This window comes from Stenotrophomonas aracearum, assembly GCF_031834615.1.
GTDB classification, from domain to species: domain Bacteria; phylum Pseudomonadota; class Gammaproteobacteria; order Xanthomonadales; family Xanthomonadaceae; genus Stenotrophomonas; species Stenotrophomonas aracearum.
The window spans coordinates 4,277,501-4,328,236 of record NZ_CP115543.1; the positions used below are offsets into that span (position 1 = coordinate 4,277,501).

General features: G+C 69.0%; 42 protein-coding genes (1 of these 42 running past the window's edge). 19 read left to right on the forward strand and 23 right to left on the reverse strand.

The window, feature by feature from the left end; all coding sequences use genetic code 11:
• On the forward strand, positions 1-208 hold the 3' end of the coding sequence (locus PDM28_RS19040) for a benzoate/H(+) symporter BenE family transporter (protein ID WP_311183257.1). It extends 980 nt beyond the left edge of the window; the window shows 208 of its 1,188 coding nt (coding positions 981-1,188); its start codon lies beyond the left edge, outside the window; it ends in the stop codon at positions 206-208.
• A gap of 87 nt (positions 209-295) precedes the next feature.
• On the opposite strand, the gene PDM28_RS19045 is transcribed toward PDM28_RS19040, so the two are convergent.
• From PDM28_RS19045 to PDM28_RS19060, 4 genes are all read right to left on the reverse strand, one after another.
• On the reverse strand, positions 296-2,473 hold the full coding sequence (locus tag PDM28_RS19045) for a lytic murein transglycosylase (protein ID WP_311183258.1): 2,178 nt from the start codon (positions 2,471-2,473) through the stop codon (positions 296-298).
• A gap of 54 nt (positions 2,474-2,527) precedes the next feature.
• Entirely contained in the window at positions 2,528-3,502 is a 975-nt protein-coding gene (gene egtD, locus PDM28_RS19050) for an L-histidine N(alpha)-methyltransferase (RefSeq protein WP_311183259.1), read from the reverse strand.
• Positions 3,499-4,791 (reverse strand): ergothioneine biosynthesis protein EgtB, encoded by a 1,293-nt coding sequence (gene egtB, locus PDM28_RS19055; RefSeq protein WP_311183260.1) that lies wholly within the window; start codon positions 4,789-4,791, stop codon positions 3,499-3,501. The genes egtD and egtB overlap by 4 nt, the downstream gene beginning before the upstream one ends.
• Positions 4,792-4,874: 83 nt before the next feature.
• Positions 4,875-5,264: a YchJ family metal-binding protein gene (locus PDM28_RS19060; protein ID WP_311183261.1), complete on the reverse strand. Its 390-nt coding sequence runs from the start codon at positions 5,262-5,264 to the stop codon at positions 4,875-4,877.
• Positions 5,265-5,323: 59 nt separating this feature from the next.
• Here PDM28_RS19060 and PDM28_RS19065 point away from each other — a divergent pair, with 59 nt between their 5' ends.
• On the forward strand, positions 5,324-6,100 hold the full coding sequence (locus PDM28_RS19065) for a sulfite exporter TauE/SafE family protein (RefSeq protein ID WP_311183263.1): 777 nt from the start codon (positions 5,324-5,326) through the stop codon (positions 6,098-6,100).
• Between the two features lie 3 nt (positions 6,101-6,103).
• Here PDM28_RS19065 and PDM28_RS19070 read toward each other — a convergent pair whose 3' ends face one another.
• From PDM28_RS19070 to folE, 4 genes are read right to left on the reverse strand one after another with little or no spacing between them, the layout of a single operon-like run.
• Entirely contained in the window at positions 6,104-9,475 is a 3,372-nt protein-coding gene (locus PDM28_RS19070) for an ATP-binding protein (RefSeq protein ID WP_311183264.1), read from the reverse strand.
• A gap of 19 nt (positions 9,476-9,494) precedes the next feature.
• The gene (locus PDM28_RS19075) at positions 9,495-10,196 is read right to left on the reverse strand and encodes a DUF4194 domain-containing protein (protein ID WP_070208313.1); all 702 of its coding nucleotides are present in this window, start codon (positions 10,194-10,196) and stop codon (positions 9,495-9,497) included.
• Positions 10,183-11,652 carry a DUF3375 domain-containing protein gene (locus PDM28_RS19080; protein ID WP_102947081.1) on the reverse strand — a complete coding sequence of 490 codons (1,470 nt, stop codon included), beginning with the start codon at positions 11,650-11,652 and terminating at the stop codon, positions 10,183-10,185. The genes PDM28_RS19075 and PDM28_RS19080 overlap by 14 nt, the downstream gene beginning before the upstream one ends.
• Before the next feature lie 13 nt (positions 11,653-11,665).
• Complete coding sequence (gene folE / locus PDM28_RS19085) at positions 11,666-12,268, reverse strand: GTP cyclohydrolase I FolE (RefSeq protein ID WP_102947124.1); 603 nt, start codon at positions 12,266-12,268, stop codon at positions 11,666-11,668.
• Between the two features lie 130 nt (positions 12,269-12,398).
• Here folE and PDM28_RS19090 point away from each other — a divergent pair, with 130 nt between their 5' ends.
• The 6 genes from PDM28_RS19090 to PDM28_RS19115 all read left to right on the forward strand — a co-directional run bounded on the left by PDM28_RS19090 (position 12,399) and on the right by PDM28_RS19115 (position 17,974).
• A complete protein-coding gene (locus tag PDM28_RS19090) occupies positions 12,399-12,854 on the forward strand; it encodes a MarR family winged helix-turn-helix transcriptional regulator (protein ID WP_102947082.1) in 456 nt (151 codons plus the stop codon).
• Between the two features lie 83 nt (positions 12,855-12,937).
• Positions 12,938-13,147, forward strand: a complete 210-nt coding sequence (locus PDM28_RS19095; protein WP_017354740.1) for a DUF1656 domain-containing protein — start codon at positions 12,938-12,940, stop codon at positions 13,145-13,147.
• Positions 13,144-14,052, forward strand: coding sequence for an HlyD family secretion protein (locus PDM28_RS19100; RefSeq protein WP_311183266.1), 909 nt, complete (start codon positions 13,144-13,146; stop codon positions 14,050-14,052). Before PDM28_RS19095 ends, PDM28_RS19100 begins: the two co-directional genes overlap by 4 nt.
• On the forward strand, positions 14,049-15,485 hold the full coding sequence (locus PDM28_RS19105; protein ID WP_311183267.1) for an efflux transporter outer membrane subunit: 1,437 nt from the start codon (positions 14,049-14,051) through the stop codon (positions 15,483-15,485). The genes PDM28_RS19100 and PDM28_RS19105 overlap by 4 nt, the downstream gene beginning before the upstream one ends.
• 4 nt (positions 15,486-15,489) lie before the next feature.
• The gene (locus PDM28_RS19110) at positions 15,490-17,514 is read left to right on the forward strand and encodes an FUSC family protein (protein ID WP_311183269.1); all 2,025 of its coding nucleotides are present in this window, start codon (positions 15,490-15,492) and stop codon (positions 17,512-17,514) included.
• A gap of 37 nt (positions 17,515-17,551) precedes the next feature.
• Complete coding sequence (locus PDM28_RS19115) at positions 17,552-17,974, forward strand: hypothetical protein (RefSeq protein ID WP_311183270.1); 423 nt, start codon at positions 17,552-17,554, stop codon at positions 17,972-17,974.
• A 7-nt stretch (positions 17,975-17,981) separates the two neighbouring features.
• Here the strand turns inward: PDM28_RS19115 and recD are convergent, their stop codons facing one another.
• From recD to recC, 3 genes are read right to left on the reverse strand one after another with little or no spacing between them, the layout of a single operon-like run.
• Entirely contained in the window at positions 17,982-19,865 is a 1,884-nt protein-coding gene (recD, locus tag PDM28_RS19120; protein ID WP_311183271.1) for an exodeoxyribonuclease V subunit alpha, read from the reverse strand.
• Positions 19,862-23,509 (reverse strand): UvrD-helicase domain-containing protein, encoded by a 3,648-nt coding sequence (locus PDM28_RS19125; RefSeq protein ID WP_311183273.1) that lies wholly within the window; start codon positions 23,507-23,509, stop codon positions 19,862-19,864. Before PDM28_RS19125 ends, recD begins: the two co-directional genes overlap by 4 nt.
• Positions 23,506-26,850, reverse strand: a complete 3,345-nt coding sequence (gene recC, locus PDM28_RS19130) for an exodeoxyribonuclease V subunit gamma (protein ID WP_311183274.1) — start codon at positions 26,848-26,850, stop codon at positions 23,506-23,508. The genes PDM28_RS19125 and recC overlap by 4 nt, the downstream gene beginning before the upstream one ends.
• Positions 26,851-27,083: 233 nt before the next feature.
• Here recC and PDM28_RS19135 point away from each other — a divergent pair, with 233 nt between their 5' ends.
• Genes PDM28_RS19135 through PDM28_RS19160 form a run of 6 tightly spaced genes read left to right on the forward strand, consistent with a single transcriptional unit; the run spans position 27,084 to position 31,179 of the window.
• The gene (locus PDM28_RS19135) at positions 27,084-27,872 is read left to right on the forward strand and encodes an ABC transporter ATP-binding protein (RefSeq protein WP_102947125.1); all 789 of its coding nucleotides are present in this window, start codon (positions 27,084-27,086) and stop codon (positions 27,870-27,872) included.
• Positions 27,872-28,621 (forward strand): MlaE family lipid ABC transporter permease subunit, encoded by a 750-nt coding sequence (locus PDM28_RS19140; protein WP_102947090.1) that lies wholly within the window; start codon positions 27,872-27,874, stop codon positions 28,619-28,621. The genes PDM28_RS19135 and PDM28_RS19140 overlap by 1 nt, the downstream gene beginning before the upstream one ends.
• 34 nt (positions 28,622-28,655) lie before the next feature.
• Positions 28,656-29,180 (forward strand): outer membrane lipid asymmetry maintenance protein MlaD, encoded by a 525-nt coding sequence (gene mlaD, locus PDM28_RS19145; protein ID WP_070208321.1) that lies wholly within the window; start codon positions 28,656-28,658, stop codon positions 29,178-29,180.
• Positions 29,177-29,839: an MlaC/ttg2D family ABC transporter substrate-binding protein gene (locus tag PDM28_RS19150; protein ID WP_311183275.1), complete on the forward strand. Its 663-nt coding sequence runs from the start codon at positions 29,177-29,179 to the stop codon at positions 29,837-29,839. The genes mlaD and PDM28_RS19150 overlap by 4 nt, the downstream gene beginning before the upstream one ends.
• Entirely contained in the window at positions 29,829-30,143 is a 315-nt protein-coding gene (locus tag PDM28_RS19155) for an STAS domain-containing protein (protein WP_102947092.1), read from the forward strand. The genes PDM28_RS19150 and PDM28_RS19155 overlap by 11 nt, the downstream gene beginning before the upstream one ends.
• 1 nt (position 30,144) lies before the next feature.
• Positions 30,145-31,179, forward strand: coding sequence for an MlaA family lipoprotein (locus PDM28_RS19160; protein WP_311183276.1), 1,035 nt, complete (start codon positions 30,145-30,147; stop codon positions 31,177-31,179).
• Positions 31,180-31,225: 46 nt separating this feature from the next.
• Here PDM28_RS19160 and PDM28_RS19165 read toward each other — a convergent pair whose 3' ends face one another.
• From PDM28_RS19165 to PDM28_RS19180, 4 genes are all read right to left on the reverse strand, one after another.
• Complete coding sequence (locus tag PDM28_RS19165) at positions 31,226-31,786, reverse strand: glutathione peroxidase (protein ID WP_311183277.1); 561 nt, start codon at positions 31,784-31,786, stop codon at positions 31,226-31,228.
• Positions 31,787-31,844: 58 nt separating this feature from the next.
• Complete coding sequence (locus tag PDM28_RS19170; RefSeq protein WP_311183278.1) at positions 31,845-32,219, reverse strand: hypothetical protein; 375 nt, start codon at positions 32,217-32,219, stop codon at positions 31,845-31,847.
• 54 nt (positions 32,220-32,273) lie between these two features.
• Entirely contained in the window at positions 32,274-33,656 is a 1,383-nt protein-coding gene (locus PDM28_RS19175) for a DNA recombination protein RmuC (RefSeq protein ID WP_311183279.1), read from the reverse strand.
• Between the two features lie 67 nt (positions 33,657-33,723).
• Entirely contained in the window at positions 33,724-34,731 is a 1,008-nt protein-coding gene (locus PDM28_RS19180; RefSeq protein WP_311183280.1) for a zinc-binding alcohol dehydrogenase family protein, read from the reverse strand.
• A 92-nt stretch (positions 34,732-34,823) separates the two neighbouring features.
• Here PDM28_RS19180 and PDM28_RS19185 point away from each other — a divergent pair, with 92 nt between their 5' ends.
• The 3 genes from PDM28_RS19185 (at position 34,824) to PDM28_RS19195 (ending at position 38,084) form a co-directional block, all read left to right on the forward strand.
• Entirely contained in the window at positions 34,824-35,741 is a 918-nt protein-coding gene (locus PDM28_RS19185) for a LysR family transcriptional regulator (protein WP_311184736.1), read from the forward strand.
• A gap of 60 nt (positions 35,742-35,801) precedes the next feature.
• Positions 35,802-36,437 carry a leucine efflux protein LeuE gene (gene leuE / locus PDM28_RS19190; RefSeq protein ID WP_311183281.1) on the forward strand — a complete coding sequence of 212 codons (636 nt, stop codon included), beginning with the start codon at positions 35,802-35,804 and terminating at the stop codon, positions 36,435-36,437.
• Positions 36,438-36,641: 204 nt separating this feature from the next.
• Positions 36,642-38,084: an amino acid permease gene (locus tag PDM28_RS19195; RefSeq protein ID WP_311183282.1), complete on the forward strand. Its 1,443-nt coding sequence runs from the start codon at positions 36,642-36,644 to the stop codon at positions 38,082-38,084.
• 64 nt (positions 38,085-38,148) lie between these two features.
• Here PDM28_RS19195 and PDM28_RS19200 read toward each other — a convergent pair whose 3' ends face one another.
• Both PDM28_RS19200 and PDM28_RS19205 read right to left on the reverse strand, forming a co-directional pair.
• Positions 38,149-39,381, reverse strand: coding sequence for a dipeptidase (locus PDM28_RS19200; RefSeq protein WP_311183283.1), 1,233 nt, complete (start codon positions 39,379-39,381; stop codon positions 38,149-38,151).
• A gap of 70 nt (positions 39,382-39,451) precedes the next feature.
• Positions 39,452-40,621, reverse strand: coding sequence for a class I SAM-dependent rRNA methyltransferase (locus tag PDM28_RS19205; RefSeq protein ID WP_311183284.1), 1,170 nt, complete (start codon positions 40,619-40,621; stop codon positions 39,452-39,454).
• A 269-nt stretch (positions 40,622-40,890) separates the two neighbouring features.
• Here PDM28_RS19205 and PDM28_RS19210 point away from each other — a divergent pair, with 269 nt between their 5' ends.
• Positions 40,891-41,847, forward strand: a complete 957-nt coding sequence (locus PDM28_RS19210) for a TerC family protein (RefSeq protein ID WP_102947127.1) — start codon at positions 40,891-40,893, stop codon at positions 41,845-41,847.
• Between the two features lie 99 nt (positions 41,848-41,946).
• Positions 41,947-42,717, forward strand: coding sequence for a rhomboid family intramembrane serine protease (locus tag PDM28_RS19215; RefSeq protein ID WP_311183285.1), 771 nt, complete (start codon positions 41,947-41,949; stop codon positions 42,715-42,717).
• 102 nt (positions 42,718-42,819) lie between these two features.
• Here the strand turns inward: PDM28_RS19215 and PDM28_RS19220 are convergent, their stop codons facing one another.
• From PDM28_RS19220 to rpmH, 6 genes are all read right to left on the reverse strand, one after another.
• Complete coding sequence (locus PDM28_RS19220) at positions 42,820-43,869, reverse strand: glycerophosphodiester phosphodiesterase (protein ID WP_311183286.1); 1,050 nt, start codon at positions 43,867-43,869, stop codon at positions 42,820-42,822.
• A gap of 185 nt (positions 43,870-44,054) precedes the next feature.
• A complete protein-coding gene (gene mnmE, locus PDM28_RS19225; protein WP_311183287.1) occupies positions 44,055-45,398 on the reverse strand; it encodes a tRNA uridine-5-carboxymethylaminomethyl(34) synthesis GTPase MnmE in 1,344 nt (447 codons plus the stop codon).
• A 3-nt stretch (positions 45,399-45,401) separates the two neighbouring features.
• The gene (locus PDM28_RS19230) at positions 45,402-48,080 is read right to left on the reverse strand and encodes a polysaccharide deacetylase family protein (RefSeq protein ID WP_311183288.1); all 2,679 of its coding nucleotides are present in this window, start codon (positions 48,078-48,080) and stop codon (positions 45,402-45,404) included.
• Between the two features lie 88 nt (positions 48,081-48,168).
• Positions 48,169-49,860 carry a membrane protein insertase YidC gene (yidC, locus tag PDM28_RS19235; protein WP_311183289.1) on the reverse strand — a complete coding sequence of 564 codons (1,692 nt, stop codon included), beginning with the start codon at positions 49,858-49,860 and terminating at the stop codon, positions 48,169-48,171.
• A complete protein-coding gene (gene rnpA / locus PDM28_RS19240) occupies positions 49,860-50,339 on the reverse strand; it encodes a ribonuclease P protein component (protein ID WP_102947109.1) in 480 nt (159 codons plus the stop codon). Before rnpA ends, yidC begins: the two co-directional genes overlap by 1 nt.
• A gap of 5 nt (positions 50,340-50,344) precedes the next feature.
• Positions 50,345-50,485: a 50S ribosomal protein L34 gene (gene rpmH / locus PDM28_RS19245; protein WP_006404565.1), complete on the reverse strand. Its 141-nt coding sequence runs from the start codon at positions 50,483-50,485 to the stop codon at positions 50,345-50,347.
• Positions 50,486-50,736 lie beyond the last annotated feature (251 nt).

The following is a 50,736-nucleotide window of genomic DNA, read 5'->3' on the forward strand; positions in this document are numbered from 1 at the left end:
GGCCTGCGTTGCCGGTATTGCGTTGTTCGGCACCATTGCCAACAGCCTGGCGACCGCCCTTCGCGAGGAAGCCGACCGCGAGGCGGCGCTGGTGACTTTCCTGGTGACGGCCTCTGGGTTGTCGCTGGCCGGGATCGGGTCGGCCTTCTGGGGGCTGGTGGCTGGGGGGATCTGCCTGGTGGTGTTGCGGCCGCGAATGGTGGCGTGAGGGGTGCGCTTCGGACGGAGGTGCGTGGAGCCGGCCGGCGGCCGGCACTACGAGCCACGGGTCGGCGGCCACCATACGGGCCGTGTTTCAGAGCGGTTGGACGTTGAAGGTTTGCTTGAGGATGTGGCGGGCGCCGGGGGCGAGGGTCACTACGTCGGGGCCGGCGTTGGCGGCTTCCAGGCACACGTAGTTCTTCCAGCCGGGGCCGACGTCGGCCATGCCGGCTGCGCCCTTTTCGCCGGGGTTCCAGGCCACCAGTGAGCGGCTGCCCTGGGTGGTGATCTCGATGCGGCGCTTGAGGCCCGGGTCCTTCAGGACGTAGCGGCCACCGGCCTGGGTGTAGATGCGGTCGCTGCGGCCGGGGTCGCGTGGGTCGTTGAGCGACCAGTCGCCCTTCTGGATACGCGGAGTGGCGTAGTCCTCGAACTTGTCCAGGTAGCTCAGGCCGTCCAGGCCGGACACGCTGACCTGCAGGGCGTCGCTGACCTTGAAGTAGTTGTGCAGGGCCTGGGTGAAGGTGACCGGGGTGGAACCGGTGTTCTCGGTAATCAGCTGTTGTTCCAGGGTGCGGCCGATGCGCACCTGCATGGTCAGGTGCAGGTCCAGGTTGTCCAGCGTCGGTGGAGCCAGGGTCAGCACCACGGTGCCATCCGCCTCGCGGCGTGCGTCCTTCAGCGTCCACGGCACGTTGCGCACGAATCCGTGCGACGGCACATCCTTGCCCTGCCCCTGGCGGCCGAAGTACGGCCAGCACACCGGGCTGCCGCCGCGGATCGGGGTTGGCAGCGCCTGCGCGGTGGGCGACAGCCACAGCAGGTCCTGGCCCCCCTTGGGAACGAACGACAGCAACTGGCCGCCGAACACCGAGATCGCGGCGCTGGCCAGCGGGGTTTCCACCTTCCAGGCCGGGAAGCCCTGCAGTTCCATCAGGCTCAGCCCCTCCAGCTTCGGCAGGGGCGCGCTGGGCGGGGCCGGCGACTGCACGTAGGCGGCGTGGTTGGGCGGCAGGGTGAACACGGTGCTGTCGGGCATGGCGGTAGTGGGTTTGGGCAAGGGGGGCGCGGTGCGCAGGGTGGTGAGGATGCGTTGGCCGGCACGGCCGTCGGGAGTGGGCCAGCCGAGCTGCTGTTGTTCGAGCTGGATGGCGCGCCGGGTGGCGGTGCCGACCATGCCGTCGGCGGCGCCGATGTCATGCCCACGGGCCAGCAGCAGGGTCTGCAGCTCGCGCCGTTCGGTACGGCCCAAGCCGGGGTCGTCGGTCGGCCAGGCGGTGACGGTGCCCGACCCGCCGCGCAGGCGGTCGGCCAGGGTGGCGATGGCCAGTGCGTAGCTTTCGGCGGCGTTATAGGCGTAGATCGCATCGTAGTTGCGGAACACCAGCCAGGCCGGGCCCTTGGCGCCGGTGGGCAGCAGCAGCGCGGCATTGGCGTCTGCCGGCAGGCCTTCGGGGGCCAGTGCCCCACCACCCACGGGGGTAATGCCCATGCCGCGCCAGTCGGCCAGCGGCTTGCGCTGGGTACGTCCGGCCAGGCTGGCATTGAAGCCCGGCGGCAGCGTGACCTCGATGCCCCACGGCTGGCCGGTGCGCCAGCCGGCCTGCTTCAGGTAGTTGGCGGTGGAGGCCAGCGCGTCCGGAATGCTGGCGACCAGGTCGCGGCGGCCATCGCCGTCGCCGTCCACCGCGATGCGGGCGTAGGTGGAGGGCATGAACTGGGTATGCCCGAACGCTCCGGCCCACGAGCCGGTCAGGCCGTCCGCGCCCAGGTCACCGGCATCGAGCAGCTTGAGCAGGGCCAGCAGCTCGCCCCGGAAGAACGGTTGGCGGCGGCCGTTGCAGGACAGCGTGGCCAGCGACTGCAGCAGCGGACGCTTGCCGAATACCCGTCCGTAGTCGCTCTCCACGCCCCAGACCGCGACGATGGTGGCCGGATCGACGCCGTACTCGGCCGACACGCGGGCGAGCAGGTCGCGGTGCTGGACCAGCTGCGCGCGCCCGTCATCGACACGCTGGGTATCGACCAGCGCGGCGAGATAGTCCCACAGCGGGGTAGTGAATTCGGGTTGCGCGTCGAGCAGCGGCAATACGCTCAGGTCCGGGGTGAGACCCGCAGTGAACCGTGTGAAGCCGGCGGCACTGACGCCCTGCTTGATGGCCTGCGGCTGCAGCGCTGACAGGCAGCGGTCGAAGTCGTCCTGTGGCGCGGCCGCGAGCGGGCCGCTGGCCAGGCACAACGCGCCGAGCAATCCGACGGAGGTGAACCTCATTGGCGTGAATCCGTGCAGCCAAGTAGAACCGCATCATAGCGGCAAGCCACGCGGTCAGGCCCGTTGCAGCAGGCGCAATCCGAAGGCCGGCGAGGCGGCGTCCCACTGGGTGCGCACGCGCAGGCCTGCTTCGGCGACCAGGGCGGCGAACGAGGCGTCGGTGTACTTGTGGCTGTATTCCACGGTCATCGCCTCGCCTTTGGCGAAATCGAAGCTGCGCCCGGCCACGTGCACGCGCTGGGCGCGGGTGCTGACCAGTTCGGTTTCGATGCGCAGGCGCGGCACGCTGTAGCGGGCGCGGTGCTGGAAGCTGGCCAGGTCGAAGTCGCTGCCGATCTCACGGTTGAGCCGTTGCAGCAGGTTGAGGGTGAAGGCGGCAGTGACACCTGCGGCGTCGTTGTAGGCGGCCTCGATCAGCGCTGGGTCCTTGTGCAGGTCGATGCCGATCAGGGCCAGGCCGTTCGGACCCATGGTCTGGCGCATGGCGTCGAGCAGGGCGACCGCGTCATCGTGGGCGAAATTGCCGAGCGTGGAGCCGGGGAAGAACAGCAACCGCCGCGCGGGTTCGTTCTGCGGCTCGGGCAGTTCCACCGGACGGGTGAAATCGGCGCAGACCGGCAGCATCTCGATGTCCGGCAGCGCTTCGGCCAGCCGCGCGACGCTGTCGAGAAGGGCCGCACGGGAGATTTCGATCGGCGTGTAGGCCACCGGTTCGACCAGCGCATGCAGAAGGTGTTCGGTCTTGCGCCCGCTGCCGCTGCCCAGTTCGACCACGTGCACGCGCGGGCCGACCGCGCGCGCGATCTCGCCGGACACGTCCCGCAGCAGTTGCAGCTCGGTACGCGTGGGGTAGTACTCGGGCTGGCGGGTGATCTGCTCGAACAGCGCCGAGCCACGCGCGTCGTAGAAATACTTGGAGGGCAGCTGGCGGGGCTGCAGCGACAGGCCGTGCAGGATGTCGGCGGTAATCCGCGCGCGATCCGGTTGCAGGTCGGTCAACGCGTCGAGGGCATCACTGACAGTGCTCATGCGGCGTCCTTGGCCAGGCGCAGGCCGGCAAACTGCCAGCGCGCCGACGGTGCGAAGAAATTGCGGTAACTGGGGCGGATATGGTCGGCGGGCGTGGCGCAGCTGCCACCGCGCAGTACCCACTGGCCGCACATGAACTTGCCGTTGTACTCGCCGAGGTTGCCTTCGAAGGTGCGGAAGCCGGGGTAGGCGCCATAGGCGCTGCTGGTCCATTCCCAGACGTCGCCGAACAGCTGCTGGTGGCGACCGGCAGGGCGTTCGTGGGCAGGCGCGGACGGGTGCAGGCGGCCGTCGTCGGCGAAGTTGCCGGCAGTACCCTGCCCTGCGGCGGCCGCTTCCCATTCGAACTCGGTGGGCAGGCGCGCGCCGGCCCAGCGTGCGTAGGCGTCGGCTTCGAAGTAGCTGAGGTGGCAGACCGGCGCGTCCGGGTCGATCGCGCGCCAGCCGGCCAGGGTGAACTCGCGGGCGAGTGCGTCGTCCCAGTACAGGGGGTGCTGCCAGTGCTCCTGCTGGCACAGGCTCCAGCCTTCGCTCATCCAGAAGCCGGGCTCGCGGTAACCACCGGCTTCAACGAAGCGGCGGAACTCGGCGTTGCTGACCGGGCGCTGCGCCAGTGCGTGTGCCGGCACCAGCACGCGGTGCACCGGCGATTCGTTGTCGTAGGCGAATGCGGCGTTGGCCGGCCACGCCGGCGCGCCGATCTCGATGATCTGCTCGGGGCTGTGGATCCATTCCAGCGGCGCAGCGACACCCGGCCGACTGACCAGATCGTCGCGGTAGGCCGGCTGCAACGGGTTGCACCACAGCGCGTGCTTGATGTCGGTGAGCAGCAGTTCCTGGTGCTGCTGCTCGTGGTGCAGCCCCAGCTCCAGTTGCCGCAGTGCCTGCGGATCGAGTGCGTTGGCCTGCAGCAGTTCGATCACGCGCTGGTCGACCCGGCTGCGGAACTGCAGCACGTCCTCCAGCGAGGGCCGCGACAGCAGGCCACGCTGCGGCCGCGCATGCGCCGGGCCGATGCTCTGGTAGTAGCTGTTGAACAGGTAGTGCCAGTCGGCGTTGAACGGGGCGTACTCTGGCTGGGTGCCGAGCACGAAGCGTTCGAAGAACCAGGTGGTATGCGCCAGGTGCCACTTGGTGGGGCTGGCGTCGGGCATGCTCTGCACCATCGCGTCTTCGGCGCTGAGCGGTGCGGCCAGGGCGACGCTGCGGGCGCGCACCGTGGCGTAGCGGGCGGCCAGCGTGTCGGTGGCACGGGCGGCGGAGGGAGACGGGGCAGCAACAGCGTTCATCCGTCCGAGGATCGGTGAGCCCGGGTGAGCGCGGTGTCACGGCACGGGGTCTGCCGTGTGACCGGTTCACATTGAATGGGGGCTCAGGGCAAGGCGTCGAGGTAGCACCAGCGCCCCTCCAGCCGCACGAAGCGGCTGTGTTCCTGCATTTTGACCGCACTGCCGCCGCCGATACGGTACCGGGCGGTGAAGCGGACCTGGGCATGGTCCGGGTCGCCCTGCGTGTGCTCGTGGACGGTCAGCCCGAGCCAGCGCGTGCGCTGCCCGGCCGGTTCATCCAGCGAAAGACTCTCCGGACGCGTGTCGGGATGCCAGCTGGCCAGCAGGTACTGCGGCAACTGCTTCACGTACGCGCTGTAGCGCGACCGCATCAACGCCTCGGCGTCGGGCGCCGCCTCGCCGGCATGGAATCGGCCGCAGCAGGCGGCGTAGGGGTGCGGAAGGCCGCAGGGGCACGGATCGGAAAGGCGCATGCGGGCATTGTCGCCCGAGCGGGCGTATGCTGGCGCGCTTTCCGCCGTGATGTGCTGCCGTGTTCGAGCTGGTACCCCCTGAGTTGCTGTGGTTGGTGGCGATTGCCTTCATTGCCGGCCTGGTCGATGCCGCCGTGGGCGGGGGCGGACTGGTGCAGTTGCCGGGGCTGTTCACGGTGCTGCCGCAGCAGACGCCGGCCATGCTGTTTGGTACCAACAAGTTCAGTTCTATATTCGGCACCGCCGCGGCGGCGTTCCGTTACGCGCGCAACGTGCGCTTCCCCTGGCGGCCGGTGCTGTTCGCGGCGGGCACGGCGTTCGTGTTTTCGTTCGCCGGTGCCACGGCGGTCAGCCTGCTGCCCAAGGACGCGGTGCGCCCGCTGGTGCTGGTGCTGCTGGTGGCGATGCTCGGGTACACGCTGTGGAAGAAGGATTTCGGCGCGCTGCACCGGCCGCGCGAGATCGGCCGCAAGGAGCTCACCATCGCGCTGGCGATCGGCGCGGTGATCGGCTTCTACGACGGGTTCTTCGGGCCCGGCACCGGCAGCTTCCTGATCTTCCTGTTCGTGCGCTTCTTCGGGCTGGACTTCCTGCGCGCGTCGGCGGCGTCGAAGGTGGTCAACCTGGCCACCAACGTGGCCGCGATCTCGTTCTTCGTGCCCACCGGCAACATCCTGTGGCTGTTCGCGATCCCGATGGCCGCGGCCAACATCACCGGTTCGGTGGTCGGCACGCGGCTGGCGCTGCGCGGCGGCACGCCGTTCATCCGCAAACTGTTCGTCGGCCTTGTGGTCGTGCTGATCGCACGGATGGGCTGGGATACGTTCGCGGGGTGAGGCTCAGGCCTCGACTTCTTCGGTCGCGGCGCGGGTCCGCTCCGGCAGCTTGAGCCGCTTGCCCTCTTCGTCGTACTCGATCAGCAGCACGCCGGAGTCGTGGCGGCCGCTGATTTCGACGAAGCAGGCGCCGCCGATGAACGGTTCGAGCGTCATCACCGACTTCAACGGCGTGGCGACGACCATCTGGAAACCGAAGTTTTCGAAGATGTTCATGGCCAACGCGGTGAACTCGTTGTCGGCCTTGTCGAAGGCTTCGTCGAGGACCACGGCCGCGTAGCTGGGCAGCTGGCTGTCGGCCCCACCCAGCTGGTAGCGCAGCGCGGCGGCCAGGCAGGTGGTGGCCAGCTTCTGGCGCTGGCCACCGGACTTGCCGGCACCGCTGCGGTAGATTTCCACCTGCTGGCGGGTGGCGGCGTCCAGTTCGACGCCGATGAACTCGACATGCAGGCGCACGTCCAGCACGTTTTCGCGCCAGCGCTTGTCCTCGCCTTCCTGTGAGCCAAGACGCTTGACCAGCTCGCGCAGCACCGCGAACTGCGACTCTGCCACGTCGCGCTCTTCGGTCTGGTGGTGCGAAAGGACTTCGCGCAGCTGCTGGTGGAACTCCAGCACCTCGGGCAGGCGCCGGTCGCTGAGTTCGATGGTCAGCAGGGTGCCGCGGTTGAACGGCACCTGCTCCAGCGAGGCGTTGACCTCGTCCAGGCGCTGGCCGATCGATTTGCGCGCTTCGGCGCTGTGCCGCTGCAGGGCCAGCAGGTTGTTCTTGCTCTGGTTCTGCAGCAGGTCGAAGAAGCGTTCTTCGTGCTGCGGCAGGCCGTCGCGCTCAAGCCGCTGCAGGCGCGCGAGGAAATCGTCGGCCGACGCCACCGAAGCGGTGAAGTCACCGGACTCTTCCGGCCAGGCCTGGGCGAAGCGGCGGAAGCAGGCGACCAGCTGGGTCTCAACGCCGTGCACTTCGTGCTGCGAGGAGGCCAGGCTTTCGTTGATGCCCTTGCTGATCTCGCGCATGTACGCTTCCAGCGTCTCCAGGCCGAGCGTGCCATAGGCATCCAGGCGCTTCTGCAGCCCGGCTTCCTGGGTCGGGCCCAGCGCCGGCAGCACCAGGGCGCGGCTGTGCTGGCGCCGGGACTCGAGCTTGTCGCGTTCGCGGGTGAGTTCGCGCAGTTCCAGCCGGGTGTCTTCGTAGGTGCGGCGCGCCTGTTCGATGTCGGCGCGGTTGCGGTCGATCTGTGCGGCCAGGCGGGCCAGGTCGGCGTTGCCTTCCTTGAGGACGCGCAGGGACGACTCGATGTCCTGCAGGCGCTGGGTCGCGGTGGCGACGTCGACCTCTTCCCAGCCGACGTTGACCAGCTGGTTGCAGGCCAGGCGGCGGTCGTTGTCGAGGTCGCGCTGGCCACGCAGGCGCGCGACGTCCTGGTCGCAGTCGGCGATGCGCTGGGCCAGTTCCTGCGCTTCCCGACGGAACAGCGCGAGCTTCTCGGCGTTGTTGAAGCCCAGCAGCCAGCGGCGACGGTCGCCGATGGCGTTGCGGTCGTCCTTCTCGAAGCGGTCGCCGGGATGCTTGACCTGCCCTTCGCGCGAGATGCCGCGTTCGACATCGCGCAGCTGCTTGGCATCCACGCACTCGTAGTCGTAGCGCTTGCCGAGTTCGCGACGCAGCCACGGCTCGAACACGCTGTCGCGCAGCTCCAGCTTGTGCAGCAGCGAACGCGCGGACGGCTGGCGCGCCATGGCGTCGTCATTGCGACGCACGCGGTAGTAGGTGAGACGCATGCCCAGGTGGCTGCGGTTCACCCATGCGTTGACCTCGTTGTAATGCTTGTCCTCGACCAGCAGCGAGTGCGCGAAGCCGAACAGCACGCGTTCGATCGCACCCTGCCACGCGGCATCGTCCTGGCGCACCTGGATCAACTCGCCGACGAACGGCAGCGCTGCTTCGGGTACGCCGGTCTCTTCGGAAATACGGCTGCGCAGCTTCTGCAGCGGCGCGGGGATGCTGGACGGGTTGCGCTCCATCGCGTCCATTTCGCCACGGACCTCGGCAAAGCGACGGGTATCGTCCTGCTTGCCGGCCTGGCGCTCGGCGATGGCGTCGTCCAGCGCGGCCGCGGCCTGCTGGCGGTTGTCGAGCTCGGCCTGGGCGCGCCCGATCAGGTGGGCGAAGCCATGGGCGTCGTCGGGCAGCGCTTCCTGCAGTCGTTCGGCGGCCTTGCCGACCTGGGCGCGCTTGGCCTGGCGGCGCTCGTGTTCGGACTGCGCGCGGCCCTGCTCGCGCTCCAGCTCCTCGATGCGCTCACCACCCTGCTGGCGCCGCTGCAGTTCCAGTTCGGCCAGGTGCTCTTCATGGTTGGCCAGGGCCTGGCGGCGCTGGGTCTCTTCGCCAAGCAGGCCACGGTGGCGGACGTCGATTTCCTGCAGGCGGGCTTCCAGCAGCTTCTGCAGGCGCGATTCGCGGAAGCTGTCCAGGCCGAGCTTCAGGGTCTCCTCGTCGGCGCGGCGCAGGTTCATCGCCTTCAGTTCGGCGTGCAGCGCGCGTGCCGGCAGCAGGGTTTCCACCTGCTGGCGGGCGGTGACCACCGACTTGTGCGCGCCGTCCAGTTCGGCGAAGTCGCTGACCAGGCGCTCGGACGCGTCGAAGGTGCGGGGCGTGTCGAGCATGAAGTCGCGCAGGAAGACGTTGAGGTCGCCCAGGTTCTTGGCCGACTGCGTCTTGTGCAGCAGGCGCAGCGCCATTTCATTGTCGATGCCGAGCAGGTGCCGGAAGCGTTCCGCATAGCCGGTAAAGCTGTCGAAATGGTGCACGTCGCCCAGGCGCTGCTTGAGCTTGCGCAGGTCCAGGTCGAAGCCGCCCAGGTCCTTGGCGATGTCGAACGGTCGCTCGGCGATCAGGTAGTGCTTGCGCACGTCGGCAGCGGCGGCACCGTTGCCGGCGATCCAGAACAGGCGCACCAGGCTGACCACGCGGCCGTCGCCGGCGCGGTACTCCAGCACCAGGGCGGTCCAGGTGGCGCCCTTGCGCAGATACTGGGTGGCGATTTCGCCGGTGCCCCGGTCCTGCTGGTCGGCCCAGGCGCCACGTACGTAGGAGACGAGATTGCGGTCGCGACCACTGCGCTCGGCTTCGCGCGCGGCGGCGTTGAAGTCGACGATGGACGGCGGCACCAGCATGGCCGACATGGCATCGAGCAGGGTCGACTTGCCCGAGCCGGAACGGCCCACGAACAGGAAGCCGCGCTCGGCGATCGGCACTTCGGTCAGGCCGTTGAACGTGCCCCAGTTGTGCACCTGCAGGCGGCGCATGCGAAACTGCTGCAGCCGCGGATCGGGCAGGCCTTCGGTGAACAGGGCGGGCGTGTGCTTGGAAATGGCCATGCGTAGGGGGTCGTTCCGTTCAGGCGTTGGCGGCCGGGGTCTCGCGCAGCTGTCGGTACACCGACGACAGCGCGGACACGTCTTCGGCGGAGAACAGCAGCTTCAAGGCCGGCGACACTTCATGCCGGTCTTCCTGGCCGGCCAGCCGGGTCAGGATGTGGTTCTCTTTCATTTTCTGCACCGCCGAGGCGACGCGGCGGTTGAAGCCGGCGCGGTCGGTGGACAGGTTCTTCTCGTAGATGGCCAGCGCTTCGGCCATCTCGGTGTCGGCCACCACCGCGCGGTTGCCGCGCGCATCGGCCTCGGCCAGCTGCTGTCGGAGGTACAGCAGCAGCACCGAGTCGATGAAGGTCAGCGGCGAACTGCGCAGCAGCACCGGCGCTTCGATGTCTTCGGTGTCGGCCTGGCGGGTGAACGCCACGCCGCTGTCGCGGTCCAGCACCAGTTCCAGGAACAGGTCCGACAGCGCCGAGCGGATCGCCGGCTCGTTGCGGATCAGCGCCGGCCACAGCTTGGCGTGGCGCAGCTGGTCGATGCTGGGGCCGATCAGCAGCTGGCACAGCGCGCGCCGTCCGTCGAGCGGCAGCCGGCCGGTGTCGCCCATGTAGAACACATCGCTGTTGCGCTTGGGCAGCGGGGTGACCACCACCGGTTCGGCGTCGTACTCGTCGCCTGCGCCGTCTACCGGCGCGGCGCCGTTGGATTCTTCATGCCAGTTCATGGCGTTTCTCCTGGGTGAACCACACCAGCGGGATGCGGGCGCGTCGCCATTGCCCGTCGTTGCCGCGCCAGTGGGCAAGTTCCTGTTCGCCGTCGACGATGACGCCGTGGCGGGTGCCCAGCGACAGGTAGCCGATGACGCTGCCCAGGCCCTGCGGCGCGTCGCGCTGCGAAAGGGCCTGGGCGATGCTCAGTTTCGGCTGGATGGCCAGCAGCTCGTGCAGGTCGCGGCGCAGGGTGCGGAAGTCGATTTCCGACGACGCGACCAGGTCGCCGACGCTTTCCAGGCTGATGCTGGCCGCGTCGTTGCGCAGCACGCTGCCGTCGACATGCGCGCTGCGCGGGTCGTGCAGCTTCCACTGCGACCAGGAGCGCAGGCGGCTGGTGGTGAGCTGCAGGTCGCGGCCGATCGGGCGCTGGGCGCTGAAGTCGTCGCGCAGGGCCAGCGCTTCGGACTGGGCCTGCTTGAGCAGCTGGTTGAGCCGGCGCTGCTCCAGGTAACCGCGGCTCTGCACGAAGCCGCGCAGGCTGCGCGCGAAGTGCTGCAGCACGTCGTGGACCTGGCCGCCCCGGTCGAGCATGGTGCCGGTGAAGCCGCGCAGGAAGGCGCGTTCGTTGCGGTCCAGCTTGCGGGCGAAGCCGCGCGCCAGAACGGTTTCCAGCGCGGCGTCGAGCTGCGCGCTCTGTTCGGCGTCGTTGAGCAGCCGCCAGAACGCCTGGAAGCTGCGCCCGGCGTCGCTGTCGCCGATCACGTCGACGCCTTCGAACAGGCGCGAGAGCACGTCGCCTCGCTCGCTTTCGTCGTCGATGATGCGTTCGCGGAACTCGCGGTTGAGGCGCTCGAAGTCGTCGCGGACGCGGCGGAAATCTTCGGTGAGGTCATCGGCCAGGCCGATGATCTGCCGCGCCCGTTCCAGCGCGCGCTTGCCATCCAGCGTGGTCACGCGGCCCGCGCCGACCCGGGCGATCTCGGCGTCGATGCGGTCGCGTTCGTCGCGCAGCGCCGACAGCCGTGCGTCCGGGTCGGACTCGGTCTGCGCGGCCAGCTGCGAGAGCTGTTCGATCACCAGCGCCAGCCGGCTTTCGGTGGCGGCCACGCGGCTCTGCTCCAGGCTGTCGGCGAAGCGGATCGCCTGCAGGGCCTGGGTGGAGAGCTCGTACTGTTCCTGGTCGGCGCCATCGGGCAGGCGCCGCTCCAGCCAGCCCTGCGCCAGCCAATGGGCGATGTAGGCCTGGGCGGTACGCGGCAGCTCGCGCGACAGTTCGTCGCCGTTGAGCTGGTCCAGCGCCCGCTGCAGGCGTTCGTGCAGCACCGCCGAGGCCAGGGTGCGCTCGCCGTCCATCAGCAGGCTCTGCAGCAGGCCGATGATCTCCGGGGCGTTGGCCGCCGCCAGCAGCTTCCACTGGGGCTGCTCGCGCAGGGTGCGGTAGCGTGTAATCCGTTCGCGGTGCTTCATGTAGTGGGGACGATCAGCGCTTGCCGCCCACTTCGATGAAACGCAGGAATTCGGCGCGGGTACGCGCGTCCTCGCGGAAGCTGCCGAGCATCTTGGAGGTGACCATGCTGACGCCGCGCTTGTGGATGCCGCGGGTGGTCATGCACTCGTGCGCACCTTCCACCACCACGCCCACGCCGATCGGCTGCAGGACGTCCTGGATGCACTGCGCGATCTGCGCGGTCATCTTTTCCTGGACCTGGAAGCGGCGCGCGTAGGCTTCGACCACGCGGGCCAGCTTGCTGATGCCCACCACCTTGCCGGCCGGCAGGTAGCCGACGTGCACGCGGCCGATGATCGGCGCCATGTGGTGTTCGCAGTGGCTTTCGTACTCGATGTCGCGCAGCACGATCAGTTCGTCGTAGCCGGCCACTTCCTCGAAGGTGCGCTCCATGTAGGCGCGCGGGTCGTCGCGGTAGCCGCTGAACCAGTCGCCATACGCTTCGGCCACGCGCCGCGGGGTGTCCAGCAGGCCTTCACGGGTGGGGTCTTCACCGGCCCAGCGCAGCAGGGTGCGCACGGCCGATTCGGCTTCGGCCTGGGTTACGGGGGTCGCGTCGTTGTCTTTCTGGCTCATGGCATACAGCACCCGAAGGGGGCGAGCATCGTACCCGACGGAGCCCTTGGCCGTCCCCCCGCCCCGTTGGGCTGGGGTTGGGCCAGGGGTATTGATAGGATCGTAATTAGTAGTATCCTATCTATCTGCCATGAAACGCTCACTCGACGAACGCACCCAGCTGCAGATGCAGCTCAGCTCCGGCCTGCTCCACTCAGGGCGGCAATGGCAGCGCCTGGCCGACCAGGCCCTGGGCAGCTACGGCATCTCCGCCGCCTGCACCATGCCGCTGCTGATGATCGGCCGTGCCGGCGGTGGTATCCGCCAGGTCACCCTGGCCCAGCAGCTGGGCATGGAAGGCCCCTCGCTGGTGCGCCTGCTGGACAAGCTGTCGGCCAGCGACCTGGTCCGCCGCGAGAGCGACGCCAGCGACCGCCGCGCCAACCTGCTGTGGCTGACCGACAAGGGCGAGGCCCTGGTCAGCGAACTGGAGCAGCAGCTGATCGGCCTGCGCCAGGACGTCTTCGGCGAACTGAGTACCGAAGAGCTGCGCACCGTGCTGAAGCTGTGGAAGCTGCTGGCCGATGCGTCCGACCGCGTGACGTAAGCCCTGTCCTGCCGTGTTTCCCGGTGTCGCCCGGCGACGCCGTGGCGTTCCCCTTTCCGCTCCCCTGCGAAGTTCCTGCCCCGATGTACGGTGAATTCAGTCTCTACGGTGTGTTCGTCCCGACCCTGCTCGGGCTGATGCTACTGGCCTACCTGCTCAAGAGCGGGCTGCGCCTGGTCCTGCAGCGCACCGGCGCCTACCGCCACATCTGGCACCCCGCCCTGTTCAACCTGGCCGTGTACGTGATCGTGCTCGGCGGGTTGTTTTCCCTGATGCGTTGGATGCAATCGTGAACAAGATCCTCAAGCACACCGTCCCGGTCGTCCTGACCGGGGTTGCCGTCATTGCCGCACTGCTGGTGCTGCGCCACCTGTGGTCGTACTACATGGACGAGCCGTGGACCCGCGACGCGCATGTCAGCGCCGACGTGGTCCAGGTCGCGCCCGACGTGTCCGGCCTGGTCGAGGCGGTGAACGTGGCCGACAACCAGCCGGTCATGCGCGGCGAAGTACTGTTCGTGGTCGACCGAGCGCGCTACCAGATCGCACTGGAGCAGGCCCAGGCAACGCTGGGCGAACGCAACGCCACGCTGCAGCAGCTGCGCCGCGAGATCGCGCGCGACCGCAGTCTGCAGGACCTGGTGGCCGCCGAGGATGCCGAAGTGCGCCGCGCCAAGCTGCAGGCCGCACAGGCCGCTGCCGCCACCGCGCAGGCGGCGGTGGACCTGGCGAAGCTCAACCTGGCCCGCACCGAAGTGCGCAGCCCCAGCGACGGCCACGTCAACGACCGCACCGTGCGCGCCGGCGACTACGTCACTGCCGGCCACCCGGTGATGGCGGTGCTCGACACCGGCTCGTTCCGGGTCGATGGCTACTTCGAGGAAACCCGCCTGCGCGGCGTGCATGCCGGGCAGAAGGTCGACATCCGCCTGATGGGCGAGGCGCAGCCGCTGCAGGGCCACGTGCAGAGCATTGCCGCCGGTATCGAGGACCGTTACCGCAGCGAGGGCTCCAGCCTGCTGCCGAACGTGACCCCGGCCTTCGACTGGGTGCGGCTGGCGCAGCGCATCCCGGTGCGCATCCATATCGACAGCGTGCCCGAGGGCGTGAACCTGATTGCCGGGCGCACCGCCACCGTCACCATCGAGCCGGACACCGCCCCGGCCACGCCGGCGCACCCGGCACGGGCGGCGCTGTGAGCCGCCCGGCCCTGCACCGCATCGGCCTGGCGCTGGCCCTGACCAGCCTGGCTGCGTGCCGCACGGTCGGGCCCGATTACGCGGTGCCGGCCGGCGCCGCCTTCCAGCGCCCGGACGCCAACGCCGCCTTCATCGACACCGGCAATGCCCAGGTGGCCCCCGGCGCCGAGCTGCCGGCGCGCTGGTGGGAGCTGTACCAGGACGCCACCCTCAACGGGCTGGTCGAGCAGGCGCTGCGCGACAACGTGGAACTCAAGGTCGCCGACGCCAACCTGCGTCGTGCCGCCGCCGTGTACGAGCAGGCGCTGGATGCCGGTGGCTTCGAGTACGAAGCCGAGGCCGGGGTCAGCCGCGCGCAGCTGTCGGCCGAATCGTTCCTGCTCGAACACGAACTCCCGCCGATCAACCTGGCCGACGGCAAGTTCGCCGTGTCCTACCAGTTCGACCTGTTCGGCAAGCTCAAGCGCGCCTCCGAGGCGGCGCGTGCCGACGAGCAGGCCACTGCAGCGGCCATGGACCTGGCCCGGGTGTCGCTGGTGGCCCAGGTGGCCGGCAGCTACGTGGAGATCTGCCACGCCAACCACGAGCTGCACGTGGCCGAGCATTCGCTGCAGCTGCAGCAGCGCAGCCGCGAAGTAACCCAGCGGCTGATCGATGCCGGGCGCGGCACGCCGCCGGAGCTGGCCCGTGCCAACGCGCAGGTGGCGATGCTGGAAGCGGCGCTGCCGCCATTGCGCGCGCAGCGCCAGGCGTCCGAGTACCAGCTGGCGGCCCTGCTCGGGCAGACCCCGGGGCAGATTCCCGCTGGCGTGAGCGACTGCAGCGCGGCGCCGACCCTGGCCCGGCCGCTGCCGGTGGGCGATGGCCGTGCACTGCTGCAGCGCCGCCCCGACATCCGCCAGGCCGAACGCCGATTGGCTGCCGCCACCGCGCGGATCGGCGTGGCCACTGCCGAGCTGTATCCGGACATCCGACTGGGCGCCTCGCTGGGCGCGGCCGGCCTGCTGGCCGACTTCGGCGAACCGCTGACCCAGCAGTGGTCGATCGGTCCACTGATCTCGTGGACGCTGCCGTCCTCGGGCACCCATGCGCGCATCCACGCCACCGAAGCCGGTGCGGACGCGGCGCTGGCCGAGTTCGACCACAGCGTGCTGCAGGCGCTGCGCGAAACCCAGACCGCGCTCAGCCGCTATGCGCACGACCTGCAGCGCGTACAGTCGCTGCAGCAGGCGCAGGGCCAGGCCGCGCTGGCTGCCGAGCAGAACCGGCGGCTCTACCAGGGTGGGCGCACGCCCTACCTGGCCAGCCTGGACGCCGACCGCACCCTGGTCAGCGCCGACGCCACGTTGGCGCAGGCGCAGGCGCAGGTCTCGCGCGACCAGATCCAGCTGTTCCTGGTCCTCGGCGGCGGTTGGAATGTCGACAAGAACTAACCCCATGCTGCTGCTGGACCGCCAGGCGTGGCTGTTTTCGGTCAAGACCTTCCTGGCCGCGCTGGCGGCGCTGTACATCGGGCTGGCCGGCAACCTGTCGCGGCCTTACTGGGCGATGGCCACCGTCTACATCGTGACCCAGCCGATGCTGGGCCCGACCCGGGCCAAGGGCGTGTACCGCATCGTCGGCACGTTGATCGCCGGTGCGGCCACGCTGTGGATGCTGCCGCACCTGGTGGAGACCCCGCTGCTGTTGAGCGCGGCGATGTCGCTGTGGCTGTCGGCGTGCCTGTTCATCGCCCTGCTCAACCGCGGCCCGCGCGGCTATGCGTTCCTGCTGGCCGGCTACACCACCGCGTTCATCGGCTTCCCGGCGGTGACGTCGCCGGACACCATCTTCGACACGGTGGTGGCGCGCAGCGAAGAGATCATCCTGGGCACGGTGGTGGCGGTGCTGTTCGCCTCGCTGTTCTTTCCGAGCTCGGCGCGACCCATGCTGCGCGCACGCATCGGCAGCTGGATGGGCGATGCGGCGCAGTGGTGCCGGCAGATCCTGCTGCGCGGCCAGGCGCACGGGCCGCGCAACCGGCTGGCCGCCGACCTGGTGCAGTTCGAAGCGCTGATCGAGTTCCTGCGCCGCGACGACCCGCGCCATGCCGGGTCGGCAGTGTCGATGGAACGCCTGCGCGAGCGCATGCTGCTGATGCTGCCGGTGCTGTCCTCGATTGCCGACCGGCTGGGTGCGCTGCGTGCCGGTGGCCGCGCGCTGCCGCCGGGGCTGGAGCCGCTGGTGCAGGACATCGCGCAGTGGCTGGAACACCCGGGCCGCGCCAGCAGCGCCGAGCATGACGCGCTGCGCGCGCGCATCCTGGCACTGAAGCCGGCGGTGGACGGTGAACTGGACCACCTGTTGCTGGTGACCCTGCTGCTGCGGCTGGAGGAGCTGGTGGACCTGTGGCAGGACTGCGCGACCCTGCAGGACGCCATCGAACACGGCAGCGCCCCGCGCGATACCGCCCACTACCGGGTGCGCGCCGAGCGCATCGGCGATGCGCGCCACGTGGACTACGGCATGGCGCTGTTTTCGGCGGCCAGTGCCGGCGTGGCGCTGATGACCTACTGCGCGCTGTGGATCGGGCTGGGCTGGGAAGGCGGTGGCAACGGCGCGATGATGGCGGCGGTGGCCGCTGCGTTCTTCGCCGCGCAGGACGACCCGGCGCCGAGCATGCTGCAGTTCCTGCTGTGGGCGATCGTGGCCAGCGGCGTGGCAGCGGTGTACCTGTTCGGGGTGTTCCCGGCGGTGCACGACTTCGGCAGCCTGGCGCTGGTGCTGGCGGTGATTTTCCTGCCACTGGGGCTGCTGCTGCACCGGCCGAAGACCGCGCTGATCGGGCTGCCGCTGACGGTGAACCTGGTGGCGCTGCTGAATGTGCAGAATACCTACAACGCCAACATCCAGAGCTTCATCAATTCGTCGGTGGCGATGTTCATCGGGATCGGATTTGCGGTGGTGATGACCCGGGTGTTCCGCTCGGTGGGGGCCGAATGGACCGCGCGCCGCCTGGTCCGCCAGGGCTGGGTGACCCTGGCCGAGGCCGCCGAAGGCCATGGCCAGCAGGATCGCCAGCGGTTCGCCGCGCGCATGCTGGACCTGCTGGGCCTGCTGGCCCCGCGCCTGGCCGCTACACCCGAAGGAAGCGACATCGCCTCGGTGGACATGCTGACCGAGGCGCGCATCGGCCTGAACATCCTGCAGCTGCGCCGCGCCCGGCACGGCCTGCCGGCGGCCAGCATGCAGGCCATCGAAACCATCCTGGACGACGTGGCCGCGCACTATCGGGCCCAGGTGGCGCAACGCCGGCCGCTGCCCGCCCCGCCGGCGTTGCAGGCCCGGCTGGAGGCGTCGCTTCAGCGGGTGCAGACCGTGGAGGCCGGCAAGGCCCGCGACGAGGCCCTGATGGGCGTGCTGGGCCTGCGCTATGCGCTGTTCCCCGAGCAGCTGGCGGTCACACAGGGCGGAGTATCCTGACGCCCTGCATTCCTGCATGGCACAAGGTGAAACTTCGATGAGTTATGACGTGATGGTGTTCGACCCGGCCGTGGCGCCGCGCGAAGTCGAAGCGTTCCTGCAGTGGTACGACGCACAGACCGAGTGGAACGAGAAGCACGAGTACGACGACGCGGCCGTCTCGGTGGCGGCGCTGCAGGCGTTCTTCGCCGAGCTGGCCGAAGACTTCCCGCCGATGGACGGTCCGCTCTCGGACGACGAGGATGATCGCCCGCAGGTAACCGACTACAGCATCGGCACCCGTGTGATCTACGCCTCGTTCGACGACGAAGTGGCTGAAGATGCGCACGGCCAGGTGCAGATCCTGGCCAACAAGCACCAGGTGGGCTTCTTCGACGTGAGCGGCGACGGCGCGATCGTGTACCCGGACGGCACCGTGCTGGTTCCAGGTGAAGTGGAAGAAGGCGACGAGGACGCCTGACCCAACCTCAGAACAGCTGGCCTTGTGCCGGTGCGGTCGCCTCACGGGCTGCTGCACCGCCCCCCAGCCGCAGCGCCAGTCCGGACAACCGGCTGGCGTGCCGCGCCAATGCGTCCTGCACCACGTCCGCACTGCCCAGTACATGCAACGCCCGGCGCGCCCGGGTCATGCCGGTGTACACCAGCTCGCGCGACAGCACCCGGTTGTCGCGACGCGGCAGCTGCAGCCACACCTCGTCGAATTCCGAGCCCTGCGCCTTGTGCACGGTCATCGCGAACGCGCTTTCGTGCGCGGGCAGCGCGGCCGGGTGGAACGCGCGCGGGTGTTCCGGGCTGTCGCCGGGGAACCAGGCCAGCACCGCGCCTTCGCTGCTGCGCAGGCACAGGCCGATGTCGCCGTTGAACAGGCGGTGGCGGTAGCTGTTCTCGGTGATCAGCAGCAGCCGGCCGTGGAAGTAGCGCGGCCCGCCGCCCGGACGCGCGCTGCCGGCCAGCGCCGCTTCGATGCGTTCGTTGAGGCCGCGCGCGCCCTGCGGTCCTTCGCGCAGCGCGGTCAGCAGGCGCAGCTGGCCGGCCTGGGCCAGCGCCTGGGCCGGGTCCGCCGCCTCGCCCAAGCCTCGCCAGTGTGCCAGCAGGGTCTGCCGATGCTGCTGCAGCGGGTCCACCTGGTCTTCGTGGAAGTGCACGCCGGCCAGCTGGCCGTGGCGCAGCAGCTCCAATGCACGGGTGCTGTCGCCCACGCGCACCGCAGCCGCCAGTGGCGCCAGGTCCAGCGCGTCGCTCTGCCGGTAGCCGCGCTGCAGCTGCACGCGACGGCCGGCGAACGGCAGCGGCGCGGCCAGCGGCTGCAGCGCGGCCGCCGCCAGCAATGGGCGCAGCGCAGTGGCATCGTCGGCCTGGGTGCCGAGGCCGTCGCCGCTGGCCTGCAGCACCGCGCTGAGCACGTCGCCGGCCTCCACCGACGGCAGCTGGTCGGGGTCGCCGAGCAGGATCAGCCGGGTGCCGTTGGCGACCGCTTCGACCAGCTTGGTCATCAACGGCAGGTCGATCATCGACGCCTCGTCCACCACCACCACATCGAACGGCAGCGGGTTGTCGGCGTGGTGACGGAAGCGCGGCGAATCGGGAATCACCCCGAGCAGGCGATGCAGGGTGGCGCCGGTGGTCGGCAGGGCCTCGGCCAGTTCGGCGGCCACCCCGACCAGGCGCAGCCGCTGCAGGGCCAGGCGCAGGCTTTCGGCCATGCGTTCGGCCGCGCGCCCGGTGGGGGCGGCCAGCGCCACCCGGGGCAGCGCGGCGTTGGCCTGCTGCGCCTGCGCGGCCAGCAGCACCAGCAGGCGCGCGATGGTGGTGGTCTTGCCGGTGCCGGGCCCGCCGGTGACCAGCACCAGCGGGTGGCGCAGTGCCACTGCAGCGGCGCGTGCCTGGTGGTCGATGCCGTCCAGTGCCTGCGGGAACAGCTGTGCGAACAGCGGCGCCAGCGCCGCCGGGTCGTGCGCGGGCAGCGGTTGCCGGGCAATGCGCTGCAGGCCGAGCGCCAGCCGCCGTTCGTATTCGCGGTACCGGCGCAGGTACAGCAGGCCGTGTTCGAGCACCAGCGGTGCATCGGCGGCCGCATGGTCGTCGCGTTCCGGCGTATCCACCCACGGCGATGCGCGCAGCTGCGCCATCCAGTCGCCGGGCAGCGGCCAGTCCAGGTCGGCATCCACCAGCCGCCGGGGCTGCTGCGGGTCCAGCCCGGCGTGGCCCTGCGCCACCGCCAGCGAGGCCAGCGCGGCTGCGGCCAGCACCGCGTCGGGCGTGTCCGGCTGCAGTCGGCGCAGGCTCTGCGCCAAGGCGTGGTCCAGGGTGCGCAGGGTGCCCTGCTGCAACAGCGCGGCGAGCAGGCTCATGCTTCACCCCGCGCGCGTGCCACCAGCCCGGCGTGGGCGTCGGCGCCGCCTGCGAACAGCGCGTCCATCGCCTCCACCAGCGCCGGGTCGAAGCGCTGCGCATGCACGCCCGGCGCGTCGGCGCGGCCGGCTTCGAGTCCACGGCAGAACAGGTAGCGGATGCCGCCCATGTCGCGCGCCAGGTCGTAGCCGGCGCCGAGGCGGAAGCGCAGCCAGCGGTGCAGGGCCACGGTGTAGATCAGCGCCTGCAGGTCGTACTCGCTGTGCTGCATGGCCTCGGCCAGGCGCGCAGCGTCGTAGCCGGGGAGCCGGTTGGATTTGTAGTCGAGCACGTACCAGCGTCCGTCGCGCACGTAGGTGAGGTCGATCTTGCCGGTCATCAGCCCTTCCAGCTGGCGGCGGGTGCCGAAGCTGCGCCGGTCGCGGACCAGTCCGTGCCGGTGCAGCAGCTGCAGCAGCGCCGGCACGGCAGTGGCCTGCATGGCGAAGTGGAACTCGATCTCGGCGCGCCGGTCCTGCGCGGGCAGGCTGCACAGCGCGCCGCCTTCGGGCAGTTGCACGGTCAGGGTCTGCCCGACCAGCGGCACCAGCACTGCCACGCCATCGTCCAGGTCGGCGTCGGCATAGCCTTCGGCGCGCAGCGAGTCGCGCAGCACCTCGGCCTGTTCCGGCGGCGCCGCATCGCCAGCGCGCCAGACGGACCAGCGCGCGAAGTCGGTGTTCTCCAGCGCATCGTGCAGCACGTTGCCGAAGCGGCTGCCCATGAAGCGCGGATCGATCTCCGGCTGCGGTTCGCTCGGCGCCAGCGGCTCGACCTCCAGCGGCAACTCGCCGCCGGCCGGTTCGTCGGCGGCCGGGGCCGGCGCTTCGGTGGCCATGGCGTCGGTGTCGTGGCCCGCATCCGCATTGGCCAGCTGGGTAAAGCTGTACACCCACCAGTCGTGCGGCACCCGCCGGGTGACCGCGCGCACCGGTGGCAGTTCGCCTTCGCGTTCCACCGGCAGCTGCGCGGGGCGCGGCTCCACGGGGCCTTCGATCACCTGGATGTCCGGGTTCGATCGCAACGCATCCAGGTCGGACAGCATCGGCGCCAGCCGGGTCTTCGCCAATCCGGCGAGGTCGCCGGCGGCGATCCACAAGGCATGCTCGGCGCGGGTCAGGCCCACGTACAGCAGGCGCGCATCTTCGGCCTCCTGCTCCTGCGCGGCGCGCGCGCTGGCCGCGTTCCACGCTTCGTCGCGCTCCAGCTTCCAGTGCAGCTCGCGGCGCCCGTCGGCGTAGACCGTGCAGTTGGCATCGGTGTTGGCGCCGCCGCTGCCGATGCCGACGAAGGGCAGGAACACCAAGGGGTACTCCAACCCCTTGCTCTTGTGCAGGGTGATGATCTGCACCCGGCGCGCGTCCGATTCCAGCCGCAGCAGCTGCTGTTCGTCGTCCTGGTCGGCGTGCGCCATCTGCACCTGCAGCCAGTCCAGCAGGCCGTGCATGCCCAGCGCCTGGCCGGCCGCCTGCTGCAGCAGCTCGCCCAGCTGCAGGTAGTTGGTGAGGCGGCGTTCGCCATCGAGCAGGCCGAGCAGGCGTTCGGCATGTTCGGCGCACAGGTCGGCGATGACCGCGAACGGTCCGCCGCGCAGCCAGCGTTCGCGCCACAGCAGCAGCCGGGTCTGGAACGCGCGCTGCGGGTCGCCGTCGCGTTCCATCGCGTCGATCGCCGCCGCGTTTTCACCGAGCAGCACGGTCGACAGCGCGGCACGCAGGCGGCCTTCGTCGGCCGGCTGCAGCAGCGCCAGCAGCAGCACGCGCAGTTCGCGTGCCTCGGCAGTGGCGTACAGGCTCTGCTTGCCAGCGGCCACCGCTGGAATGCCGACCGCGCTCAGCGCCTGCTGGATCCGGGTGGCTTCATGGTGGCGGCGCACCAGCACGGCGATGTCGCCGGGCTGCACCGGCATGCCGCGCAGCAGCGCGCGGCCCTGCCGGCCTTCCAGCAGCACCTGGTGGATTGCCGCTACGCAGGCGTCGGTGGCCTGCTGGCGCGACGGGTCGGCCTTGAGGTCGGCGCCGTCGTCGCTGCGCAGCAGGCGCAGGGTCAGGCCCGGTGCGGACTGGTCGTCACGCAGGAAGTCGGCGTCGCTGCGGGTGCTGCCAGGCAGCACCGGTTCGAAAGCGATGTCCGCTTCCAGGAAGGCGCGTTCGCCCGCCGCGTCGTACAACGCCTGCAGCGCGCGCAGCACGCCCGGGCGCGAGCGGAAGTTGCGGTTCAACGCGGGTGCGGCGACCGCTTCACGCTTGGCCTTGAGGTAGGTGTGGATGTCGCCGCCGCGGAAGCCGTAGATGGCCTGCTTGGGATCGCCGATCAGGAACAGCGCCGGGTCGAGGCCCGCCTCGCGGGTTTCCGGCGAATCGCCGAACACGCGCTGGAAGATGCCCCACTGGCGGTCGTCGGTGTCCTGGAATTCGTCCACCAGGGCGATCGGGTACTGCGCGCGCAGCTGCTGTACCAGCGCGGCGCGGTGCGGGCCTTCCAGCGCGGCAGCCACGCCGTCGATCAGGTCGTCGTAGGTCTGCACCCGGCCGACCCGCTTCAGTTCATCGAGGCGTTCGCGGGCCTGGCCGCGCAGGTCGTGCAGCAGCAGCAGCGCCTGCTGGCGCAGCCACTGGTCGTGGCTGTCGGCAGCGTGCCACCAGGTCTGCAGCGCGTCGAACAGCGGCGAGGCCGGGCACAGGCCCTGCTGGTCCTCTTTGCAGAAGCCGAGCAACGCGACCGGCAGCAGCTTGCCCAGGTGCAGCTTGTCGCTGCGCGGCCAGCTGCGCGACGCGCGGCCTGCCAACAGCTCCGCAAACGCCTTGTCGAAGCTGGGCCGGCGCGCGCGGCGGCCGTCGAAGATCTTGCGCTCGAAGGCGTTGGCGATGCTGGCCTGGGCGTCTTCGGTGTGCGCGTCGATGGCCTGCACGAGTGCCGCGGCGGCAGCCTGCAGCGCTGCACTGGGGTCGTCCAGCCGCTGCACGGGCACGGGTGGCAGCAGCGGCAGCGGCTTGATCAGCGCCGACAGGTCGCGTGCCAGCGCGCCCGGATCCGACCACAGCCGGGTCAGCGCATCGACCCGTGCAGGGTCGTTGGCGTGCACCCGCCACAGGTCGGCGCCGAGCTGGTCGTGCAGTTCGCGTTCGCTGGGCAGCAGGGTCGGCGGGTCGAAGGTGTGGCCGCTCTCCAGCGCGTGTTCGCGCAGCACCCGGGTGCAGAAGCCATGGATGGTGAAGATCGCGGCGAGATCGATTTCGTCGGCGGCGGTCTGCAGGCGCTGTGCCAGCGCCGCCGGGGTTTCGCGGCCGCGGTCCAGTTCGCGCTGCAGCAGGTAGCGGGTGAGCTGCGCGTCGGGCGCTTCGTCGTCCGAGGGCGCGCGCGCCAGCAGCTGCGCAGCCAGGGCCAGACGCTCGCGGATGCGCTTGCGGAGCTCCTGGGTGGCGGCGTCGGTAAAGGTCACCGCCAGGATCTGGCCGATGCGGTAGCCCTGCTCCACCACCAGCCGGGTGAACAGCGTGGCCAGGGTGAAGGTCTTGCCGGTGCCGGCGCTGGCTTCGATCAGGCGCACGCCGTCCAGCGGCAGGGACAGGTAGGGATCGTGCTGCAGGTCCAGGTCGCTCATGCCGGCGCTCCTTCGTCGGTGAAGCCCTGGAACACCCTGCCCTCGCGCACAGCGCATAACACCCGGAAGCTGGTCTGCAGCAATTGCTGGTAGCTGTCCGGATCGGCGAACGGGTCGCGCCCGCGCAGGGCCAGCTGCAGGGCGTCGCCACTAGCCTCGCCCCAGCGCCGGTCGCCGCCATGCCACTGCGCCCAGCCCTCGGCTTCGCGCTTGGCGGCCGGGGTGCGGTACAGCGTCCACGCGGTGTACGGGCCATACAGCAGCGGACCGCACAGTCCTTCGCCACGCAGCTGCAGCAGGGTCTGCAGTGCGGCCTTCGCGGTGGGGGCCGACAGCGCGGGCAACACGTGCGGTCCTACCCCGTCGTCGCCGCCGTCGTGGAATTCGACCAGCGGAATCGCGTCGCCGGCAGCGTTGGCCAGCAGCCAGTCCAGCCCGTGCCGGATCGCCGCCGGGCCGTTCAGGCCACCGGCGCGCAGGCGCACGATGCCCTGCGGGTGGATGTCGTCGACCCGGCCGTGCAGGCGTACGCCATCGATCTCCACCTCGTAGCGTCGGCTGTCGGCGGTGCTGTCGCCGCGCCACTGCGCCAATGCCAGCGCATAGGGGCGGGTCTGCGCCTGCAGCGCCTGGAACTGGCGTTCGCCGAGCGCACCCGATGGCAGCAGCGCGCGTGCGCGCAACCGCGCGTACAACGGCGTGTCATCGCCTTCCAGGGTGGCCTCGATCACCGCATGCTGCAGCAGGCGCTGCTCCAGGCCACGCCCGGCCAGCACCAGCGGTTCCAGGTCCTCGGCCGTGCCCAGCTCTTCGGGCAGGCGCAGGCCCAGCCGCTGCGACAGGAACTGCCCGGCCGGGTCGGTAAGGAACCGGCGCAGCGCGTCCAGCGACAGGTCCGGCGCGGCGTCCTCCGGCAACGGCGCCAGCGGCTGCTGGAACCATGCCGGCGGTGCGCGCCGCACGCTGCCGAGCGAGCCCGCAGCGGGGTGCCACTGCTGGCGGTAACTGAAGCGGCGCGGCTCATCGCCGCCGCCGAACGCGGCCGGCGAGAACGGCTGCAGCGAATGGCGCACGGTGAACTGTTTCACTGCCGCTGGCGGGTCGTCGTGGTACTCAGCGGCGGCATCGATCAGCTCGCTGACCAACACCGACGGTTCGCGCACGCTGCCATCGCGCGGGTCGGCACCGAGGTAGCTCAGGTAGAACACGTCCTGCGCCGAGGCGAACAGCTGCAGGAACAGGAAGCGGTCATCTTCGCGCAGCGAGCGGTCGCCATGCCGGCGCTTGTCGGTGCCCAGTTCGGCTGTGAGCTGGTTGAGCCCGGCGGCCGGGTCGCGGCGCGGGAAGTCGCCGTCGTTGAGCCCAAGCACGCAGATCACCCGGAACGGCAACAGTCGCATCGGCACCATCCGCCCGAAGCTGATGCCGCCGGTCAGCAGCGGCGCGCGGGTGTCGGCCTCGCCGAGCACGCCTGCGAAGTGCGCGCGCACCACCTCCGGCGGAACCGGGGCGTCGAAACCGGCGCGTTCGGCCTCGCGGGCGAACTCGTTGATCAGCTTGCGCAGCCGCTCCAGCGCGCGCTGGCTGCTGGCCGCCTCCGGGGTCTCCGGCAGCAGCGCGTCGAGCAGGGCCAGCAGGCGCTGGCGCCACTGCGCCGGGGGCAGCGCATCGCTCAGCGCGCGCTGGTAGCGCGCCAGCACCCGCATCAGCGCGAGCAGGCGGTCCAGCGCGTCCAGCGCGCTGCCTTCCAGCTCCGGCCACGGCGCCACGCCGGCGATGTCGCCATCGCTGCCGCTGGCATGGCCGAGCAGCAGGCGGTCCAGTGCGAACTGCCAGGTGTAGGCGTCGTCGTCCGGCGCCTGGTGCTGCGCGCGGTGGCTGGCGTCCAGGCCCCAGCGCGCGCCGGCGGCCTGCAGCCAGTCGTGCAGGCGGTCGAACGCGGCCGCGTCCAGGCCGGCGGCTTCGGCCAGTGGCGCGCTGGCCAGCAGGTCCAGCACTTCGTTGAGGCCGAAGCGCGACACCGGCAGGCCGAGCAGGTGCACGAACACGTCGGCCAGCGGTTCGCCGGTGAGCGGGCTGGTGTCGGCCAGCGCGTAGGGAATGTGGTCCTCGCCGCCGCTGCGACCGCCGAACACTGCCTCCAGGTACGGCACGTACGGATCGATGTCCGGTGCCAGCACCGCGATGTCGCGCGCCTGCAGCGGCGGGTCGAAACGCGGGTCCTGCAGCAGCGCGCGCAGCTGGTCGTGCAGGACCTGCAGTTCGCGCAGGCGGGTGTGGCAGGCATGCACCTGCAGGCTGGGGTCGTTGCGCAGCAGCTGCGGGCGCAGCGCGCCTTCCGGCGCGGTGCGGCGGTGGAACAGGTCGCGCTGCAGGCGGTGCAGCAGGCTGTCGGCAAGGCCGCCGTGGGCCATGTCCGCGCGGGTGTCGTCTTCGGGATCGTCGTAGGCGGCGATTTCGCCGGAGGGATGCACCACTTCGTAGCTGCCCAGCACCGCCATGAAGTCGCGCCCGGCCGCACCCCAGGCCTGCAGCAGGCGGTTCTCGTCGGCGCCGCTGCCGAACGGGTCGGCCGCGCCGCTGCGCAGGCGCCCGCCCAGGGTCTGCAGGTCGCCCCAGTACGAACGGGTGGGCGTGGGCATGTAGAAGTGCAGCGTGCCGACCCGCGCCTGGGTGGCCACCACCCGCAGCACGTCCGGCGACACGTTCAGGGTGGCAAAGGCGAACAGGCGCGGCGGCAGCCCCGCCGGCAACGGCCGCCCGGCGCCTTCGAACTGCTCCAGATAGGCGTGGATGCGACGGGCGCGGTACTGGTGGCCGCTGCCGATGCGCCGCCACAGGATCGCCTGCGGGTCGTGCGGGTCGGCGCCGGCTTCCCAGCGCAGCAGCCAGTCGCGGCGCCAGGCCTGGTACTTCTCGAACACGGCGGCCAGCTCGCCGGCCAGCGCCCAGGGCTTGAGCGGATCCGGTTGGGACAGGTAGGCCTGCAGCGCGCGCAGCGGCGGCTGCGCCATCAGCGCCGGGTCGGCCAGCGCCGCGTAGACCTTCCAGTGCAGCGCGGCGGCGGTGAGATCGTCATGCTCGCCGGGCACATTGGCGTTCAGCGCCCGCGCCACGAACTCGCCCGGGGTCAGGAACGCCAGGTTGGCGGCGATGCCATACTCCGCCGCCAGGGTGGACTGCAGCCAGCGGCGCATCGCCACCTGCGGAATCAGCACCACGTCCGGTTCCAGGATCGACTGCCCGGCCACCGGCTCGCGCAGCGTCCTGGCCAGCAGCGCGGCCAGCACATCGAGCGAATTGGAGTGGTACAGGCGGAAGTCTGAAGCGGGGTCGGTCATCGCGGCAGTGTGCCGCAGCGCGGCGCCGATCTCGACCCTCTTTGATATGGACGACGGTGGATGTCGCCTGCGGCCTTCTTTGGCGGTCGTTCGATATGCACTGTTTCAGCCGCCCATCCCCCGTACGGGCGGGGCACGCCAAGCCAACATGCGACAATACTGCACGGTCCAGTTCGGTTTTGTTCAGCCGTCCACCACGATCTTAGAACGTTGGAATTTTGTTAATGGCGACCATGACGGCTTCCGAAGAACCTCTGGTGCAGTTGGACAACGTGCGGATCGACCGCGGCGGTCGCGCCATCCTGCGCGACGTTTCGCTGTCGGTACCGCGTGGCAGCATCACCGCCGTGCTCGGTCCCTCCGGCAGCGGCAAGTCGACGCTGCTTGCGGCGCTGACCGGCGAACTGCGCCCGGCGGCCGGAACCGTGACCCTGTTCGGGCAGCCCATTCCCACCGGCAGCGGCGCCCTGCGCGCGATGCGCCGCAGCGTGGGCGTGCTGCTGCAGGGCAACGGCCTGCTCACCGACCTGACCGTGGCCGAGAACGTGGCGCTGCCGTTGCGCACCCACACCCGGCTGCCGGCTGCGGTGCTGGACCGGCTGGTGGACATGAAGCTGCACGCGGTCGGCCTGCTGGCCGCGGCCGACGCCTGGCCGCGCGAGCTGTCCGGCGGCATGGCGCGCCGCGTGGCGCTGGCCCGAGCGCTGGCGCTGGACCCGCCGCTGATGATCTACGACGAGCCGCTGACCGGGCTGGACCCGATCGCCAGCGGCGTGATCATGAGCCTGATCCAGCGCCTCAACCACAGCCTGGGCCTGACCAGCATCATCGTCAGCCACCATGTGCATGAAACCCTGCCGATCTGCGACCAGGTGATTGCGATCGCCAATGGCGGGGTGGTGTTCCAGGGCACCCCGGCCGCGCTCGAGTCCAGCCAGGACCCGCTGCTGCGCCAGTTCCTGCACGGGCAGCCGGACGGCCCGATCCCGTTCGATGCCGCGCCCCGCGCGAAGGTGGCCTGATGCCGTTCGTTGAAAGCACCCGCTCACTGGGCCGGGCCGGCCTGTTCTCGCTGACCGTCCTGCGCGGTTCGCTGCCAACCCGTGATTTCCTGGCCGAGCTGACCCGCGAGATCTACAAGATCGGCGCGCGTTCGCTGCCGATCATCGCCGTGGGCGGTGCATTCGTGGGCCTGGTGCTGACCCTGCAGGGCTACCGCACGCTGACCACCTTCGGCGCCGCCGATGCGCTGTCCACGCTGTTGGGCCTGTCGCTGTACCGCGAGCTGGCGCCGGTGCTGACCGCGCTGCTGTTCATCGGCCGCGCCGGCAGCTCGATTGCCGCCGAGCTGGGGTTGATGCGCGCCACCGACCAGATCAAGGCGCTGGAGCTGATGGCGATCGACCCGGTCGCCAAGGTGGTGGCGCCGCGCTTCTGGGCGGCGGTGCTGACCGTGCCGCTGCTGACCGGCATCTTCTGTTCGCTGGCGATCAGTGCCAGCTACTTCGAAGCGGTGCACGTGCTTGGCCTGGACAACGGCGTGTTCTGGTCGGCGCTGAGCAACAGCGTGGACTTTTGGGACGACTTCGGCGTGGCAATGCTGAAGTCGGCCATCTTCGGCGGTACCGCCGCGCTGGTCGCTTCGTACGTGGGCTTCCACGCCGAGCCGACCATCGAAGGCACTTCGGTAGCGACCACGCGCGCGGTGGTGAACGCCTCGCTGCTGGTGCTGATGTTCAACTTCGTGCTGTCGGCGATGCTGTTCCGCTGACGCCCTGACGCTCTTCAAATACGGTGATATGAACATGGCCATCCGCGGTCCCAGACTCGAATTTTCCGTCGGCGCTTTCCTGCTGCTGGCGCTGGCCTCGCTGCTGGTGCTGGCGATGGCGTCGACCAACCAGCGCTGGGGTTTCGGCAGCGAAGGGTATGAACTGAAAGCCCGCTTCACCCAGATCGGCCAGCTGCGCAAACAGGCGCCGGTCAAGATCGGCGGCGTGGTGGTGGGCCAGGTCGGCGATATCGACCTGGACCCGACCCGCTTCGATTCGATCGTGACGCTGAAGCTGGATCCGAAGTTCAAGGACCTGCCCGCCGACACCTCTGCCGGCATATTCACCAGCGGTTTGCTCGGCGAAAGCTATATCGGACTGCAGCCGGGCGGTGATCCGGACGTGCTGAAGTCCGGCGACGAGATCGTCTTCACCCAGCCGGCCGTGGACCTGATCCAGATGGTTGGCAAGTACATGTTCAGCGGCCCGGGCAATGCCGGCGCCGCTTCCCAGGATGCTCCCGGCGCAGCCGCGCCGGCAACGGAACCGCAGAAATGAAAAAGACCCTGATTCCGGCGCTGCTCGCTTCGGCCCTGCTCGCCTCCCTGCCCTCGCTGTCGTTCGCCCAGCCCACCCAGCCCGCCGCCGCCGTCCCCCAGAGCGCGGCGACGAAGACGGTGATGGATGCCAGTTCCCGCATCCTGGCCACCCTGCAGCAGCGCCGCGCCGAGTTCAGCAAGGACCCGGCCGCCCTGCGCAGCTACATCGACAGCGAGCTCAACCGCACCTTCGACCGCGATTACGCGGCGCGCCTGGTGCTGGGCGCCAACGCGCGTGGCGCCTCTGACGCGGACGTGAAGTTGTTCGCCGATGCGATGGCCGACAACCTGATGCAACGCTACGGTTCGGCCCTGCTGACCATCCAGGGCAAGCCGACCTTCCGCGCCAAGGGCGAGCAGCCGCTGCCCGGCAACCGTGGCGTCAAGGTCTCCACCGAGCTGCTGCGCACCGGCGCCGAATCGACCCCGGTCGAATACATGATGCGCAACGTCAACGGCCAGTGGAAAATCTTCGACGTGAACATCGAAGGCATTTCCTACGTACAGACCTTCCGTACCCAGTTCGACGCGCCGCTGCGCCAGAAGGGGATCCAGGAAGTGGCCAAAGAACTGCGTGCCGGTTCCATGCAGGCCGGGCCGGCCGGCAATGGCAAGTAACAGCGCCAGCGCGCGGATCGACGGTTCGCGCTGCGTGTTCGACGGCGTTCTCGACCGCGACGCCGTGGTGGCGCTGTGGTCGAAGCTGAAGGACCTGCCAGACAACGTGCTGCAGCTCGACCTGAACGCAGTCACGCAGCTGGACAGCGCCGGTCTGGCGTTGCTGGCCGAGCTCACCGCGCGCGCCCGCGACGACGGGCGTACGCTGGTGGTCAATGGCAACCCTGCCGGCCTCAATGAACTCAGCGCCGCCTACCGGCTGGCGCCGTCCCTGGATTTCAATGCCTCTACTGCCGCGAGCTGACATGAACGTCGTACGCACCGCTTCCCTTTTCCTGCTGGTCCTGGCGCTCAGCGCCTGCGCGGCCAAGCCGGCCCGTGACAGTGCGCCGGCCACCGTCGCCGTGTCACCCGTCGCTGCGACTGATGTTCCCGCGCCGGTGGCTGACGGCGGCGCGGCGGTGCCCGCGCCGGCACCGGTCGCGGCCGCTGCACCTGCAGTTTCCGGCTCCGACGCTGCTGCGTCCGACGCTGCCCCCACCGATGGCACCGCACCGGCCGCCACTGGCGCCGCACCCACCGGTGCCGAGGATGACTTCGCCGCGCTGTACGGTGGCCCGGCGCCCAACGCCGACGGCGCCGAGGCGTCGACCTCGGCCTACGACCCCTGGGAGGGTTTCAACCGCCGCGTGCACGCCTTCAACAACGTGGTCGACCGCGCGATCGCGCGTCCGCTGGCCACCGCGTACACCAATGTGGTGCCGCGCTTCGCACGCACCGGCGTGAGCAACTTCTTCAGCAACCTGCGCGCACCGGTGACCATCACCAACCAGCTGCTGCAGGGGCGCCCGGGCGACGCCTGGGACAGCCTGGGCCGTTTCATCATCAACACCACGGTAGGCATCGGCGGCCTGTGGGACCCGGCCAGTGCCGGCCAGGTGCCGCGTCGCAGCGAAGACTTCGGCCAGACCCTGGGCGCGTGGGGCTGGCGCAGCTCGCGTTACGTGGAGCTGCCGTTCTTCGGCCCGCGTACCGTGCGCGATGTGTTCGGCCTGGCCGGCGACATTCCGCTCTCGCCGATCCGCACCATCGAGCAGGACAACATCCGCATCCCGCTGCAGGGCCTGCAGCTGGTGGACATGCGCTCGCAGCTGCTGGCGCTGGACGACATCCGCGACAACGCCGTGGACGAGTACGCGCTCACGCGCGATGCCTGGCTGCAGCGCCGCAACTACCAGATCGTGAACGACCTGCGGGGTCGACGCGAACGCGGCAAGGATGCCGACGACTCCGCCCCGATCCCGGTGGATGCGATGCCGATGCCCAACTGGGGTAACTGATCAAAACAAAAACCCCGCCGAAGCGGGGTTTTTTTTGGACTCCGGATCAGGCGGCCAGGGCCGCGTCGATCGCGTCGAGCAGGCGCGGGTCGTTGGCCGGTACGTCGGGGGCGAAGCGGGCGACCACCTGGCCGTTGCGGCCGACCAGGAACTTCTCGAAGTTCCACAGCACGCCCGGGGCCGGATTGACCATCAGGTCCGGGTACTTGGCAACCGCGCCCTGCAGCTTTTCGCGCATCGGACCTTCGCCTGTGGCGGCCGGCTGGGCCTGGGTGAGCTGCTGGTACAGCGGATGGATGTCGTCGCCGGCCACGCTGACCTTGGCGAACATCGGGAAACTGACGTTGTATTCCAGCTGGCAGAACTGCTGGATCTCCGCATCGCTGCCCGGCTCCTGGGCCAGGAAGTTGTTGGCCGGGAAACCGAGCACTTCCAGGCCGGCGGCCTGCTTGTCGGCGTACAGAGCCTGCAGGCCTTCGTACTGCGGGGTCAGGCCGCACTTGGAAGCCACGTTGACCACCAGCAGCACCTTGCCGCGGTAGTCGGCCAGCGAGCTGGGCTGGCCTTCGATGGTGGTGACGGGAATGTCGTAGACGGTCTGGCTCACGGGTGTTCCTGTGCAGTGTGGAAAGGACACATGGGATATGTGCCCCGGAAAGGCGGAATCAATCGACGCAGATCGTGCCCTGGGCCACGCCACCGTCGATGCGCTGGCGGCAGCCGAAGTTCTGGCTGACGTCGGTCTGGCAGATGCCGGTGGCTTTGGTGCCTGCTGCAATCTCCGTATCGCCATTGGCCAGGCACTGTCCGGTGCAGTCGGACTTGGCGCTGCAGGTCTTGCCGGCATCGGCATAGGGCACCACGCACTGCACGCGCTGCAGGCGGCCGAGCGGCTTCAGTTCGCCGCCCGAAGCGGCACACGACGCTGCTTCCGCAGTTGCATCACCTGCCGGTGCAGGCGCGGCGGCGGTGTCGTTACCCGGCGCAGTACTGCAGCCGGCCAGCATCAACAACAGCGGGAGCATCAAGGTCAGGCGCATCGACGGTTTCCTGGCAGGTAAGAGCATGGCCGCACACTGTAGCAACTGCCGATGTCAGTCCTGCGTGGTCGTTGCGTCGTCTGCCGACTCGTCCTCGTCGGCCGCGTCCAGCCCGATTCCACCCAGCAGCTGTTCGGTCTGCTCGCTGCCGAGCGACTCCACGCCGCGCAGGCGGCGCTCGATGGTGCGCGTCTTGCGGCTGGCCTCGCCCAGGCTGCGCCCGACCGTGCTGATCTGCTTCTCGGCCTTTTCCAGGATGCCGGCGAACTTGCCGAACTCGCTCTTGACCGCGCCCAGCAGGCTCCACACTTCGCTGGAGCGCTGTTCGATGGCCAGCGTGCGGAAGCCCATCTGCAGGCTGTTGAGCAGCGCGGTGACCGTGGTCGGCCCGGCCACCACCACGCGGTGTTCGCGCTGCAGCAGGTCCACCAGTCCCGGGCGCCGGATCACTTCGGCATACAGCCCTTCGGTCGGCAGGAACATCACCGCGAAGTCGGTGGTGTGCGGCGGCACGATGTACTTGTCGCAGATCGACTTGGCCTGGATGCGGATCGCGCGTTCCAGCTGCGCGCCCTGCACGCGCACGCCGTCGGCATCACCCTGCTCCTGCGCATCGAGCAGGCGCTCGTAGTCTTCGCGCGGGAACTTGGAATCGATCGGCAGCCACACGGGCGTGTCTTCATGGCCACGCCCGGGCAGGCGCACCGCGATGTCGACCATCTCGCCGCTGTCCGGGCGCACTTTCACCCCACGCGCGTACTGCTCCTGGGTGAGGGTCTGTTCGAGGATGTTATCCAGCTGCACTTCGCCCCAGCTGCCGCGGTTCTTGACGTTGGTCAGCACGCGCTTGAGATCGCCCACGCCGGTGGCCAGCTGCTGCATTTCGCCCAGCCCGCGCTGGACCTGCTCCAGGCGGTCGGAAACCAGCTGGAACGACGCGCCCAGCCGCGCTTCGAGCGTGGTCTGCAGCTTTTCGTCGACGGTGACCCGCATCTGGTCGAGCTTTTCGGCGTTGTCGCTCTGCAGGTTCTTGAGCTGCTGCTCCAGCGTGGCACGCATCTCGCCGATGCGCAGCTCGTTGCGTTGGGTCATGTCCTGCAGGCGCTGGCCCAGCGATTCGGCCGAACGCTGCTGGGTCACCGCCGCTTCCTCGCGCGCCTTGCGCGCGTCTTCGCCCAGCGCGTCGCGCAGCAGGTCCAGGCGCTGGTCGGTGCGGGTCGACAGGTCGGTCAGCGCGCGCGCGAACGATTCCAGGCGGGCGTCCTGCTGCCGGCCCAGCCCTTCCAGCTGCTCGCGCAGCTCGCTGCGGCCGACCCGCGCTTCCTCGCGCAGGGACTGCTCCAGGTCGCCATGGTTGGAACGCCGCAGCAGGGAAACCAGCTGCAGCACGAGGACGGCACAGAGCAGGCCGCCAAGGATGAGGAATTCAGGTTGCATGGCGGCAGTGTAGGCCGAGCCGGTCTCATCCGCTGCGCCGGCCCACACCCCGCTGCCCTGCCTGCGCTCAGAAGCCTTCCAGCACCAGCTTGCCGACCGCGCGGTGGGTTTCGATCAACGCGTGCGCGCGGCGCAGGTTGGCCGCATCGATGCGCCCGTAGTTCTCGCCCAGGGTGGTGCGCAGCACGCCGTCGTCAACGAGGCCGGCGACCCGGTTGAGCAGGTCGTGCTGGCGCTGCAGGTCCGGGGTGCCGAAGCTTGAGCGGGTGAACATCGATTCCCAGTGCAGCGACAGGCTCTTGCGCTTGAGCGCCATCACGTCGAGCTGGCCGGGGTCGTCGATCAGGGCCAGCTGGCCCTGCGGTGCCAGCGCGCTGACGATCTGCGCATAGTGCTGGTCGGTGTGGGTCAGGCTGGCCACGTGGCTGACCTGCTCGATCCCGATACGGGCCAGGCCCTCGCCCAGCGGCTGGCTGTGGTCGATCACATGGTGCGCGCCCAGCGCGTACACCCAATCCTGGCTGTCCGGGCGCGAGGCGGTGCCGATCACGGTCAACCGGGTCAGCTGGCGCGCGAGCTGCACCAGGATCGAACCCACCCCGCCGGCCGCGCCGATCACCAGCAGGGTCTGGCCTTCGCCGCCGCCTTCGGCAATGCGCAGGCGGTCGAACAGCAGTTCCCAGGCGGTGATCGCGGTCAGCGGCAGTGCGGCGGCGGCGGCATCGTCCAGGCTGGCCGGCTTGCGGCCGACGATGCGCTCGTCGACCAGCTGGTACTCGGCATTGCTGCCGGGGCGGTTGATGTCGCCGGCGTAGTACACCGCATCGCCCGGCTGGAACAGGGTCACTTCGCTGCCGACCGCGTCGACGATGCCGACCGCGTCCCAGCCCAGCACGCGCGGCTCGGACACGGCCGCGCCCTTGCGCACCTTGGTGTCGACCGGGTTGACCGAGATCGCCCGCACCTGCACGCGCAGGTCGCGCGGACCGGGGCTGGGCACGGGCAGGTCGATGTCGACCAGGGCGGCCGGGTCGGTGATGGGCAGGCCGTGCTGGGTATAGGCGATGGCTTTCATGGGGGAGTCCTTGGGTGAGGCGCTCAGGGTGGCGCGCCCGGGCACCGTCGGAAAGGCGCAGAATGCAGCAGCACTTTCACTGCTGGAATGAAATGGTCCGTTTCGAGGATCTGCACCTGTTCGCCCGCACCGCCGCGCTGGGCAGCTTCTCCAACGCCGCGCGCGAAGCCGACCTGCTGCCCGGCCAGGTGGCCGCCGCCATCGCCCGGCTGGAGCGCGAACTGGACCTGCGCCTGTTCGTGCGCTCCACCCGCAGCCTGCGCCTGACCGCCGAAGGCGTGCTGTACCTGCCTTACGCCCAGGACATGCTGGCCACCCTGCACGAGGGCCAGGCCCGGGTCCGCGGCGACGAGGCCGAGCTGCAGGGCGTGCTGCAGGTGGCGGCGCCGTCGGACCTGGGCCGCAACGTGCTGCTGCCGTGGCTGACCGAGTTCCGCGCCGCGCATCCCAAGCTGCAGCTGCGCCTGCTGCTCTCCGACCAGGTGGCCGACGTGTTCCGCGACCCGGTGGATATCGCCTTCCGGCTGGGTCGCTTCGATACCGCCAGCTACGTGGCGCTGCCGCTGCTGCCGGGTAACCGGAGGGTGCTGGTGGCCTCGCCCGGTTACCTGGCACGTCATGGCACTCCGACCGATCTGGACGCCTTGAAGGACCACCAGTGCCTGGTCTATCAGCTCGCCGGACGACCGTACGACCGCTGGAGCTTCGAGCAGGACGGGCGGCGCGTGGTGGTGCCCGTGCGCGGCCCGCTGGTGTGCGACGACGCCGACGTGGTGCGGCGCTGGGCGGTGGCCGGCGAAGGGATCGTGTTCAAGTCGTGGCTGGATGTGTGCGACGACGTGCGTGCCGGGCGCCTGCAGGTGCTGCTGGGGGGCACAGGCGACAGCCTGCCGCTGAACCTGGTGTGCCCGCACCGCAAGCAGTTTTCGCCGGCAATCCGCCAGCTGCATGCGTTGTGCGTGCAGCGCCTGGCGCCGATGCTGGCGGATCTGCCCGGGCACGCCACGTAGCGCTGTCCCGGCAGCGCCGGGTAGCCGACAATGGCGCCCCCCCGTTGTCGAGTCGCCGCCATGCCGTGGATGGGCATCCAGGACCTGTGGACCTTCGTCGTTGCCGTGCTGGTGTTCCTGGCACTGCCCGGTCCGGGCACCTTCACCCTGCTCACCGCCACCGGCCGCGGTGGCGTGCGCGGTGGCTACACCGCGCTGTTCGGGCTGCTGCTGGGCGACCAGATCCTGATGTGGCTGGCGGTAGCCGGCGTGGCCGCCCTGCTCCGCGCCAATCCGCTGGTGTTCCACGCCGTGCAGTATCTGGGCGCGGCCTACCTGGTGTGGGTGGGCATCGGCCTGCTGCGCCCGGCCCGCGACGGCGCTGAAGACGGCGACGGCGGTGGCATCCGCCTGCAGCCGGGCCGTTACTTCCGCCAGGCGATCCTGATCAGCCTGCTCAATCCGAAGGCGATCATCTTCTACATGGCCTTCCTGCCGTTGTTCATCGACCCGGCCCGGCACCAGGGCGTGCTGACCTTCGCGACCATGGCGGTGCTGATCTTCGTGCTGAGCCTGGCGTACTGCTCGCTGTTGATCGGGGTGGGCAACCTGCTCCGGCGCAGGATCATCCAGCACCCGCGTGTCGGGGTGGTGCTGAAGCGCGTGGCAGGGGTGTTCCTGATCGGGTTCGGAGTGCGGCTGGGCCTGAACGGCTGACCAGCGCGACGTGGTTGGGCGCGACACGCGTGCGGCGCGGCAGGCCCGATGGATCGCAAGCGGCCCGTTCGGTTGTGCCGGATTCGTCAAGCCCGGTCATTTGAAATGATCGTCAAGCGATTCACGACGCCCGGCAGTAGTAATGCTGCGCCGCGTTCGGTCACACTCGGGAAATTGTCGATACCAGTCACCCTGTGAGGTTCCATGTCATCGCTGCTACGGCGCAAGTCGCTCGATTCCGTCACCGTCCATGAAGCCGGCAGGAGCCTGGTCCGCACCCTGAGCTGGCCGCACCTGATCGCCATGGGCATCGGCGCCATCGTCGGCACCGGCATCTACACCCTGATCGGCGTGGGCGCCAACCTGGCCGGCCCGGCGGTGCTGATCTCCTTCGCCATCGCCGGTGCGGTCTGCGCCTGCGCCGCGCTGTCCTATGCCGAGCTCTCCACGATGATGCCGGCGGCCGGCAGCGCCTACACCTACAGCTACACCGCACTCGGCGAGATCTTCGCGTGGGTGGTGGGGTGGAGCCTGATCCTGGAGTACTCGCTGGTGGTGAGTACCGTGGCGGTCGGGTGGTCCGGCTACTTCGTCGGCTTCCTGGAATGGGTGCATACCCAGATGGGCATCGACATCCGCCTGCCGGCGGCGCTGTCGGCCGGTCCGCACGTGGACGGCGGCCTGTTCAACCTTCCGGCGGTGATCATCACTTGGATCGTGGCCGGCGGCCTGATGCTGGGCACCAAGGAAAGCGCCACCCTCAACGCCATCCTGGTGGTGCTGAAGCTGATCGCGCTCGCCGTGTTCGTGGCCGTGGCGTTGCCCGCGTTCGATCCGGCCAACCTGCAGCCGTTCATGCCGTATGGCTTCGCCAAGTCGATGGGCCCGGACGGCATCGAACGCGGCGTGATGGCGGCGGCAGCCATCATCTTCTTCGCCTTCTATGGCTTCGATGCGATCTCCACTGCAGCCGAGGAAACCAAGAACCCGGGCCGCGACCTGTCGATCGGCATCATCGGTTCGATGGTTGGCTGCACCATCGTCTACATGCTGGTGGCGCTGGGCGCGATCGGCGCGATGAGCTACGCCGTGTTCGGCAGCAGCGCCGAGCCGCTGGCGCTGATCATGCGCCAGCTGGGCCACCCGACCGCCGCGCTGGTGATCGGCATCGTCGCCATCGTCGCGCTGCCCACCGTGCTGCTCGCTTTCCTGTTCGGCCAGAGCCGCGTGTTCTTCGTCATGGGCCGCGACGGCCTGCTGCCGCGTGGCCTGTCGGCCGTGAACAAGCGCACCGGCACCCCGGTGGCGACCACGCTGTTCAGTGCCCTGCTGGTCTCGGCCCTGGCAGGCGTGGCGCGCCTGGATGAAATCGCCGCGCTGGCCAACGCCGGTACCCTGGCCGCGTTCACTGCGGTGGGCATCTGCCTGGTGGTGATGCGCCGCCGCGCACCGGACGCCAAGCGCAGCTTCCGCACCCCGCTGGCCTGGATCGTCGGGCCGGCCGCTGCGCTGGGCTGCATCTACCTGTTCATCAGCCTGCCGCACAGCACCCAGAAGTACTTCCTGATCTGGAACGCGATCGGCCTGGCGGTGTACTTCCTGTACAGCCGCCGGAATGCGTTGATCGGTCGTAAACATCAACCGTAGTGCCGGCCGCTGGCCGGCTCTTCGGGATGATCGGGTCATGCATGGAGCCGGCCAGCGGCCGGCTCTACGGCGCCGCGTGCCGCTGCGCCTGTTGCATCACCCGCAGCAGGTTGCCGCCCCAGATGTCGGCGATCTGCTTCTCGCTGTAGCCCTTGCGCAACAACCACGCGGTGAACTTCGGGAGCGCGCTCACGTCCTGCAGGTCGGCCAGGCCGCCGCCGCCATCCCAGTCCAGCCCGATGCCGACGTGCTCGGGTCCGACCACGCCCAGGATGTGCTCGAAGTGGGCGAAGAAGTCGTCCAGGGTGGCCTTGCGTAGCGGCAGCTGCTGGTCCAGATCGGCCAGGCCCTGCTTCAACGCCACGCCCTGGGCCATGCTCAGGTCGTCGTACCCGGCTCCGATCTTCTTCATCAGCGCCTCTTCGGCCTGCTTGCGCGCATCGCTCTTGCCGGTGTCGATCAGGTAGCCGCCATAGGCGTTGACCTGGATCACGCCACCCGCCTTGGCCAGCTGCTTCAGGCGTGCATCGTCCAGGTTGCGCGGGTGGTTGTAGATCGCCTTGGCCGAGCTGTGCGACAGCACGAACGGCACCGGCATGCGCTGGATCAGATCGTCGAAGACCGCGTCTGACGCATGCGACTGGTCGATGACGATGCCAAGCCGTACCGCCTCGTCCACCAGCGCCTTGCCGGCCGGGCTCAGCCCCTTCCATTCGGCACCCTTTGCGTCGGTGGCCGAATCGGCGAACTCGTTATTGGCGAAGTGCACGGTGCTGAGCAGGCGCAGTCCGGCCGCGTGATAGAAGCTCAGCAGCGAAGGATCGTCGACCAGCGGACTGGCGTTTTCCATGCTGATGTAGACCACGCGCTTGCCTTCGCGCTTGATCCGCGCGGCGTCGGCCGGTGTCAGTGCCAGCGCGAAGGTGTCCGGGTGCGCGGCCAGCATTTCGCGGATTTCCATCAGCCGCAGCAGGCCGGCGTCGCGGTCGTGCCGGTGCGCGGCCGGGCTGCGGTCGCCCTGGTCGGTGTAGATGGCGAAGAAGCCACCATCCAGCGCACCTTCCTGCATGCGCGGAAGGTCCACCTGCGAAAGGGCGTTGTGGTCATGCCGCTGCGCGATGTCGAAGCCTTCGCGATGGAAGTTGGCCGGCGTGTCCAGGTGGCTGTCGAGGGTGAGCAGCTTCTTCTGCAGCGTTGCAGCGCGCGCCAGCTCCTGCGCGCTGAACTCGATGGCCTGGGCGGACAGCGGCGCGGTGAGCGCCAGGGACACCAGCAACGACAGAACACGCACGGTCATGACGCCTCACCAAGGATGGGAAACGTCAGACCATATCAAAGCGTACCGACCAACGGTCGGTACGCGCCCATCAATCCACAACGCGGCAGAAGACTGCCTTGAGGTAGCGCGACTCCTGCACGTGCGCCATGAACGGATGGTCAGGGCCGGCGCCGGCCACCTTCAGGATCTGGATGGTGCGGCCGGAGTAGAACGCCGCGCGGCGCAGCATGTCCAGGAACTCCTCTTCGGACACCAGGCCCGTGCACGAGAACGTGGCGAACAGGCCGCCCGGCTTGACCACGCCCAGCGCCAGCTTGTTCATGTCCAGGTACTTCTTCAGCGCGGTGATCACCTGGTCGCGGTCGCGGGTCATCTTGGCCGGGTCCAGGATCACCACATCAAACTGCTCGCCGCGGTTGGCCGCGTCGCGCAGCCACGGGAAGATGTCGGACTGCACGAAGCGCGGGCGCACGTTGTTCAGGCGCCCATTGGCCTTGGCGATGGCGATCACGTCTTCGTCGATGTCGATGCCCAGCACGTCCGAGGCACCGCGCGCGGCGGCATACACCGCAAAGCCACCGGTGTTGCAGCACAGGTCCAGCACCGACTTGCCTTCCACTTCCTGGCTCAGCCACTGGCGGTTCTCGCGCTGGTCCGCGAAGAAACCGGTCTTGTGCGCACCGGCGGGGTCGGCGCGGAACTTCACGCCGTACTCGGTGATCACCGAAGCTTCGGTGGTGGTGTTGCCGTGGAAGTCGAAGCTTTCCTGCTTCTGCACGTGTTCGTCGGCGAAGCTGTGGAAGCGGCAGCCCGGGAACTGCTCGCGCAGGGCTTCATAGACCCACTCACGGTGGCGGAACATGCCGGCGGCGAAGAACTCCACCACCACCAGGTCGCCATAGCGGTCCACCACCAGGCCGGACAGGCCGTCGCCCTCGCTGTGGACCACGCGCCAGGCGTCGGACACCGTGTCCAGCTTCAGGACATCACGGCGCAATGACACCGCCTGCGCGATCTTCCGCGAGAACCAGCCGGCATCGACGGGGACCCGCTGGTCGGTTTCCAGGATTCGCACCGCAATGCGCGAGTGGCCGTTGTAGAAACCGCGGCCGATCCACTCCCCGTCCACGCCGACCACGTCGACGATGGCACCGGGCTTGGGCCGGACAGCGGGCTTTTCGACCAGTTTCTGGAAGATCCAAGGGTGGCTGGAGCGCCAGGCGTTCTTGAGGCGGACTACGGGGGCAGGGGTATTCATATGTCCATTGTATCCGGGCCGGCGGTTGTCCGATTTGACGCAGGGGCGGCATGCCCCCAGAATCGACCGCAGAAGGGGAGTAGCTCCCAGACGTTGTCGCCGTCAATTCGAGCCCGCAGGCTCCGGTGCAACGGCAGTTCCCACCGCTGGGGACTGCGAGCGAGACCTTCGCCGCATGGCGAAGCTCTGTCCCTGGATCCCCCCTGGTGTTCCGTTGCAGGTCCTCGCCGTCCGGCTTGAGGCATTTCATTCATTCAACGGACAAGACGATGCAGACGATCGGTAATGTGTGGTTATGGGGTGGCTTCGGCGCGGTGGTGATCATCGCGCTGCTGATCGACCTGGTATTGATGCGCCATGGCGGCCCGCACAAGGTGACCTTCAAGGAAGCCCTGTGGTGGTCGGTGGGCTGGGTCGTGCTGGCTTTGGCTTTCAACGGTGGCCTCTGGTACTACCTGAACGAGACCGCCGGGCAGGTCGTGGCCAACAAGGTCGGCCTGGAGTTCCTGACCGGTTACCTGGTCGAGAAGGCCCTGGCGGTGGACAACATCTTCGTGTTCCTGATGATCATGGGCTACTTCGCGGTGCCTGAGGAACAGCGTCAAAAGGTGTTGATCATCGGTATTCTTGGCGCCATCGTGCTTCGAACGATCATGATCTTCGCCGGTAGCGTGCTGCTCACCAAGTTCCATTGGCTGCTGTACGTGTTCGGCGCGTTCCTGCTCTTTACCGGCTGGAAGATGTGGTTCTCGGCCGGCCAGGAGCCGGACCTGGAGACCAACCCTGCCCTGCGCTGGATGAGAAAGCACCTGCGCCTGCTGCCGGACTATGCCGGCAATGCCCTGAGCGTGATGCGCGACGGCAAGCGCTGGTACACCCCGCTGTTCGTGGTGCTGATCCTGATCGCGGTGACCGACGTGATCTTTGCCGTGGACAGCATCCCGGCGATCTTCGCGATCACCACCGACCCGTTCATCGTGCTCACCTCCAACGTGTTCGCGGTGCTGGGCCTGCGTGCCATGTTCTTCCTGCTGGCCGGCATGGCCGATCGCTTCCACCTGCTGCCGTACGGCCTGGCCCTGGTGCTGGCGTTCATCGGCATCAAGATGATGCTGATCGACATCTTCAAGATCCCGACCCCGATCTCGCTGGGCGTGGTGGCGGTGATCATCGCCGCCACCGTGGTGCTGAGTCTGAAGAACCCGCCGAAGACCGGCGACGCGTGACCCCTGCGTGCCGCCGGCGGGATTGTCCCGCCGGCGGTACCACTCTCTCCCGCTGCGTTGCCCTTGTGTTCAGCCTGGGGCGGCGCAATCCATGACGGTATGAACGCCAACCTGCCCCTGCCCGCCGGCGAGCCGCCGGTCTCCCCCCGCACCGACCGCGGTCGCGTGATGCGGGCGTTCAACCTGAGCCTGGCCTTCGTGCTGGTGCTGGTGGCGGTGTATACCGCGCAGGGCCACTTCGACTGGCGGCCATGGGCCGTGGCGCCACTGGAATCGGCTGGGCTGCTGGGCATCCTGGGCGCACCGCTGCTGCATGGCTCGGTCCAGCACCTGGCCGCCAATAGCTTTGCTCTATTGATCCTTGGCACTTTGGCAGGCAGCGTCTATCCAAAAGCCACCCTGCGCGCCTTCCCGCTGCTGTGGATCGGCTCGGGCCTGGGCGCCTGGTTGCTGGGCGACATCGGCAGCCGCCACCTGGGTGCCAGTGGCATCACCCACGGTTTGATGTTCCTGGTGTTCGTGCTCGGCCTGCTGCGCCGTGACCGCCCCGCCATCGCGGCCGGGCTGATCGCGTTCCTGTTCTACGGCAGCATGCTGATCACCATCCTCCCGCACGAGCCGGGCGTGTCCTGGCAGTCGCACATGGGCGGCGCCTTCGCCGGCATCATCAGCGCGCTGCTGTTCCGTCTGTCCGACCCGATGGCGCCGCGCAAGCTTTACAGCTGGGAGGAAGAGGAAGAAGAAGAGCTGGACGTGCAGCGCGACAGCGATCTGGAGCCGCCCTCCCCGCACCGCGTGCCGGTGCTGTGGCAGCCGCGCGAAGGGCGCGATTTCGTCGTGTTGCCATTCCGGCGGCCTGACGAGCGGTGATGGACCGCCTGGGACACGCATGGCGTGTCTCTACGCGGCTACCCGGTCCACGTGCAACACGTTTGATCCACGCGTAGCGACACGCCGCGCGTGTCCCTCGCATCACCGTGCCGCGTTCGCATCCCCATCCACCGCGCGCCGCCCCAACGCGGGGTCATCGGTGAAAAACGCATCGATCCCGGTCGCCAGATACGCGCGCATCTCCGCCACTGACCCCTCCGGATTCCGCGCATTCGCCTCGCCCTTGCGGAACTCGGCGGCCATGAACGAGTTTTCCGGCCGGAACGTATACGGCACCACCATCAACCCCGCCGCATGCGCGTCGCGCACCAGCGTGGTCGGCGTACCCAGGCGCCCACTGGCGTCCAGCGGAATCACCATGCGCAGGCTCGGCCCGATCCCATCGGCATACCCGGCAATCTGGTCCAGCCCGGCCGGAGTGATCATGTCGGCATAGCGTTGGCTGCCCTTGGCCGCCAGCACATCGCCCGGCTGCTGCTTGGGATCGCCCAGCAGCTGCAGCAGGCGGATGTTGCTGTCCTTGCCCAGCGTGCTCCGCAGGTAGCGCAGGTTGCTGACCTCGAAGGACTGGATGGTCACCGGCGCCACGCGCGTGTACGGGTTGGCCTGCAGGGTCTTCACCAGCAGGTCTTCCATCGGCAGGCCGATCCCCTTGAAGTAGGTGCCGTGCTTGATCTCCGGCACCAGCCCGATGCCGCGCCCGGCACGGCCGGCCTGCTGGACCAGGAAGGTGATGATCTCGTCCAGCGTGGCAATCCGGAACTGGCCGTCGAACGCGGTGCTGCGCACCTGCGGCAGGCGCTCGCGCACGTACAGCGTCTTCAGTTCGGCCAGGGTGAAGTCTTCGGTGAACCAGCCTTCCACCCGCTCGCCGTCGATGGTCTTGACGGTCTTGCGGTTCGCGAACTCGGGGTGGGCCGCCACGTCGGTGGTGCCGCTGATTTCGTTCTCGTGGCGGGACACCAGCACCCCGTCCTTCGTCATCACCAGGTCCGGCTCGATGTAGTCGGCGCCGTCGGCAATGGCCTGGGCGTAGGCGGCCAGGGTGTGTTCGGGCAGCAGCGCGCTTGCCCCGCGGTGGCCATAGACCGCCGCCTTGCGCGACACCGGGGTGGAGGATTCAGCGCTCATGGCCACCGATGGTGCCACGGCCAGCGACAACAGCAACGCACAACCCCACAACGACTTCGACACTGCAACACCCCTGTTGGTACCGCCCCGCCAGTGCGGCAAGGGCCGGAAAAGACGTGCGGCATTGTGCCGAGGCGGTGTTACAGCCGCAAGAAACGGTGATGCAGGACACGCATGGCGTGTCGCTACTTGCCTATGCAGAAGCTGGAGAAGATGCGGCCCAGCAGATCGTCGGCGCTCATGCGGCCGGTGATCTCGCCCAGTGCTTCGTGTGCCAGCCGCAGTTCCTCGGCGGCCAGCTCCAGGTGCTCGTGCACCAGCTCGCTTTCGGCGCGTTCGGCGTGGCCGATGGCCAAGGTGATGGCTTCCACGTGGCGCGCGCGGGCGGAGAACTCGCCTTCGACGCTGTCGCCGGCGCTGCCGCTGGCCAGTTCGCGCAGGCGGTTGTGCAGGCGCTCCAGCCCTTGGCCGGTGGCAGCCGAGACGTGCACGACGTTGGCGTCGATGTCGGCTGGCAGCGCTTCCAAAAGGTCGCTCTTGTTGTGGATCCACAGCTGCAGCGGGACCTCGGCGATGGCGTCGGCCACGGCTGCGTGGCCGGCCTGCGGGTCGCGGGCGTCGACCACGATGATGGCCAGGTCGGTGCGCTGCATCTCGGCGCGGGCGCGGCGCATGCCTTCGCGCTCGATGGCGTCGCCGCCTTCGCGCAGGCCGGCGGTGTCGACCAGGGTCAGCTCGAGGCCATCGATGCGGATGGTTTCGCGCAGGGTGTCGCGGGTGGTGCCGGCGATGTCGGTGACGATGGCGCGTTCGCTGCCGGCCAGGGCGTTGAGCAGCGAGCTCTTGCCCGCATTCGGCGGTCCTACCAGGACCGCGTGCAGGCCATCGCGCAGGCGGCGGCCGCGCTCGGCGTCGTCTCGCAGGGTGACAAGTGCGCGCAGCACATCGCCCAGGCCTTGGCGCACCTGGTCGCCGCCCAGGGTATCCAGCGGTTCGTCGGCGAAGTCGATGGCCGCTTCCACATGGATGCGCAGGCGCACCAGCTGCTCACCAGCGTCTTCGACCCGGCGTGAGAACACGCCGTCCAGCGAACGACGCGCGGCACGCGCGGCGCGGGTGTCGCTGGCGGCGATCAGGTCGGCGATGGCTTCGGCCTGGGCCAGGTCGAGCTTGCCGTTGAGGAAGGCCCGTTCGCTGAACTCGCCGGGCCGCGCCTGCCGCGCGCCGAGCGCGATGCAACGCGCCACCAGCTGCTGCAGCACGACCGGGCTGCCGTGGCCCTGCAGTTCCACCACGTCTTCGCCGGTGAAGCTGCGCGGATTCGGGAAATACAGGGCGATGCCGTCATCGAGGACCTCGCCGGCCGCATCGCGGAAGCGGGCGTAGTGCGCGTGGCGCGGCTGCAGGTTCGGGCAGCCCAGGTCCACGGCGATGCGCAGCGCCTGCGGACCGGACACGCGCAGCATGCCCACCCCACCGGCGCCGGGCGCGGTAGCGATGGCAACGATGGTCTCGGTGGTCGCGTTCATGGCTCAGAGCTTCTCCAGCTGGGCGCGGGCCTGCGCGGCGCCACTGCCTTGCGGCTGCAGTGCCAGGTAGGTGGTGTAGGCCTGCTTCGCCTTGGCCTTGTCGCCCGCGTTGAAGTACGCGTCGCCCAGGTTGAGGTGGGCCACGGCGCGTGACGGGTCGATCTTCAGTGTGTTTTCCAGCCAACGCGCGGCTTCAGCGTAGCGCTGCTGACGGTAGTAGACGAAGCCGAGGTTGTTGGCGGCCTGGGCGAAGTCCGGACGCAGTTTCAGTGCCTCGGTGAACTGGGCCACGGCTTCGTCGTAGCGCTTTTCCCGGTACAGCTGCAGGCCGCGGTCGTTGGCCTGCTGTGCGCGCTGGCGGTCGGAGGTCGGCACGGCGGCCGGCACCACCAGCGTGCTCCTGCCACCCTGCAGGTCGGCCACGGTGACCGGCGCCTTGTCGGGTGCGGCGTCCTTGGCCGCATCCACCTTGTTGTTGAGCGCGATGGCGTCCGCGGTCAGCTGGCTGGTATCGGCGTTGAGGTATTCCTGGCTGTCGGGCACCTGGAACACGAACTCGCCGCCCTGCGAGCCGGGCAGGCTGCCGAACGCGGGGGTCTGGCGGGAGACCGCCGACACTGCCGGCGCCACATAGGCGGCCAGCTCGGTGCCGGTGATCAGGCCGTCGCCGTTGAGGTCGCCCTTGCCGGCCAGCGCCTGCAGCAGCACCCAGGTGAACACCGAGTGGCCATTCGGGCCGCTGTCGGCCACCTGCTGGTCGCTGCCGCCGGCGGTGAGCATCTGGCGGGCGCTGCGGCGCGCGTTTTCGCGCAGGAACGCCGACGAGGCCGGCCCACCGCGGGTCAGGCCCAGGCCGCTGTAGCAGGCATCCATCACGAACATCACGTGCTTGGCCTGCATGCTTTCGGCGATGTTCTGGATGTCGGTCATGGCGATCGCGTCGGTGGCGAAGGCATTGGGATCCGAATCGACCGGGATGATGTAGCCCAGGTCGCGCCCCGACGCCAGGCGCTGGGTGGCGCCATGGCCGGCGAAGAACACGAACACGCGGTCGTTGCGGCCGGTACGGTCATCGGCCAGGCGGTCGTGGAAGGCGGCCAGGATGTTGTTGCGGGTGGCCTGCTGATCCTTGAGCACGATCACCTGCGAGGACGGGAAGCCGAACTGCCCGGTCAGCGTGTCGGCGATGGCCTGCGCGTCGTGGCTGGCGTACTCCAGCTTCGGCCATTTGGCGTACTGGTCGATGCCGATCACGATCGCCCACGACTTCTCGTAGCCGGTGGTGACCGTGGCCTCGCTGGCGGCGGCATTGCGCGCGCGGCTGACGGTGAATTCGCGGCCGTTCCAGCCGGCGAACTGGTAACCCTCGGCGATCAGCCGGTCCAGGATCTGCGGCAGCGCCTTCACCGCACGGTCGTGGATGTCGTGGAACAGGATGATCCCGCGCTGTTCCTTCTGCACCTGGCCCAGCACGCGCTGCACGATCGACTCGGGCACCGGGTCGGCCCAGTCCATCGAGTCGATGTTCCACATGATCGACTTCAGGCCTGCCTCGTTGAGCAGCTGCAGGCCTTCGGCATTGCGCGCGCCATAGGGGAAGCGGAACAGCGGTGCGCGGCGCGTGTCCACGTCCTTGAGCAGGGTGTCGGTGGCCAGCACCTGCTCGCGCAGCGCGTCGCCGGTGGTACGCGAGAGCTGGGCGTGGGTGAGGCTGTGGTTGCCCACGGCATAGCCCTGCTCCATAAGGTTGCGGCTGATGCTGGCCATCGGACCCAGCTTGATGCTGCCATCGGCGTGCACCTCGCCGAGGTTGCGGCCGACTTCAAAGAACACGCCGGGCACGTCGTAGCGCTTGAGGATGGCGACTACGTCGTCGGTGTAGGCCTTGTGCGGACCGTCGTCGAAGGTGAGGACCACGGTCTTGGGCGGCAGGTCGCGGCCGAAGATTTCGCGCTCACTGTCCTTCATCGACATCGGGTAGGGCTCGATCACGCCGTAGTCGCGCAGGATCGCGTCGCGGCTGTACTGCTTGTGCAGGTGGGCGATGTAGTCGTCCCACTTCTCGCGCTTCAGTTCAATCGCACGGGTACGGTCGAAGCGGCTGAAGATGCGGGTGATTTCCTGGTTGTAGTTGCGCTCGATTTCATCGAGGGCGTCCAGGTCTTCGCCGATGCGCTGGTGCAACTTCACCGCCGGCAGCGAGGAATCGGCGCCGACGCGCTCGTGCAGGTCGCGCAGGACTTCGCGGAACGCCAGGCGGTCGGCGTCGAACAGCTCCGGGGCCGATTCGATGTAGTCCAGTACCGTGCCGAGGGTGGTGAAGCGCTGCGGGTTGGCGCTGCGCAGCAGCTGGTCGAACTGGGTGGCAATGACCGTGCGCTGCTCCAACCCGTCGTGGAACAGCTGCTGTCCGATGCGGCTGGAGGTCTCGCGATCGCGCGCGGACTGTTTCTCTTCGTCGGCGAGCAGCACGATGATGCGGCGGTGGCCGTCGAGCTGCTTCTGCAGGGCGGCCAACAGGGGTGCGGCGGCCGGATCGGCGGCAGCGGCCGCCTGCGCGCTGGGTTGCTGGGGCGTAGATGCGCCCGGCGCCGGGCTGTCCGTGTCGTTTCCGCAGGCGGCGATGGCCAGGGTCAGCAGTGCGGTGATGGAGAAGCGGAACAGCGACGGCGCGCGGGGCATGGGCAATCCATTGGGGGGTGCAGCGGGTGGCGTGCCCGCGATTGTATCGCCGGCAAAGAAAAACCCGCCGGGTGGCGGGTTCTTCCGATTATTTCTTGGCGGGTGCCGGCACCGGGTCGCTGCCGTGGCGCTTGGTCATCCACCACTGCTGCAGCAGGCCCAAGCCACCGTTGACCACCCAGTACAGGACCAGGCCGGACGGCATGAAGGCCATCATGACGCCGAAGATCAGCGGCATCATCTGCATCATCTTGGCCTGCATCGGGTCCATGCCCGGGGCGGGGGTCAGCTTCTGCGTGGCCCACATCACCGCGACGTTGATCACCGGCAGGATGAAGTACGGGTCGCGCGCGGTCAGGTCCTGGATCCAGCCGAACCACGGCGCCTGGCGCAGTTCCACCGACTCCACCAGCACCCAGTACAGCGCGAAGAAGATCGGCATCTGGATCAGGATCGGCAGGCAACCGCCCATCGGATTGATCTTTTCCTTCTTGTACAGCTCCATCATCGCGGTCTGGAACTTCTGGCGGTCATCGCCATAGCGTTCCTTGAGCTGCGCGATGCGCGGCTGGAAGCGACGCATCTTGGCGCCGCTCTTGTACTGCGTGGCCGAGAGCGGGTACAGCACCAGCTTCAGCAGCACCACCAGGCCCACGATGGCCCAGCCCCAGTTGTTGACGACCTTGTGGACCTGGTTCAACACCCAGAACAGGCCCTGGCCGATCACGGCCATGATCGAGAAGCGGCTGTAGTCGACCACGCGGTCGAGGCCCGGCACGTCTTCCTTGGCGATCTGGTTGACCAGCTTCGGACCCACCCACAGGCGCGCTTCGGTGCTGGCCGTGCTGCCCGGGGCCACGGTGAACGCCGGGCCGGTGGCCTGGATCTGGTCGCGACCGTCATGCTGGGACAGCTGGTAGTTCGCGGCCTGGTCCTTCTGCGGCACCCACGCGGTGAAGAAGTGGTGCTGCAGCATCGCCACCCAGCCACCGGTGACCTGCTGGTTCAGCGGGCCGTCTTCCAGGAAGTCCTTGAACGCACGACGCTGGTACTTGCCGTCGTTGTCGAACCAGGTCGCGCCGTTGAAGCTGAACGAGTCCGGGTTGGTCATGCTGCGCGAGAGGATGGTCGGGGTACGGTCCAGGGTGCGGTACACGTAGCCGCTCCACGGGGTGGTACCGGCATTGACGACCTCATCCTTGACCTTCACCGCGTACTCGTTGCGGTTGACGGTGAAGGTACGGCGGATGGTCACGCCGTTCGGGCCGTTCCATACGAACGGGATCTGCAGCTCGTTCTGGCCCTTGGCCAGCACGAAGTCCTTTGCATCGCCGACCAGGGTGAAGCCGCTGGCTTCCGGCACCGGCATGCTCTTGTCCTGGCTGGTCCAGCCGGTCACCGCGCGGTACGGGTGGGCCGGGTCTTCGGTCAGCAGGCGGACCGGCGGGCTGCCTTCGGCCTTGGTCTGCGGGAACTGCAGCAGCTCGGCGTCGAGCACGTTGCCGCCATCGAGCACCAGGCGCAGCACGTCGGTGGTCACGGTCACGCGCGGAGCGCCGGCGGCGGCCGGCGCGGTGGCCTGCACGGCCGGGGCGTTGCCCGGGGCCTGCGGCACGTTGGCGCTGGGCACGGTGCCGGCAGCGCCCGGGACAGTGCCCTGGGTCTGGGCGGCCACCGGGGCGGTCGGGGCCGGCGCGGACTTGTCGCGCCCCCACTCCATCCACAACAGGATGGCCACCATCAGCCAGGCAACAATCAGGAAAACGCGGGTCTGGTTCATCAGCGTGCAGGCTCGACGGGGCTGGCACCAGGTGCCGGCTCGGACTGGGAAGGGGGTAGCGGCGGCATTGTGCCGTCCGCGCCAGGCATGGGCAATGCGCCCAGCCGGCGCAACAGGCGCTCGAAGGCCTGGCGGATCTCGGTATTGCTTGCGGTACGGGCCGCGCTGCGGGCTACCACGACGTAATCGCCGGCAGTCATCCACGGTCGCAGGTGGCGTGTGGCTTCGCGCAGCACACGCTTGATTCGGTTGCGACCCACGGCTCGGGGATCGACTTTGCGCGAAACGGCAAGACCCAGCCTGGCCGGCGTGTCGCTCTTCAGCCAGTGCAGGGTCATCAGCGGTTCGGACACACGGCGGGCGCCGTCGAAGACCGTTGTATATTCGGCACGCGTACGAACCCGCGCCGAGCGAGGGAATCGCTTGCGCGGGTCGGAACTGCTCACAGTCAGGATTGCGTCTGCCGCGGGAAGCGGCATCGCAATCAAGCGCTCAGGACTTTACGGCCCTTGGCGCGGCGACGCGACAGGATCTTGCGGCCGTCAGCGGTCTTCATACGGGCACGGAAGCCATGGTCGCGCTTACGCTTGAGGTTGCTGGGTTGGAAAGTGCGCTTGGTGGCCATGCGGGGCCTCTATGAAGGGGACGGAAAGAGCCGGAAAGTCTATAGGGCTACAGATGGCCACGTCAAGCCTGTGTCACTACGGGATTTCATCGGCCTGTGCAATAGCTGTGGATCATTTTGTGAATAACTTCGGGACAAGCATTCCCGGACCCGGGCGTCGGTGGTAGTCTGCGCCATCCATTCTTTCCCCTTCCGGCCTGCGCTGCTGCGGTTTTCCACGCGCATGCGCCGGCCCCAGACGATTATTGCCG

What these genes read in the sequence shown, in the direction of transcription:
- PDM28_RS19045 (WP_311183258.1), bottom strand. Translation starts at nt 2,473, where the DNA reads ATGAGGTTCACCTCCGTCGGATTGCTCGGCGCGTTGTGCCTGGCCAGC.
- egtD (WP_311183259.1), bottom strand. Translation starts at nt 3,502, where the DNA reads ATGAGCACTGTCAGTGATGCCCTCGACGCGTTGACCGACCTGCAACCG.
- egtB (WP_311183260.1), bottom strand. Translation starts at nt 4,791, where the DNA reads ATGAACGCTGTTGCTGCCCCGTCTCCCTCCGCCGCCCGTGCCACCGAC.
- PDM28_RS19060 (WP_311183261.1), bottom strand. Translation starts at nt 5,264, where the DNA reads ATGCGCCTTTCCGATCCGTGCCCCTGCGGCCTTCCGCACCCCTACGCC.
- PDM28_RS19070 (WP_311183264.1), bottom strand. Translation starts at nt 9,475, where the DNA reads ATGGCCATTTCCAAGCACACGCCCGCCCTGTTCACCGAAGGCCTGCCC.
- PDM28_RS19075 (WP_070208313.1), bottom strand. Translation starts at nt 10,196, where the DNA reads ATGAACTGGCATGAAGAATCCAACGGCGCCGCGCCGGTAGACGGCGCA.
- PDM28_RS19080 (WP_102947081.1), bottom strand. Translation starts at nt 11,652, where the DNA reads ATGAAGCACCGCGAACGGATTACACGCTACCGCACCCTGCGCGAGCAG.
- folE (WP_102947124.1), bottom strand. Translation starts at nt 12,268, where the DNA reads ATGAGCCAGAAAGACAACGACGCGACCCCCGTAACCCAGGCCGAAGCC.
- PDM28_RS19090 (WP_102947082.1), top strand. Translation starts at nt 12,399, where the DNA reads ATGAAACGCTCACTCGACGAACGCACCCAGCTGCAGATGCAGCTCAGC.
- PDM28_RS19095 (WP_017354740.1), top strand. Translation starts at nt 12,938, where the DNA reads ATGTACGGTGAATTCAGTCTCTACGGTGTGTTCGTCCCGACCCTGCTC.
- PDM28_RS19110 (WP_311183269.1), top strand. Translation starts at nt 15,490, where the DNA reads ATGCTGCTGCTGGACCGCCAGGCGTGGCTGTTTTCGGTCAAGACCTTC.
- PDM28_RS19115 (WP_311183270.1), top strand. Translation starts at nt 17,552, where the DNA reads ATGAGTTATGACGTGATGGTGTTCGACCCGGCCGTGGCGCCGCGCGAA.
- recD (WP_311183271.1), bottom strand. Translation starts at nt 19,865, where the DNA reads ATGAGCCTGCTCGCCGCGCTGTTGCAGCAGGGCACCCTGCGCACCCTG.
- PDM28_RS19125 (WP_311183273.1), bottom strand. Translation starts at nt 23,509, where the DNA reads ATGAGCGACCTGGACCTGCAGCACGATCCCTACCTGTCCCTGCCGCTG.
- recC (WP_311183274.1), bottom strand. Translation starts at nt 26,850, where the DNA reads ATGACCGACCCCGCTTCAGACTTCCGCCTGTACCACTCCAATTCGCTC.
- PDM28_RS19135 (WP_102947125.1), top strand. Translation starts at nt 27,084, where the DNA reads ATGACGGCTTCCGAAGAACCTCTGGTGCAGTTGGACAACGTGCGGATC.
- PDM28_RS19140 (WP_102947090.1), top strand. Translation starts at nt 27,872, where the DNA reads ATGCCGTTCGTTGAAAGCACCCGCTCACTGGGCCGGGCCGGCCTGTTC.
- mlaD (WP_070208321.1), top strand. Translation starts at nt 28,656, where the DNA reads ATGGCCATCCGCGGTCCCAGACTCGAATTTTCCGTCGGCGCTTTCCTG.
- PDM28_RS19150 (WP_311183275.1), top strand. Translation starts at nt 29,177, where the DNA reads ATGAAAAAGACCCTGATTCCGGCGCTGCTCGCTTCGGCCCTGCTCGCC.
- PDM28_RS19155 (WP_102947092.1), top strand. Translation starts at nt 29,829, where the DNA reads ATGGCAAGTAACAGCGCCAGCGCGCGGATCGACGGTTCGCGCTGCGTG.
- PDM28_RS19160 (WP_311183276.1), top strand. Translation starts at nt 30,145, where the DNA reads ATGAACGTCGTACGCACCGCTTCCCTTTTCCTGCTGGTCCTGGCGCTC.
- PDM28_RS19170 (WP_311183278.1), bottom strand. Translation starts at nt 32,219, where the DNA reads ATGCGCCTGACCTTGATGCTCCCGCTGTTGTTGATGCTGGCCGGCTGC.
- PDM28_RS19175 (WP_311183279.1), bottom strand. Translation starts at nt 33,656, where the DNA reads ATGCAACCTGAATTCCTCATCCTTGGCGGCCTGCTCTGTGCCGTCCTC.
- PDM28_RS19180 (WP_311183280.1), bottom strand. Translation starts at nt 34,731, where the DNA reads ATGAAAGCCATCGCCTATACCCAGCACGGCCTGCCCATCACCGACCCG.
- PDM28_RS19185 (WP_311184736.1), top strand. Translation starts at nt 34,824, where the DNA reads ATGGTCCGTTTCGAGGATCTGCACCTGTTCGCCCGCACCGCCGCGCTG.
- leuE (WP_311183281.1), top strand. Translation starts at nt 35,802, where the DNA reads ATGCCGTGGATGGGCATCCAGGACCTGTGGACCTTCGTCGTTGCCGTG.
- PDM28_RS19195 (WP_311183282.1), top strand. Translation starts at nt 36,642, where the DNA reads ATGTCATCGCTGCTACGGCGCAAGTCGCTCGATTCCGTCACCGTCCAT.
- PDM28_RS19200 (WP_311183283.1), bottom strand. Translation starts at nt 39,381, where the DNA reads ATGACCGTGCGTGTTCTGTCGTTGCTGGTGTCCCTGGCGCTCACCGCG.
- PDM28_RS19205 (WP_311183284.1), bottom strand. Translation starts at nt 40,621, where the DNA reads ATGAATACCCCTGCCCCCGTAGTCCGCCTCAAGAACGCCTGGCGCTCC.
- PDM28_RS19210 (WP_102947127.1), top strand. Translation starts at nt 40,891, where the DNA reads ATGCAGACGATCGGTAATGTGTGGTTATGGGGTGGCTTCGGCGCGGTG.
- PDM28_RS19215 (WP_311183285.1), top strand. Translation starts at nt 41,947, where the DNA reads ATGAACGCCAACCTGCCCCTGCCCGCCGGCGAGCCGCCGGTCTCCCCC.
- PDM28_RS19220 (WP_311183286.1), bottom strand. Translation starts at nt 43,869, where the DNA reads ATGAGCGCTGAATCCTCCACCCCGGTGTCGCGCAAGGCGGCGGTCTAT.
- mnmE (WP_311183287.1), bottom strand. Translation starts at nt 45,398, where the DNA reads ATGAACGCGACCACCGAGACCATCGTTGCCATCGCTACCGCGCCCGGC.
- PDM28_RS19230 (WP_311183288.1), bottom strand. Translation starts at nt 48,080, where the DNA reads ATGCCCCGCGCGCCGTCGCTGTTCCGCTTCTCCATCACCGCACTGCTG.
- yidC (WP_311183289.1), bottom strand. Translation starts at nt 49,860, where the DNA reads ATGAACCAGACCCGCGTTTTCCTGATTGTTGCCTGGCTGATGGTGGCC.
- rnpA (WP_102947109.1), bottom strand. Translation starts at nt 50,339, where the DNA reads ATGCCGCTTCCCGCGGCAGACGCAATCCTGACTGTGAGCAGTTCCGAC.
- rpmH (WP_006404565.1), bottom strand. Translation starts at nt 50,485, where the DNA reads ATGGCCACCAAGCGCACTTTCCAACCCAGCAACCTCAAGCGTAAGCGC.